Source organism: Spirosoma terrae, from assembly GCF_010435915.1.
GTDB lineage: Bacteria > Bacteroidota > Bacteroidia > Cytophagales > Spirosomataceae > Spirosoma > Spirosoma terrae.
This window is the reverse complement of record NZ_JAAFZH010000014.1, coordinates 1-57,671: the sequence shown is the minus strand read 5'-3', so window position 1 is coordinate 57,671 and position 57,671 is coordinate 1. Positions and strand designations below refer to the sequence as shown.

Annotated in this window: 47 protein-coding genes and 1 tRNA gene (1 of these 48 running past the window's edge); 28 read left to right on the top strand and 20 right to left on the bottom strand. The window is 46.4% G+C overall.

The window, feature by feature from the left end; genetic code table 11:
• The 3 genes from rsmH to GK108_RS23820 form a co-directional block, all read left to right on the top strand.
• Positions 1–160, top strand: partial view of a 16S rRNA (cytosine(1402)-N(4))-methyltransferase RsmH gene (gene rsmH / locus GK108_RS23830; RefSeq protein WP_163953911.1) — the final stretch only. It extends 746 nt beyond the left edge of the window; 160 of the gene's 906 nt are visible here — the last part of the coding sequence; the start codon falls outside the window, past its left edge; its stop codon occupies positions 158–160.
• A 328-nt stretch (positions 161–488) separates the two neighbouring features.
• A complete protein-coding gene (locus GK108_RS23825) occupies positions 489–2,030 on the top strand; it encodes a YifB family Mg chelatase-like AAA ATPase (protein ID WP_163953909.1) in 1,542 nt (513 codons plus the stop codon).
• A gap of 93 nt (positions 2,031–2,123) precedes the next feature.
• A complete protein-coding gene (locus tag GK108_RS23820) occupies positions 2,124–3,029 on the top strand; it encodes a Nif3-like dinuclear metal center hexameric protein (RefSeq protein ID WP_163953906.1) in 906 nt (301 codons plus the stop codon).
• Positions 3,030–3,100: 71 nt separating this feature from the next.
• On the opposite strand, the gene GK108_RS23815 is transcribed toward GK108_RS23820, so the two are convergent.
• Both GK108_RS23815 and GK108_RS23810 read right to left on the bottom strand, forming a co-directional pair.
• Positions 3,101–4,747, bottom strand: a complete 1,647-nt coding sequence (locus tag GK108_RS23815) for an amidohydrolase family protein (RefSeq protein WP_163953904.1) — start codon at positions 4,745–4,747, stop codon at positions 3,101–3,103.
• Between the two features lie 147 nt (positions 4,748–4,894).
• Positions 4,895–8,449: a ThuA domain-containing protein gene (locus tag GK108_RS23810; protein ID WP_212592865.1), complete on the bottom strand. Its 3,555-nt coding sequence runs from the start codon at positions 8,447–8,449 to the stop codon at positions 4,895–4,897.
• A 302-nt stretch (positions 8,450–8,751) separates the two neighbouring features.
• Here GK108_RS23810 and GK108_RS23805 point away from each other — a divergent pair, with 302 nt between their 5' ends.
• The 3 genes from GK108_RS23805 (at position 8,752) to GK108_RS23795 (ending at position 11,256) form a co-directional block, all read left to right on the top strand.
• Complete coding sequence (locus tag GK108_RS23805) at positions 8,752–10,182, top strand: glycoside hydrolase family 125 protein (RefSeq protein WP_163953902.1); 1,431 nt, start codon at positions 8,752–8,754, stop codon at positions 10,180–10,182.
• 224 nt (positions 10,183–10,406) lie between these two features.
• Entirely contained in the window at positions 10,407–10,682 is a 276-nt protein-coding gene (locus GK108_RS23800; protein WP_163953900.1) for a hypothetical protein, read from the top strand.
• A gap of 46 nt (positions 10,683–10,728) precedes the next feature.
• Entirely contained in the window at positions 10,729–11,256 is a 528-nt protein-coding gene (locus GK108_RS23795; RefSeq protein WP_163953898.1) for an ABC transporter permease, read from the top strand.
• A 115-nt stretch (positions 11,257–11,371) separates the two neighbouring features.
• Here GK108_RS23795 and GK108_RS23790 read toward each other — a convergent pair whose 3' ends face one another.
• The 3 genes from GK108_RS23790 to GK108_RS23780 all read right to left on the bottom strand — a co-directional run bounded on the left by GK108_RS23790 (position 11,372) and on the right by GK108_RS23780 (position 14,751).
• Entirely contained in the window at positions 11,372–12,586 is a 1,215-nt protein-coding gene (locus GK108_RS23790) for a hypothetical protein (RefSeq protein WP_163953896.1), read from the bottom strand.
• Between the two features lie 246 nt (positions 12,587–12,832).
• On the bottom strand, positions 12,833–13,579 hold the full coding sequence (locus GK108_RS23785) for a LytR/AlgR family response regulator transcription factor (RefSeq protein ID WP_163953894.1): 747 nt from the start codon (positions 13,577–13,579) through the stop codon (positions 12,833–12,835).
• 11 nt (positions 13,580–13,590) lie between these two features.
• Positions 13,591–14,751 carry a sensor histidine kinase gene (locus GK108_RS23780; protein WP_163953892.1) on the bottom strand — a complete coding sequence of 387 codons (1,161 nt, stop codon included), beginning with the start codon at positions 14,749–14,751 and terminating at the stop codon, positions 13,591–13,593.
• Between the two features lie 267 nt (positions 14,752–15,018).
• On the opposite strand from GK108_RS23780, the gene GK108_RS23775 reads away from it, so the two are divergent.
• From GK108_RS23775 to GK108_RS23755, 5 genes are all read left to right on the top strand, one after another.
• A complete protein-coding gene (locus GK108_RS23775) occupies positions 15,019–15,357 on the top strand; it encodes a hypothetical protein (protein ID WP_163953889.1) in 339 nt (112 codons plus the stop codon).
• Between the two features lie 171 nt (positions 15,358–15,528).
• Positions 15,529–16,995, top strand: coding sequence for a Gfo/Idh/MocA family protein (locus tag GK108_RS23770; protein ID WP_163953887.1), 1,467 nt, complete (start codon positions 15,529–15,531; stop codon positions 16,993–16,995).
• A gap of 162 nt (positions 16,996–17,157) precedes the next feature.
• Complete coding sequence (locus GK108_RS23765) at positions 17,158–17,463, top strand: (2Fe-2S) ferredoxin domain-containing protein (protein WP_163953885.1); 306 nt, start codon at positions 17,158–17,160, stop codon at positions 17,461–17,463.
• 36 nt (positions 17,464–17,499) lie between these two features.
• Positions 17,500–18,189, top strand: a complete 690-nt coding sequence (locus tag GK108_RS23760) for a YjjG family noncanonical pyrimidine nucleotidase (protein ID WP_163953883.1) — start codon at positions 17,500–17,502, stop codon at positions 18,187–18,189.
• 28 nt (positions 18,190–18,217) lie between these two features.
• Positions 18,218–19,012 (top strand): 3-hydroxyacyl-CoA dehydrogenase, encoded by a 795-nt coding sequence (locus GK108_RS23755; RefSeq protein ID WP_163953880.1) that lies wholly within the window; start codon positions 18,218–18,220, stop codon positions 19,010–19,012.
• 91 nt (positions 19,013–19,103) lie between these two features.
• Here GK108_RS23755 and GK108_RS23750 read toward each other — a convergent pair whose 3' ends face one another.
• The 5 genes from GK108_RS23750 to GK108_RS23730 all read right to left on the bottom strand — a co-directional run bounded on the left by GK108_RS23750 (position 19,104) and on the right by GK108_RS23730 (position 26,144).
• A complete protein-coding gene (locus GK108_RS23750) occupies positions 19,104–22,130 on the bottom strand; it encodes a TonB-dependent receptor (protein WP_246225129.1) in 3,027 nt (1,008 codons plus the stop codon).
• A 269-nt stretch (positions 22,131–22,399) separates the two neighbouring features.
• Entirely contained in the window at positions 22,400–23,284 is an 885-nt protein-coding gene (locus GK108_RS23745) for an FKBP-type peptidyl-prolyl cis-trans isomerase (RefSeq protein WP_163953878.1), read from the bottom strand.
• A gap of 86 nt (positions 23,285–23,370) precedes the next feature.
• A complete protein-coding gene (locus tag GK108_RS23740; protein ID WP_163953876.1) occupies positions 23,371–24,426 on the bottom strand; it encodes an MBL fold metallo-hydrolase in 1,056 nt (351 codons plus the stop codon).
• Positions 24,427–24,451: 25 nt separating this feature from the next.
• A complete protein-coding gene (locus tag GK108_RS23735; RefSeq protein ID WP_163953874.1) occupies positions 24,452–25,405 on the bottom strand; it encodes a fasciclin domain-containing protein in 954 nt (317 codons plus the stop codon).
• 511 nt (positions 25,406–25,916) lie between these two features.
• Complete coding sequence (locus GK108_RS23730; protein WP_163953871.1) at positions 25,917–26,144, bottom strand: hypothetical protein; 228 nt, start codon at positions 26,142–26,144, stop codon at positions 25,917–25,919.
• 287 nt (positions 26,145–26,431) lie between these two features.
• Between GK108_RS23730 and GK108_RS23725 the strand changes: the two genes are divergently transcribed.
• The 7 genes from GK108_RS23725 to GK108_RS23695 all read left to right on the top strand — a co-directional run bounded on the left by GK108_RS23725 (position 26,432) and on the right by GK108_RS23695 (position 33,901).
• The gene (locus tag GK108_RS23725) at positions 26,432–26,680 is read left to right on the top strand and encodes a hypothetical protein (protein WP_163953869.1); all 249 of its coding nucleotides are present in this window, start codon (positions 26,432–26,434) and stop codon (positions 26,678–26,680) included.
• 12 nt (positions 26,681–26,692) lie between these two features.
• On the top strand, positions 26,693–26,938 hold the full coding sequence (locus GK108_RS23720; protein ID WP_163953867.1) for a hypothetical protein: 246 nt from the start codon (positions 26,693–26,695) through the stop codon (positions 26,936–26,938).
• A 247-nt stretch (positions 26,939–27,185) separates the two neighbouring features.
• Complete coding sequence (locus tag GK108_RS23715) at positions 27,186–27,923, top strand: isoprenyl transferase (RefSeq protein ID WP_163953865.1); 738 nt, start codon at positions 27,186–27,188, stop codon at positions 27,921–27,923.
• A 63-nt stretch (positions 27,924–27,986) separates the two neighbouring features.
• Positions 27,987–30,578: an outer membrane protein assembly factor BamA gene (gene bamA / locus GK108_RS23710; protein ID WP_163953862.1), complete on the top strand. Its 2,592-nt coding sequence runs from the start codon at positions 27,987–27,989 to the stop codon at positions 30,576–30,578.
• 235 nt (positions 30,579–30,813) lie between these two features.
• The gene (locus tag GK108_RS23705) at positions 30,814–31,425 is read left to right on the top strand and encodes an OmpH family outer membrane protein (RefSeq protein ID WP_163953860.1); all 612 of its coding nucleotides are present in this window, start codon (positions 30,814–30,816) and stop codon (positions 31,423–31,425) included.
• A gap of 19 nt (positions 31,426–31,444) precedes the next feature.
• Positions 31,445–32,098 carry an OmpH family outer membrane protein gene (locus GK108_RS23700; protein ID WP_163953858.1) on the top strand — a complete coding sequence of 218 codons (654 nt, stop codon included), beginning with the start codon at positions 31,445–31,447 and terminating at the stop codon, positions 32,096–32,098.
• Positions 32,099–32,329: 231 nt separating this feature from the next.
• Positions 32,330–33,901, top strand: a complete 1,572-nt coding sequence (locus tag GK108_RS23695) for a hypothetical protein (protein WP_163953856.1) — start codon at positions 32,330–32,332, stop codon at positions 33,899–33,901.
• 85 nt (positions 33,902–33,986) lie between these two features.
• Here GK108_RS23695 and GK108_RS23690 read toward each other — a convergent pair whose 3' ends face one another.
• Both GK108_RS23690 and GK108_RS23685 read right to left on the bottom strand, forming a co-directional pair.
• Complete coding sequence (locus tag GK108_RS23690) at positions 33,987–34,781, bottom strand: lipoprotein signal peptidase (protein WP_163953852.1); 795 nt, start codon at positions 34,779–34,781, stop codon at positions 33,987–33,989.
• Between the two features lie 72 nt (positions 34,782–34,853).
• Positions 34,854–36,089, bottom strand: a complete 1,236-nt coding sequence (locus GK108_RS23685) for a proline dehydrogenase family protein (protein ID WP_163954121.1) — start codon at positions 36,087–36,089, stop codon at positions 34,854–34,856.
• Positions 36,090–36,362: 273 nt separating this feature from the next.
• On the opposite strand from GK108_RS23685, the gene GK108_RS23680 reads away from it, so the two are divergent.
• On the top strand, positions 36,363–37,466 hold the full coding sequence (locus tag GK108_RS23680; RefSeq protein ID WP_163953850.1) for a chorismate mutase: 1,104 nt from the start codon (positions 36,363–36,365) through the stop codon (positions 37,464–37,466).
• A gap of 54 nt (positions 37,467–37,520) precedes the next feature.
• On the opposite strand, the gene GK108_RS23675 is transcribed toward GK108_RS23680, so the two are convergent.
• The 4 genes from GK108_RS23675 to GK108_RS23660 form a co-directional block, all read right to left on the bottom strand.
• The gene (locus tag GK108_RS23675; protein ID WP_163953848.1) at positions 37,521–38,471 is read right to left on the bottom strand and encodes a DUF4249 domain-containing protein; all 951 of its coding nucleotides are present in this window, start codon (positions 38,469–38,471) and stop codon (positions 37,521–37,523) included.
• Positions 38,471–40,897, bottom strand: a complete 2,427-nt coding sequence (locus GK108_RS23670; protein ID WP_163953847.1) for a TonB-dependent receptor — start codon at positions 40,895–40,897, stop codon at positions 38,471–38,473. Before GK108_RS23670 ends, GK108_RS23675 begins: the two co-directional genes overlap by 1 nt.
• Positions 40,898–40,969: 72 nt before the next feature.
• On the bottom strand, positions 40,970–41,899 hold the full coding sequence (locus GK108_RS23665) for a DUF4249 domain-containing protein (RefSeq protein ID WP_163953844.1): 930 nt from the start codon (positions 41,897–41,899) through the stop codon (positions 40,970–40,972).
• A gap of 13 nt (positions 41,900–41,912) precedes the next feature.
• Positions 41,913–44,318 carry a TonB-dependent receptor gene (locus GK108_RS23660; protein WP_163953842.1) on the bottom strand — a complete coding sequence of 802 codons (2,406 nt, stop codon included), beginning with the start codon at positions 44,316–44,318 and terminating at the stop codon, positions 41,913–41,915.
• A gap of 237 nt (positions 44,319–44,555) precedes the next feature.
• Between GK108_RS23660 and GK108_RS23655 the strand changes: the two genes are divergently transcribed.
• From GK108_RS23655 to GK108_RS23635, 5 genes are all read left to right on the top strand, one after another.
• Complete coding sequence (locus GK108_RS23655; protein WP_163953839.1) at positions 44,556–45,890, top strand: NAD(P)/FAD-dependent oxidoreductase; 1,335 nt, start codon at positions 44,556–44,558, stop codon at positions 45,888–45,890.
• A 281-nt stretch (positions 45,891–46,171) separates the two neighbouring features.
• Positions 46,172–48,325, top strand: a complete 2,154-nt coding sequence (locus tag GK108_RS23650) for a S46 family peptidase (protein WP_163953837.1) — start codon at positions 46,172–46,174, stop codon at positions 48,323–48,325.
• 218 nt (positions 48,326–48,543) lie between these two features.
• Positions 48,544–49,101, top strand: a complete 558-nt coding sequence (locus GK108_RS23645; RefSeq protein WP_163953835.1) for an RNA polymerase sigma factor — start codon at positions 48,544–48,546, stop codon at positions 49,099–49,101.
• Between the two features lie 14 nt (positions 49,102–49,115).
• The gene (locus tag GK108_RS23640) at positions 49,116–49,769 is read left to right on the top strand and encodes a hypothetical protein (RefSeq protein ID WP_163954120.1); all 654 of its coding nucleotides are present in this window, start codon (positions 49,116–49,118) and stop codon (positions 49,767–49,769) included.
• The gene (locus GK108_RS23635) at positions 49,753–50,805 is read left to right on the top strand and encodes a DUF4097 family beta strand repeat-containing protein (protein ID WP_163953833.1); all 1,053 of its coding nucleotides are present in this window, start codon (positions 49,753–49,755) and stop codon (positions 50,803–50,805) included. Before GK108_RS23640 ends, GK108_RS23635 begins: the two co-directional genes overlap by 17 nt.
• On the opposite strand, the gene GK108_RS23630 is transcribed toward GK108_RS23635, so the two are convergent.
• On the bottom strand, positions 50,798–51,328 hold the full coding sequence (locus GK108_RS23630) for a cupin domain-containing protein (protein WP_163953831.1): 531 nt from the start codon (positions 51,326–51,328) through the stop codon (positions 50,798–50,800). The two genes, GK108_RS23635 and GK108_RS23630, sit on opposite strands and share 8 nt — an antisense overlap.
• A gap of 71 nt (positions 51,329–51,399) precedes the next feature.
• A complete protein-coding gene (gene tpiA / locus GK108_RS23625; RefSeq protein WP_163953830.1) occupies positions 51,400–52,164 on the bottom strand; it encodes a triose-phosphate isomerase in 765 nt (254 codons plus the stop codon).
• A 237-nt stretch (positions 52,165–52,401) separates the two neighbouring features.
• Here tpiA and GK108_RS23620 point away from each other — a divergent pair, with 237 nt between their 5' ends.
• A complete protein-coding gene (locus tag GK108_RS23620; protein ID WP_163953827.1) occupies positions 52,402–53,667 on the top strand; it encodes an aspartyl protease family protein in 1,266 nt (421 codons plus the stop codon).
• Here GK108_RS23620 and GK108_RS23615 read toward each other — a convergent pair.
• Positions 53,633–54,703 carry a sensor histidine kinase gene (locus tag GK108_RS23615; RefSeq protein ID WP_163953825.1) on the bottom strand — a complete coding sequence of 357 codons (1,071 nt, stop codon included), beginning with the start codon at positions 54,701–54,703 and terminating at the stop codon, positions 53,633–53,635. The two genes, GK108_RS23620 and GK108_RS23615, sit on opposite strands and share 35 nt — an antisense overlap.
• A gap of 66 nt (positions 54,704–54,769) precedes the next feature.
• Positions 54,770–55,477, bottom strand: a complete 708-nt coding sequence (locus GK108_RS23610; RefSeq protein ID WP_163953823.1) for a response regulator transcription factor — start codon at positions 55,475–55,477, stop codon at positions 54,770–54,772.
• Between the two features lie 261 nt (positions 55,478–55,738).
• On the opposite strand from GK108_RS23610, the gene GK108_RS23605 reads away from it, so the two are divergent.
• The 3 genes from GK108_RS23605 to GK108_RS23595 form a co-directional block, all read left to right on the top strand.
• The gene (locus tag GK108_RS23605) at positions 55,739–56,890 is read left to right on the top strand and encodes an AI-2E family transporter (RefSeq protein ID WP_163953821.1); all 1,152 of its coding nucleotides are present in this window, start codon (positions 55,739–55,741) and stop codon (positions 56,888–56,890) included.
• Between the two features lie 69 nt (positions 56,891–56,959).
• A tRNA-Arg gene (locus GK108_RS23600) sits at positions 56,960–57,031 on the top strand.
• A 202-nt stretch (positions 57,032–57,233) separates the two neighbouring features.
• The coding region (locus GK108_RS23595; RefSeq protein ID WP_246225124.1) for an Arm DNA-binding domain-containing protein at positions 57,234–57,671 on the top strand (438 nt) is incomplete at its 3' end.

The window sequence follows — 57,671 nt, the reverse complement described above, 5'->3', positions numbered from 1 at the left end:
TAAAGGCAAGTTTCAGGGCGAAGTGGAAAAGGATTTATTTGGTAATGAACTAAAGCCGCTACGTTCCATTACGCGCAAACCCATTGAAGCAACGCCTGATGAAGTGGCCCGTAACCCACGTGCGCGGAGTGCCAAATTACGTATTGCTGAGAAACTATAAATACCGTTACGTTTCAGAAATTGGCCCAGGTTGCAGTACGGCTTCCTGCGCTTTCTTTATTTGTTTCAAACCGCTCTGAACTACGACCGGATTGTCGCTAGTCTCGGTAGCCAGATCGGATCACATATGTATGCGTTCTGACAAGAGTGGTTAACTCATATCAGCCAGCCGAAATAGTAACAAAACAAATACTATCAGTTACAAAACTAACTTTGAGTTGTATATTTGGCTAACCAACGTCCATACAGGCCACCTCCAATTACAACCAATTACTATGTTTCGTTTGTAGCTTTGATCGTAAGTTTTTATCCAATTTCTGTTACGTCTTATGTTATCTAAAACCTTTGGTGCGGCTGTTTACGGCGTCAATGCCAGTCTGATTACCATTGAAGTAGTTGTCGCCCAAGGTTTACATTTCCACCTGGTTGGCTTACCCGACAGCGCAGTTAAAGAAAGTGAACAGCGCGTGGAAGCGTCGCTGAAGTTTTTTGGTTATCGGATGCCCCGCCAGAAAGTAGTTGTGAACTTGGCTCCCGCTGATATTCGCAAAGAGGGTTCCGCTTACGATTTGCCAATTGCGCTATGTGTGTTGCAGGCATCAGAACAGATCACAACGCAACGCAATCTGGACGATTACGTCATCATGGGTGAGCTGGCTCTTGACGGTACGTTACGTCCTATCAAAGGCGTACTCCCCATCGCTATCGAAGCCCGAAAGAAAGGCTACAAAGGGTTTGTTCTTCCCATAGAAAACGCACAGGAGGCCGCCATCGTCAATAATCTGGACGTGATTGGTGTGACGAACATGCAGGAAGCGGTTGAGTTTTTCGATGGTAAAAAGAACATTGACCCCACGATTAGTGATACGCGCGATCTGTTCATGAGCCAGCTTAACAACTACGAGGTCGACTTTTCGCACGTACAGGGGCAGGAAAATATTAAACGAGCTATGGAGATTGCGGCTGCCGGTGGCCATAACGTGATTATGATTGGCCCTCCCGGCGCGGGAAAAACCATGCTGGCGAAGCGTTTACCCAGTATTTTACCACCGTTGACATTGCAGGAAGCACTGGAGACAACTAAAATCCATTCGGTTGCCGGAAAGCTCGGCAGCCGCGCCAACCTGATTGCCAATCGTCCCTATCGAGCGCCCCATCATACAATCTCCGATGCAGCCTTAGTAGGTGGTGGTAGTTTTCCGCAACCCGGCGAAATATCCCTGGCCCACAATGGCGTATTGTTTCTGGACGAATTGCCCGAATTTAAACGGTCGGCACTTGAGGTGATGCGTCAGCCACTCGAAGAACGAAAAGTCAGTATTTCCAGAGCCAAATGGGCTGTCGAATTTCCAGCTAGTTTTATGCTCATAGCCAGCATGAATCCCTGCCCCTGCGGTTATTATAACCATCCCGAAAAAGAGTGTGTGTGCGGGCCCGGCGTTGTGCAGAAATATCTGGCAAAAGTGAGTGGCCCCTTGCTCGATCGTATCGACTTACATGTAGAAGTAACGCCGGTATCGTTTGATCAGATGACAGCCAATCGCCCGGCCGAATCAAGTGAAGTAATTCGGGAGCGGGTGATTCGGGCCCGGGATATGCAGACAACCCGTTTTGCCGATAACTCGGGCATTTACTCGAATGCGATGATGCCCTCGCAGATGGTGAAAGAAGTTTGTCAGATCAATGATGCCGGAAAAGCACTATTACGTACGGCCATGAATCGGCTGGGACTGTCGGCCCGCGCTTACGACCGTATTTTGAAGGTATCAAGAACCATTGCCGATCTGGCTGGGAGCGACGAAATCCGTATCGAGCACCTTGCCGAAGCCATTCAATACCGTAGTCTGGACCGCGAGAGCTGGGCGGGTTAGGTAGTTCTTTGTTGGTTTTTTGTTTATAGTTTTCAGTTGTAATTACGTAGTGCTTACATCCGGCTTAGCCCGATCAAAACGATAAACAAAACCATGAAATTTTCAGGAAGACGCGAGTTCTTGGCCACAGTCACCAAAGTGATAGGAACGTCTATGGTATTGACATCGCCAACTTTTAGTCTGTCTTTACCAACCAACTCGTTAAACGCGCCAGTTACGGTTGGCCAGGTGATGGACATGATCCTTAAAACAATACCTAATGCCCCCTTTCCAAAAACAGTCGATACGTTGAAGTCTGGGAAGGCCTCTCAACAGGTAACGGGCATTGTATCAACCATGTTTGCGACTACTGAGGTCATTGAGAAAGCCATCGCTGCCGGTGCCAACTTTATTATTGTTCACGAGCCTACTTTCTACAATCATCTTGACGAAACCGAGTGGCTCGCCAACGATCCAGTCTTTCAAAAAAAGTATGAGTTATTAGAGAAAAATAACATCGCTCTCTGGCGTTTCCACGACTACTGGCATTCGCACCGCCCCGACGGTATTCAGAAAGGAATGCTATCGGCCCTGGGCTGGGAAAAATACGCTGACGCCAACGACCAGCATATGTTAACCTTACCGTCTACTACGTTAGCTCAACTCGTTTCACACGCTAAAGCCAGGCTGGACATCAAGCAGGTACGTATTGTTGGCGATATGAAACAGTCCTGCCAGCGGGTCCTGCTGCTTCCGGGAGCACCGGGTGGCCGCAACCAGATCATGGCTATCCAGAAAGCCAGGCCCGATGTTGTCTTTTGTGGCGAAATCAGTGAGTGGGAAACGCCAGAATACGTTCGGGATGCCCGTCAGCAAGGCCAGAAAATATCGCTGGTGGTTCTAGGGCACATTGCCAGTGAAGCAGGCGGCATGGAATGGCTGGTTTCCTGGCTAAAACCTCAGCTTCCCGGAATCAAGATTTCGTATATCCCCTCAGGAAATCCCTTTATATACGAATAAACGTTGCTTGTTTGTTCGCGATGTAATCACGGACAAACAAGCACTAACAAGCCTGCTGGGACGTAGCAAAACTATCCTTTGATTAAGTCAGCCAGAATTGATTTCAACTGCGTAATCTGACGCTGGTAAACGAAGTCATCAGAGGAAAGCATCTTCGTTCGCTGAAGCCAGGGTTGTCGAATAATATCATTCGTATAGCGATACATCAATATATCGACCTGCGACAAGGCTTTGATCAAATTGAAATTGAGCGTCGAATTAATACTAACAGCTTTCTGCGTAGCAATCTGCCCTTCGCTGGCCGGGATCGACTCATAATCGACAGGCAACGTAGTATCGAACAGGTTTCTGTCGCCATATACGATTCGGCCATTCACAATCGTACAACGTACTGCCCGATCATCCTGCGTATGCAAAGCGGCCAGTGCAGGTTGTTGGGCCGTCTGCTTACGTAACACAAAGAAGTCTGCGTTGTAGCCCGTTTTGATGGAACCTACCCGCAAGCTCCCTAACGCCGTGGCCGGGTTTTGGGTCATCATGGCCAGCAACTGGGCATCGCTTACCGCTATATTCAGGGCATCGCAGAAATGCCGGGCAAACTTGAACTCGTCCCAAACGTGTTTGCTGCCACTAGGCGCCCAGTCAGAACCCAGACAAACATTAATTCCGTGGTCCAGCAGTTGCTTAACCGGAATAGTGTCCCGATACAGAAGCAGGTTCGACACTGGCGACCATACTACGCTGATACGATTATTGAGCAGAAAATCGAGCGTGCTTTTGTCTGAATAGTCCAGCCCGCACGCATGCGTTAAGGTCAAATTGGCATTTTTCAGTAGGCCAGCCTCTGCCAGTGGTGTAAGTACCCGCTGAAACTCCCGGAACTCCCGGCGACTGAATCCGTCGGGTTTGCCTTTCTGCAAATAACCCGCCCGTCCTTCTGCCAAGTGGGCGATACAGGCGTAGTAACGGCTATTCCCCTCCCGAACCGACGTAACGAAGTCATCAAAGCTGGGTAATTGCATCATTGGCCAGCCACTCGTATCGTCATTTGCCCGTTCGGGAGCACCGGGGGCGTCAAAATCAGGCCCCGGCTTCACGAAGTCGACAACCGAAAACACTTTCTTGAGATCAGGAATACCGAGTTCAGTCGGGTCGGTCGTATCGCGAATGATAAAATTCGGCACCTTGCCATTGGACTCCAGCCTGATCGTCTGCTGCACCAACGTAGTGCCACCAGCCACAGCCTGCAATTCCGTAACAATACCGTGGAGTTTTAAAACCTCCCTCATCGCGTCGGCCAGTGCGGCTGACGATAAAGGAGGGCGATTCACGGAATCGGGCGCATAAAGCACAGACTGAATAAAGTCATACGATTCATGTTTCCAGTTGGTATCGATGTATTCTTTGAAGCGCTTTATATCATCGAAGTATTGCTCGTTGTTGCGCCATTGAAACCGGCTGCTCCAGACGGCAGGACTCTTCCAGAGCGGAAAAATATTGTATTCCGAATGAACATGGAGGTTAATCAGTCCCGGAAAAACGACTTCGTCGTCAGCCAGTTTCAGCAAAATCAGGTTTGGCAAATCGAAGGGCACTTTGCCCGGCTGTATGGCAACAATCCGACCATGCTGAACAAGAATGCTTTTCATCGATTCACGTCCCTGGTCATCAACAACATTGCCTATGATACATAAGGGACGACCAGAAGAAGTGTACATGGTTCTAGCGGACGATGGAGCGTTGTAGAGAGGAATTTACCTCGCTCTGATGAGCGAATTCCCTAAAGATAAAAAAACGACCTATCCGCTAGTATAACAATGGGGCCATTTTATCAAGAAATGGCCCCATTGCATCATTCAGTACGCTCACTCATTAAACTGAATACTATCCAGCTGAATGAGATTATCGTTGGGTTTATCGCGCTTGACAACGACAATATACACATCGTGTTTTCCGGAAATAGGCTTATCGAAAGTCCCCGTTACGGTGTTCATCTTCTTCCAGTCGCCGGTTGTTTTGAAAGGCGTTCGGCTCACTACCGGGGCCGCATACGAATCAAGCCGGATTTCAATTTCGCCGTCTTTGTTTAAAGCCGAGTATTCGTAAGTAAGCGATTTGATATTGGTCAGATCAATATCTTTCAGCAATACATACGCTTTATGCCCACCCGCACTTAGTCGGCTTCCCCATCTCGGGAAACCGACATACGAATCGGCATTGATCGTTTTCACTTTTGCGCTACGTAACGTAACAACATCCGTACTGGTTAGTGGGCCAACTACCTTCTTGCCCGGCGTCGACTCGCCGTTGTCGGTATAGGAGGCAACCAGCATGTATTGCCCACGGGCATCGGTTGGCTTATGCTCGTTGAGTGCCAATGTTCCCTGCACAGGAACCGATTTTTGCTGACGAGCATCGGTCAGCGAGAAAATATATTTTACCATTTCCTGCGCATCCTGTAGCGGAATTTGTGGGTGAGCGCTCATCAGATGGTCTTTACTCCAGCTACCTCCGCCCCCTTCAATAATTTTGCGGGCGAGTTTCTCCACGGTTCCGGGCTGGCCTTTATATCGATTGGCAACCGCCAGAAATGTTGGCCCAACCGACGGCTTATCGATGGTATGACACGCTTTACAATCGCTGTTAGCGATCAGCGTTTTCCCTAACGAACCGTTGCCTATGGCGTCCAGATTCTGATGGCCTTGCTGCGCAATAACGGGCGTGTTTCCGGCCTGGGCATTGTATTCGTACAACACTTTTATCCGTTTGGGATCGATCTTCTTGTCTTCCTTGTCCGTAACCTTCACGGCATACGTAAAGGGCTTATCAGGCCAGTAGAACGACTTGTTACCCGTGCTAGTGATGGCTACTTCCGGTTTGGCATTACCTACTTTAACCAGAATCGTGTCCATACCAACCAGCCCGGTTTGGTCGGTTACTTTAAAAATAGCGTTATAGACACCAGGTTTTGTGTAGGTATACGTAGCGTTTGGCTGGGTAGCGCCAACGGTCTTTCCATCGAACAACCATTGATACGTCACTACGTCATCGTCGTCCAGATCGGTACCGCGTCCGCTGAATTTTACTCGTAACGGAGCCTGTCCGACTGCTTCGCGGAGTACAGGCGCGTTACGTCCGTCGGAGGTCAGATACGATCGGGCATTACGTTGAGCCGCTGCCACCGAATCGACGACACTGGCTCGGGCAATGGGAGCCCGGTTGCCGGTATTATATTCGATTTTTACCAGACGAGCATCATCGTTGTCGGCTCCGTATACTGACCCGTATTCCAGCATATACATCACACCATCTTTTCCGAAAGCGATGTCGATAGGCCGACGGAAATCGCCATTAGCCGCCATGAATGGCTCATTACGCAGGTAATTTTCATTTTTATCGAAACGAGTCGCTAAGACCCAGTTACGCATCCAGTCGAAAATGAATAGCGCTCCATCGTAATATTCCGGGAATTTGGTTTTCGACGGCGAGTTTTTGTCGTAGGTATAAAATTCGCCCGCCATCGCGCTACGTCCTCCCTGACCCAGTTCCATAAATTCTTTCGAAGCCGCATACGGATACCAGATCATGGCCGGATTGGTTGGCGGCAGATGCTGAAGGCCGGTGTTTTTCGGCGAATCATTCACCGGGTCTTTCGGATCGAAACGTGCCCCAATAACCTGGGTAGCGAAGTCGTTAGCGGCATACGGCTGGCTGTTACCGACGAACAAAGGCCAGCCAAAATTCCCGGCTTTCTTGGCCTGATTAAACTCATCGTACCCGCGTGGTCCCAACGTACTGTCTTTTCCCGCATCGGGGCCTATTTCCCCCCAATACAAAACCGACGATTTTGGGTTAAGAGCGATACGATACGGATTCCGCAAGCCCATCGTATAAATTTCGGGCCGCGTTTGTGCCATGCCTTTTGGGAAAAGATTGCCATCGGGAATGGTATAGGTTCCGTCGGTCTGCGGACGGATGCGTAGTATTTTCCCCCGTAAATCGTTCGTGTTGGCGGCTGTAGCGCGGGCATCGGCAGCAAGTTGATCGGGTCGGGCATCGATTGGCGCGTAACCGTTCGACGGAAAAGGATTCGTATGATCGCCAGTCGAAAGATACAAATTCCCTTCTTTATCGAACGCCAGCGAGCCGCCGTGGTGCGAACCGGGCGCGTCGATACTGGGCACTTTCAGCAATATTTTTTCAGACGCGACATCGAGCGTGTTATCGTCGTTGATAACGAAACGCGACAGGTTATAGACTGGGTCTTTTTCGAACTGGGGCGAGTAATAAATGTAGAGCCAATGGTTGGCCGTAAAGTTTGGATCGAGCGTAATCCCCTGAACGCCATGCCCAACTTTGGTCGGTACGTCAAATCGATGCACGAGGCTCCCTTTGTTGCTACGTATGTCATAGACCGACAGGTTACCGCTACGTTCGGTAAAAAAAACGCGACCGTCGGCCGCTACGGCCAACTCCATCGGTTCGTTCAGATCATTGACGAGTATGGTTTTCACAAAGCGGTTTTCTTCGGGCATCACAACGGCATATGATTTGGTATAATCCAGTGCTTTTCTGTCGCCCATCGCCCATTTGAGTCCACCCAGAACATGCTTTACAAACAAAGGTTCGCTGAAGCTGGCATCTTCGTGGCCCCCACCCGTATAAAACGCGCGCCCTCCATCAAACTCATGATACCAGGCAATGGGGTGATTGCTGCCATTGGTACCCCCGTCGTAGGTATTCTCGTCCAGGTTAGCCAGTACGTTGATGCCCGAGTAAAACGATCGGTAGTTATACCACTCGTCGGTACGTTCCCAACGATCGGGCAGATGTTCGGTAGAGATATGTTTCTTGTCCGTTACATCAACCGTAGCCTTGCGCACATTTGAATTGCTCGGATGGCTCGCGAAATAGCCACCTACCAGCTTGTTGTACCAGGGCCAGTCATACTCTGTATCGGCCGCAGCATGAATGCCCATATAGCCGCCACCAGCCTGAATATAGCGCTCAAAAGCAGCCTGTTGTTTCTGATTCAATACGTTCCCGGTAGTGCTCAGAAACACAACGGCCTGATACTGTTTCAGGCTATCATCATTGAAATAGTCGGCATTTTTGGTGGTATCGACCCGAAAATTATTCTCCCGGCCCAGTTTCTGAATGGCCGCAATGCCGAACGGAATGGAAGTATGTTTCCAGCCTTTCGTTTTAGAGAATACCAGTACACGAGAAGCAGTTGCCCGGACAGGCATTACGGCGTTTGCGGGTTCAGCAGTGGCCGGAACAGTGGTGGTCATGGTGGTTGCTGAGCCAGATTGATTCGTCACTTTTTGCGAACCCAGACAAGCCAGTAAACTCACAGAAGCACCAACGCTGCCGAGCAAAAGAAACCAACGTTTAGTCGATGGAACAGACCAAATCATACAATATGAAGATTGAGTAGGGCTTAGAAATAGAACGGATTAATGATTTACCAGAATGTTAGCCTCATTACGTGTAGATGTCTACTCAATAAGGTCAATTCAGGCATAAACTACCCGCTTTCTTTCAGAGGGCATTCTGGGCTGTGAAAACATCGCTTTTTTTACGTATTTCCAGATCTTCTTAACCAGTATTAGCTTTACGCCTTTACTACGTATCGCTACCATACTTATCCCGTCGCCTACGTATCATCATTCATTAAGAAGTGGTAAATATAGCCGCATGATGTACTACTAAGACCTCTATGAACCGTCGTCGTTTTATCCAACAATCCACTTTGGCCAGCGCTGGTCTGCTCCTATCCAACCCACCTTCGTGGGCTATTCCATCTGCAGATTTTCCCGCGGTTCGCACGCCAGTTGCTCAGCGAAACTTTGTTAGTTCAGCCGTTGATCAAACCATTGCGCGAATGCACAAAACCATTCGTGACCCAGAATTAGCCTGGATTTTCGAAAACTGTTTCCCCAATACACTTGACACCACCGTACAGTTTACCGACAAGGAGAAGCCTGATACGTTCGTCATCACGGGCGATATTGACGCTATGTGGCTGCGCGACAGCACGGCTCAGGTATGGCCGTATTTACCGCTTATCAAGCAAGACCCGAAGCTTCGCCAGTTAATCGAGGGCGTTATTCATCGGCAGGCACTTTGTATTCGCCTGGACCCGTACGCCAACGCATTCTACGCTGATGCTGCGAAAGAGGGCGAATGGAAAAAGGACGTAACAACGATGAAACCTGGCCTTCATGAGCGAAAATGGGAACTTGATTCACTTTGTTATCCAATCAGGCTGGCCTATCATTACTGGAAAATAACGGGCGACAAAGCCCCTTTCGATACCGAATGGCTGGAAGCGATGAAACTGGCGCAGAAAACCTGCCGGGAGCAGCAGCGCAAAACCAGCCGGGGACCGTATCGCTTTGGGCGTAGTACGTCGTGGTCGACCGATACTGTACCGGGCGATGGATACGGCAATCCAACCAAACCGATTGGTCTGATCAACAGCATTTTCCGCCCCTCCGACGATGCTACGGTATTTCCATTCTACGTACCATCAAACTGGTTTGCGGTTGTATCGTTCCGGCAACTCGCTACGATGGTTGACCAATTTTTTGCAGGTGAAGCTGCTTTTGCGAAAGATTGTCGAGCCCTGGCCAGCGAAGTCGAAAACGCACTTAAACAGTATGCTATATACAATCACCCCAAGTATGGCAAACTATATGCCATGGAAGTAGATGGCTACGGCAATCATTTGCTGCAGGACGATGCTAACGTACCAAATCTACTGGCCCTGCCTTATTTGGGGGCTTGTTCTCTGACCGACCCGATCTACCGAAATACCCGGAAATTTGTCTTGAGTGCCGACAATCCGTATTTCTTTAGCGGCAAAGCTGCCGAAGGAATTGGTAGTCCACACACACTCGTGAACAACATCTGGCCAATGAGTCTGATCATGCGGGCGCTTACCTCTACTGACGATACAGAGATTTTGGCTCAGCTTCGCCAACTCAAAAAAACGCACGCGGGTACGGGCTTCATGCACGAATCGTTCGATAAAGACGATCCGGCTAAATTCACCCGGAAATGGTTTGCCTGGGCTAATACACTGTTTGGAGAACTAGTCCTGAAAGTCGCCAACGAACGGCCTCATTTGCTCAGCAAGACCATCTAGACGTTTTTGTTTCTCTCCTTTTCAAGACAAAGACCGCCGAATAAACACCCGTTTATCGGCGGTCTTTGTGTGTAAATTCTGCGTATTTTTCCGCAAAAGATACTACGCCAAGTTTCTTATTATCAACCTATTCCTCTTTGTTTCACTTCTGCTACATGCAATATCAGAAAATAGCTCTCTCAACTTTGTTCTTTTTGATAGGCTCTTTCGGTCACTGGTACATTATGTACTGGCAATTCAAGGACAGTAAATGGATTAAATCACCAATTCCTTACCTGCTGGCGGTAGCCTGCGCCTGGATATGGATAAAAGCCTCCGAGTATGGGGTTCAGGGCTTTAACGGGTCGATGTGGTCCAATCGGTTCCTTTTTTTTGTGACGGGTGTTATGGCAGGTGCTATTTTGTACCCGATTCACTACGGTCAGCCCTTTACGCTCAAAGTATTTGTGCAATTGCTACTGGCCATATCAATTATCCTGGTATCAATTCTCTGGAAGTGATAAATTTGGGAAACCGTATTTTTGTTCCTTTAACCAAACCATAAAAATGAAGCGTTTTTTTTGTTGCTGTCTGGTTCTGGCGGCAATCCAGTATCCTCTTTTTGCCCAACAATCCTACGATATCGAACCAGGAAAACCTGCTCAGCTCAATGGCATCGATTACGGTTATGAGATCAACAATGAGCGCAAAATCGACATAAGCGGGGAATCGTTTATGCGCTACGAAGTGACGATCTACGTCACGAACAAAAGCAACTGCACGAAAATTTTCTTCCCTAAACCGACCCTGTTCGGGCAGGAAAACCAAAATGAGCTGGCTTCTTTTGATTGTCTGAATGCAAACGGAAAACGGCTGACGGCTAAAGGCGGAAAAGTGGTAGCGCGTCCGTTTACAGTGCCCTATCAGCAGAAGATTAAAAACTCGGAAGGCAAGGAAGTAACCACTACGACTAATATTCAGGCCGGTCACATGCTTCGAAACGGCGAAACGGCCAGTAATACGTTTATCGCCATCGTACCCGACAAGGAGCGCCCCGCCATGAAAGTACGTATCCGGGAAATAGCGGACTTGTAGCTATGAATTACCAGCTAATTGGCTTGCTTTGCGCTTGACTCTTCGAGACGGCAAAGCAAGCCAATTGCTTGATGGCAAGGACATCACTCCGATTAAGCTCCTACAATCCCCTGGCTTATTCTGCGGCTGCCACCACTTTTTCTGGCTTGACTTGTAAGTCCTGGGCAATTTTTTTCGCCACCTGCCGAAACGCCTGGGCATCGGGATGCATGCCATCGTAAGCCGTATTCCAGGTTAGTAATGCTGAGTAATCCAGCAACTTCAGATTAGCTTTTTCGAATAATTCCCGCAACTTGGGGTCTAGTCTATACATCGGAAAGACAACCACGTAAAAGTTATCATTACCAAACTGTTTCTGGTATAACTCCTTCGCCTTACCGACGATATTGACAAATTGCTGGTACTGCTCGATACTATACTTTTTAGGAAAGCTAACTTTAAACAGTTTTGCTACGTTGCTTGTGTGCAGCCAGCGAATCAGCTTGATACGAACGGGATGTTTTTGTGCGTACGTGCCCTCTACAACCAGCGTTTTTGGGTTTACGTACGGTAAATAGCCCGCCGACAGGTCGGCCCATTTGGTACTCGGCGTGGTACGAGCCAGATGATCGTCAATGAACGTATACAGTGCAATTCCGTCTTTTTCGGCGATCTGCCTACGAATGTTAACACGTTGCAAAATAGCCAGCATTTGCGAGGGCGAATGTCCGGATACGCCATAATTATAAGGTCGATAACCGGTCTGTTCCCCGAAATAGTAAGGTAACGTATTGGTATCCGCTACCGATTCTCCATAGGTAAAGGAGCATCCCATAAACAGGGCATATTTACCCGTAGCGTTCTTAGGATTGAACGGCGTAAGGCGACGCGATAAGCTATCGACATGATACGTTACGTCTGCCTTCTTTCCTCCTTTTAGTGCGTATTCAATTGTGTATTCCCCCGGTGCGGGGCGGCTCATTCCTAACTGATCGTAGTGGATCAGCGTGTATTTTTTAGCGTTACGTTGCGTCGCGTCGCTTTTGTTGGCAACTGTTTCTACTAAATCAGGCCCTGGGCCATCTTTAATACGGATCACAAGAGCGCATAGCCCTTCCAGCACTAACCACGTAAAGGCAAAACTTAGGATCGACAGAACAGTTCCTTTAGCCCAGGCTTTGCCATACACCAGTGCGTAACTGATAACGCAAAGAGCTATTAACCAACCCAATACAAACGTTATAGATGGAAACTCCTGAATGTCCCATATCATCCGCATGTAGAAGTAAAGAACGATACTTACTACAATCAGAGCGGCTGTACAATACCCAAATTTGATAAACCCATTCATTAACGCTACGTTGAATACAGCTACAAATGATCATTTTTACCAGACAATGCAAGGCAAAGAGCAACAATAGATATATATACTTACCGATTTTCTATACCTAATACCTTTACTTGCTGATCCGATTTGACAATCAATACATAGGAGATTCCCCTTTTAGGTGAATGGTTTGTGGCGGCAAAAAATGTTTTTTCTACTACGTTACCAAGCCTATTAACATAGCCCTTTACGACTCAATCAGGAAGGAAATCAGAACTTCAATACCCGCCCAACCTCTTTGTGAAATAGTCGGCCAATGGGAAGTTCCTGTCCTGCTACGTCCACGAAGCTGGGCGTATAGGCCGCTATTTTGTCAACGGCAACAATAAACGAACGGTGAATACGCAGAAAATGCGTTTCAGGCAGCATTTCCTCCAGGGAGCTGATGCTCTGTTTAACAACTAATGGCCGAGCGTTTTCTGTCACGATCTTGACATAATCTTTCAGGCTTTCTACGTATAGGATGTCTCGGGTAAAGACTTTGACCATTTTCCGATCAACCCGAAAATATAGAAATGAATTGGGCGTCGGCGCTTCGCTCGGCTTGTCGATTTCGGAAGAAGAAATAGATTCTATTTGCGGGCTATTGATTGATGCCGATGAACCATTGTTCATCGCTTTCGATACAGCCCTCAGAAAACGCTCAAATGGAATTGGCTTGAGCAAATAATCGACTACATCGAGCTCATACCCTTCTATGGCGTACTCCGAATAAGCCGTTGTAAAAATCACTTTGGGCGATTGCCGCAAGCTACGGACAAAGTCGGTTCCCAATAGCTTCGGCATCTTTATGTCAAGAAACATCAAATCAACGGGAGTTGACTGTAGTAGGCCAAAAGCCTGAATGGCGTTATGGCACTTCCCAACCACTTCCAACCCGTCGACCATATCGACGTACGACTCAATTATTTCCAGTGCGGGCGGTTCGTCATCAACCAGTAAGCAACGTAACGTCATAAAGATGAAAATTAAGCCACTTCTGCCAATACCTGATCTGACCAGACGGTAGTAGCCGGAGCGGTTAGCAACTCTACGCTGAGCATGACCATAAACGTTTCTTCACCTGCTACAATACGCAAATCATGCTTATTGGGATACAACAGTTGTAATCGTTTTTGCACATTCTGCAGGCCAATGCCGCCCGTATAGGTTTCCTCATGCGGCATGGTTTCACGACTATTAATTACTTTAAACTTAAGAGTAGTGCCCTGAACAGATAACTCAACATGCATCCAGGCCTGTTCCAGTTGTTCGCTCGTACCATGTTTGAACGCGTTTTCAAGAAATGGAATGAGTAGCAACGGCGCAATTAGTTTATGTTCATGATCGCCAGAAATACTAACCGACATATCGAGCCGGTCGCCATAACGGAGTTGCTCCAGAGCAATGTAGTTCCGCAGAAAATCCAGCTCTTTCTTCAGTGAAACGGCTGGCACATTGCATTCATAAAGCATATAGCGCAGCAAATCAGATAGCTTCAGTACAACCGCCGATGCATGATCTGACTTGTTCAGGGTAAGTGAATACAGATTGTTGAGCGTATTAAACAAAAAATGCGGATGCACCTGCGATTTTAGTAGCTCCAATTCAGCCTGTAGCTTTTCGCGATCGATCTGCTGATAAGCCTGCTGTTTCAGATACCAAACCTTGATGAGCTTGATAGCCACCGCAAAGCCGCCAATAGTAATAGCCCCCCGCAAACCAGCCATCATTGCAAAGAAGAATGTGTTGCCCGATGTTCGCAAACCCAGATAGGTCCGAACCGGGTCGACCAGATACGTAGTCAGCATCGCCGAAACAAACGAAGTTGCTGCGATCAATGCCACAGTCCCGAACAAAACCCAGACGTAATGACCTTTAAACAGAAATCGGGGCAATACCCAGTATATGAGCCCGTACGTCAAAAACATATGGGCCGGCATAAACAGCAGCGAATCTATCCCGGATAACCCTACCCCCTTGGCCAGTGCCATTGGCCAGCTATGCCCCTGTCTTATAAGGTAGCTAACCGGCAAAAAGCCATACGTAAAAGCAAAAAATAAGCACCATACCAGCCAGAATAAACCATGCCTCAACAGCCGTTGGCGAGGCTCGTCGGAGAAGACAAATTCTTTGGTCAAAAGTTGCATACGTCAGCCGATTACATCACCGAAATTAGACAAACAGATCGAGTTCACCTACTAGCAGTCCAAATTGTCGACAGACAGCGCCAATCCATCGCCGAACGACACCAAACCCTGGCAGAATACACTGATAGACAAAAGGTTGGTGTATGTACCAAAACCACTGCTACCGGGCGAAAATCCCGGCAACGGGATAATTCAGTTTCTACTTTTGATTCAGTTATCAATGAATCACACTATGTTATTACCAACCAAAAACACAACGATACGACAATGAACACGATCACACCCCTCCGCACAGCTATTGTGGCCATTTTATGTTTAACTGCTTCGTTATCGGCACAGGCTCAGACCAGCACCAACTCACTGGCTCCCCGCGAAGGTTTTTGGGTTGTAGAATCGCAGCCTAAAAGCCGGAACTGCCTGGTTCGTTTTTATACGAACGATCAGAAGTTGATCTATGAGGAAACCGTACACTGCAAACTGAACGTAGCGCGTACGCACACGAAACGTCAGTTGAACGTAGCGCTCGAACGTGCCATGTTTGTCTGGAACGCTACACATCAGGTACCAACCGATCGACAGTGGGTGGCCGTGCAGTTCGAGAAATAGCTTCTTGTTCATCAAGCTATTCTGTAGAAAATGGCTTAGGTCAACTATGGCCTTTTCTACAGAATAGATTCTATAAACTTAGTTGGCTAAATAAAGCGCTGATTGGCGGGATCGCGGGTAAATCTGGGAGTAGATTCGCTTTTCGAACTACACGTGTAAATCTCTCCTTTCATGCAATCCAACCGACGAACATTTATCAAGAGCCTGTCGGCGGCTTCAGCACTTGTAGCAACTCAGGGACTCGCCAAACCGTTTGGCGTCGCGCCTGCTTACATTCCCAATCTGAAGAAAATCAGCCCAAACGATAAAATTCGGTTCGCAACGATTGGTATGGGCATTCAGGGAAATTTCGATACCAATGCCGCCCTGCGAAACCCAGGCGTGGAGTTGGTAGCCGTTGCCGATTTATACGATGGTCGGCTTGAGCATGCCAAAACGGCTTTCGGCAAAGATCGGTCGTTGTTTACCACCCGCGATTACCGCGAAATTCTGGCTAAACCCGATATTGATGCCGTTCTGGTTGTTACGCCCGACCACTGGCACGATCATATTACGATTGCGGCACTGAAAGCAGGTAAGAACGTGTACTGCGAAAAACCAATGGTCCAGCACCTCAATGAAGGGAAAGCGGTTATAGATGCCTGGAAGAAATCAGGTAAAACCATGCAGGTAGGCAGCCAGCGTATCAGCAGTGCCTCGTTTCAGGAAGCGAAACGTCTGGTCGAAGCCGGAGAAATTGGGCCGATCAACTATATCGAATCCAACAGCGATCGGTTCAGTGCTATCGGCGCCTGGCAATATTCCATTCCGCCCGATGCATCTACCCAAACACTCGACTGGGATCGGTTTCTGGGCGATGCCCCCAAAAGGCCCTTCGATGCCAAACGATTCTTCCGCTGGCGGAACTACAAAGATTATGGTACGGGTGTAGCCGGTGATTTATTCATTCACCTTATTACGGGCGTTCACTACGTAACCAATACGATGGGGCCAACTCGTATTTACTCGTCCGGGAATCTGGCCTACTGGAAAGATGGTCGCGACGTACCAGATGTGATGTCGTGTATTATGGATTATCCGAAAACCGATCAGCACGACGCCTTTCAGATGGTTCTACGGGTCAATTTTGCCAATGCGGGCAAAATCAGCAACGTAACCCGTATTATCGGCAGCGAAGGACAAATCGAGTTCTCGGAAGATAACCTGATCATGACCAAAAAGAAATTACCTGCAGCTCCGGGCTACGACGGCTACGATAGTTTCTTTACGTTTACAGAACCTGTTAAGCAGGAATTTGTGAAACAATACGACGCTCAGTATCCACCTGAGACACGTACGGCCGAACCCGTCAAGGAAATCAAATTTGAGGCCCCGAAAAACGACGATGCTCACGCCAAGCACTTCGCCAACTTCTTCGATAATGTTCGTCAGGGTAGTCAGGGTACCATCGAGGATCCCGTATTTGGCTTCCGCGCTGCTGCCCCCGTACTTGCCTGCAACGAAAGTTATTTCGAGAAGAAAGTCGTGTACTGGGACCCTGTTACCATGACCCAGCAAAATCCATCGGCTAAGCCCAAATCGGCTTCAGGCGTTAAGAAACCGATTGCTACGTCGAAAGAAACTACCAAAAAATCGTAAGCGTATACGCTGCCAACGTAACGGCACAGAACCCGCTCTGCTCACACCTCGTTGTGAACAGGCGGGTTACTTATTGAGTCATAGCCTACGATAGAGACACAGAACTTTAAAGCTCCTACTCAGATTCATTACGTACCTTTGTGAATCTATTAATAAGAAGCAATGAAATACAAAAAGCACGTTTTTATCTGCAATAATCAAAAGCCTTCTCCCAAAAAGTCGTGTGGAGAAGCACATGGCAATGAGCTGGTCGATGCGTTCAAAGCCGCTCTGGCCGAACGGGGTTTGTTAAAGGAAATGCGCGCTCAGCGAACGGGTTGCCTCGATGCCTGTGCGTTTGGCCCAGCCCTGGTTGTTTATCCGGAAGGCACGTATTACGGGAATGTACAACTGTCGGATGTTGACGAAATTGTCGATAGCCATCTGGTCAATGACAAACCGGTTGAACGACTAACCTTAAACTATTAGGCCCCGGCCGACCAGCCAAACTGGCCAACCAACGGTATGTACAAACACCTTTTTTTCGATCTGGATCATACGTTATGGGATTTTGACAGAAACTCCGCTGAGTCGATTGCTGAACTGTACGAAACGTTCAACCTTGCCGATGTCGGGATTCCATCAGCCGAAGCGTTTAGCCATCATTTTATTACCATAAACCGAAAGCTGTGGGCTGATTACGACAAAAACCTGATCGAGCATAGTTATATCAGGCAGCACCGGTTTCCGCTCGTTTTCCAATCGTTGGGCGTCGACGAATCGGCCGTACATGCCGACCTGAATGTCGAGTATCTCCGTCTGCTTCCCAGAAAGCCGCATTTGCTCGATTCGGCCCGCGAAGTGCTCGATTATCTGAAAGGTCGTTATACGATGCATATCATTACTAACGGTTTTGCCGAAATTCAGGCAATTAAGCTCGATAGCTCCGAAATCGCGCATTACTTCACCCACGTCATTACCAGCGAGACGGCAAGCGCGAAAAAACCAAACCCACTGGTTTTTCAGTACGCCATGGAGATCAGTGGTACCAACGTATCAGAAAGCATCATGATCGGCGATAATTATGAAGCAGACATACTAGGCGCAAAAAGCGTTAATATGGATACCGTTTTTTATAATCCACAGGGCGTATTAGTTGAGGATCAGCCCACTTACGACATCCGGCATTGGAAAGAGCTGATGGCAATCTTATAAAGTTCTGTCCCTAAACAGTGATTGATGTATGCTACTAAATTCATCAACAGCCCTGGTTACTGGAGGAGCCTCCGGGCTGGGCGAAGCGACTACCCGACTACTGGCCGCCAACGGTGCTAATGTTGTTATCGTTGACCTTAACGACGAACGTGGCCAGGCACTCGCCGACGAACTTGGTCCATCAACACGATTTATCAGGGCGAATGTAACCGACGAAGGGGATGTTCAGGCAGCTGTCAATCTGGCAGTGGAAACGTTTGGTGGTTTACACATCAATGTCAATTGCGCGGGTGTAGCCGAAGCTCGCAAAACAGTTGGCAAAGTAGATGGTGTTTACGGCGCTCACTCGCTGGCCGTTTTTCAGAAAGTAGTTTCTATAAACCTGATCGGTACCTTCAATGTGATTCGTCTGGCGGCCCTGGCAATGGAACATAATGAGCCTAACGGTAGCGATGGACCATTCGAAGGAGAACGGGGAGTTATCATAAACACAGCATCGGTAGCAGCTTATGACGGTCAGATTGGACAGGCTGCTTATTCTGCTTCGAAAGGTGGTATTGTTGGGATGACACTGCCCATTGCCCGCGACCTCGCCCGTTCGGGAATCCGCGTTATGACCATTGCTCCCGGCTTATTCGAAACGCCACTACTGGCTGGCTTACCCGAAGAAGCACGCTTATCACTCGGTCAGCAGGTACCGTTTCCGTCGCGCCTGGGCCGACCATCGGAATACGCCCAACTAGTCAAAAGCATTATCGAAAATCCAATGCTGAACGGCGAAGTAATTCGTCTGGATGGTGCTATTCGCATGGCACCGAAATAACAAATGTAGCCTGGACGTCCACGTCCGGGTGGTAGTAATAGTTTAACGAATTTATTACTACCACCCGGACGTGGACGTCCAGGCTACTTTATTAGAACGTAAAGTTCAGGCGAGCAAACAGGAATCGGCCGTTCATACCAAACTGAGACGTATTCCGGGAATAGATAAACTGGTTCGCGTTCGATAGATCTACAGTCGAAGGAGTTGCCGAATAAACGACGTTGCCACTTGCATCTACGCCTGTCGGTCTTTTTGCCGACACTGGGCCAAAGTTTTTATCTGGATAGATATCGAACAGGTTGTTGGCGCCTACTACTACTTTCAGAGCTGGAATAACCTGATAACCAACCGATAGATCAGTGATTACCCGCGCCCCCCAGACCGGGTGCTCATTTTCAACCACCTGTCCGTTAACCACGATAGCGCCTATCATACCATCGCCATTCACGTCAACAGTGTTTGGATCGGTCACTTTACCGAAATAAACGTTACGTAGGAAGAAATCGAATTTGTTCAGCGTTAACGTATTGCTCAGGTTGAATTTTACGCGAGGAACAGCCTCCTGCAAATACACCCGCGACATTTCTGAATAGTACCGGTTAATCTGTCCATTGTCGGCCAGAATCTTCGATGCTTTAATATCTCCGACCTGCTTGGTTTGCGACACTGTACCGGCTAAATCGCTACGTAGTACAGCTCCTCCGCCAAACGTAGCCTTGTGCGACAATACAATGTCGATCCCTTTCGATTCGGTATCGATAGCATTGGCAAAGAACGTAGCAGCGGTTGCATTCGCCTGATCAAACAGTTGTTGTAATACCAGAGCAGAGCCAGTAACCGTACCACTTGGCCGCGAGAATTGGTCGGTCAACACAACCCGATCTTTAATCTTGATGAAATAGCCATCGGCCGTAATCGTTAAGTTAGCACCTGGTACTTTAGCGGTAAAACCAGCGCTAAGGCTTCTCGACTCTTCTTGCTTCAGCTTCGGAATGCCCAGTAACTCGGCAGCTCTCGACGCGTTGTTGAACGTACCAACTTCAAACGGTACGCCCCCTACAAACTGCGTTGATGTCGAGTTGAAGTAGATCTGAGCGAGCGACGGTGCCCGGAAACCCGTTGAAGCGGCCCCACGAATGTTGATATTATCAGTCAGTTTATAGCGTGTTGCCAGTTTAAAATTAGTCGTGCTACCGAAGTCCGAATAGTTTTCGAAGCGAATAGCTCCTTCTACTAACCATCTGTTCGTTACGTCTAACTCACCATCTGCATAGAGAGCCATGCTCTGACGGTTGGCATTCTGGGTTTCGCGCTGGTTTTCAGGACGGAAGCCAGGGAACACCTGCGATCCACCCGGCCGGGCACGCCCAAAGAAATCGGATGGAGCCGTTTGCGTCGACGTAGTAATCACAGCTCCATTTACATCGTAACGAGCCCACGAGTTTTCATCACCAGCTCTGATACGGTACGTTTCAAACCGCCCTTCCGCACCAAACGCCAGGTTAAATCCCGCCAGCGCATCGAACTTACGACTCAGATCAAGATTGATTGTGTTTTGTGTAAAATGCAGTCCACCCGCTTTGAACACGGTTGGCGACTTATCGAGCATCGTAGCATTGACTGTATTTTCTACGCCATAATCGAAAATGTTCGAGCCATACGTGTTGCTTAGGTCATAGTTAAACGAACCCAGCTTACCACGGAAACCAGCAGCAAATGATCCATCCTTAATTGTCGAATGAATTTCGGGCAGAAAGCCATTGATAAAAATACCCGTGTAAGTACGTTCCTGATTCGGATTCCGATAAAAACCGGCGGCATCGCCCTTCCGTTGGCCATAGCCCCCGAACGCATAAAACTCGTGGTTTTCGTTGATCGGAATGGCTGAGTTCACGAAAAACTGAAGACTTCTTAAATTTGACTGACCAACACGCATTGAAAAATCGCCACGGGTCAATCCACGTGCGGCCAGTTCGTTATCGGTTACGTCGGTCGCCAGAATTGTCCGTAAATCAGCAATACTATTGGCACCGGCAATGCTCGCCTGTGTCGCCTGATCGAAGTACGTTACACCCAATGCCCCCTGTTTAATGCCAGCAATGTTAGTCGGTAAGGTATTTACGTTGCCGCCTGCCTGTAATACTCTATACTCAATGGCATTATAGCGATTAAACAAGCTTGCCGTAGTCGGCATAGCACGGCTTGTATAATTTCGCATCTGAGCCGATCCAGTGAAGTTGATAAAACCCGCTTTCCCGATTCGGACGCCATAGTTAGCATCGACCTGAACATTGCCACCGTCGACGCCCCCTTTGAAATTGTTGGAGCCTTGTGAGAAGTTACCACCACCATATACTGATAAAGCTAGTTTACCAGTTGATTCTTTCATTTTTACGTTGATGATACCGGCAATAGCATCAGAACCATACTGAGCAGCTGCCCCATCACGTAACACTTCAATGCGATCAATAGCAAAAGCAGGAATAGCATTGAGGTCAGTGCCAACCGATCCACGCCCCGGTGTACCATTTACGTTGACCAGCGACGAGGTATGGCGACGTTTGCTATTGAGCAACACCAGCACCTGATCGGGACCAAGCCCTCTTAACTGGGCAGGGTCGATATGGTCCGTTCCATCGGCAACAGTCGTCGTATTCGAGGTAAACGAAGGAGCCACTACGTTCAGAATCTGGTTTAGGTTATTCTGGGGCGCCTGTGTCGTTAGTTGTTGCACACTGATTACGTCAACCGGTACAGGGCTTTCTGTCTTTACCCGACCAGCACTTCGTGTTCCCGTAACGATCACCTCCGACAAAGCAGCCGTTGACTCTGAAAGGGCGACATTAACTGTTTCTGTTTCTTTCACATTTACAGTAACAGTCTGCGTAGCATAGCCAACAAAGCTCACCCGTATTGTATAGCTACCCGGATTCAACTTTAATGTATATTCTCCATTGCCATCGGTCGTGGCACCATTATTCCCGTTAACAACGGCAACAGTAGCGCCTGGGATGGCAGCCTTCGTGATGGCATCAGTAATTTTCCCTCGTATACCTTGAGCTAAAACAGCAGTAAATGTAACCATCCAAATGGCAACACTAACTGCAAAACGATTCATGTAATTGCTGTTATACATAAGTTTTATTTGTTAATAATCGCGCAATATAGAATATTATTCTAATCGATCGACACATAACAGACAAACATATGGACAGTATTTATTACATACAGAATAAGTATATTTACCAATAATCGGCTGATTATTAGCGATTTTGAATAAAAAAAGGCTTACCCGTTAACGGGTAAGCCTAAGTAAACTTTCTATCAAAAGAAATGACAACTTACGTAGAAGGACTTTCAAAATTTAGCCCATTCTTACTACGTTATCTATTTTGCTGAGATTACCTGCAGGTCAAATCGCAGCGGAGCATATGGGGGGATTATGTACTGATTGCCACTGAGACGACCTTCTTTACCATACCCACTTGTCGAAGGAAATATAATCGTAGCCGACTCGCCAACCCGCATTTTCAACAACCCTTCTTCGAAGCCTTTTACGTATCGGCTTTGTCCGAGTACAGCGTCAAACGTACCGCTTCCGGTACTATCAAAAGGCATTGACGCCCGGAGTGTCCGCCCTATATATTTAATCGTGACTGTCTGTCCGGAAGTAACCTGAGCCCCTGCCGTATTGCTCACTGTTTTAGAAATACGAAGGCCAGTAGATGACGAATCGGTAACCGTTATTTTTTTAGCAGCTATATACTGTTGAATCTGCTGGTTTTCGTCACGTGATTTAACTAACTGTACATCAAAGCGTACTACCGAATAGGCGGGCAAGTTTGCATTCGGAGCGTTACTACCATAGGCTAGATAGGATGGAATCAGAAGCGTAGCTTTTTCGCCTTCCCGCATTAAACTTAACCCTTCTTCCAGTCCAGCCAGAATCGTATTGATGCCCAGTGGGTAGTAAACAGGTTTACCCGTTACCGTACTATCGATAAATACATCGTTCAGGTTATATGACTTGTAGGTAAATTCTACTTCCTCTCCTATCGTTGCTTTCTCTGCGGTCGGGTTAGCAGACGTAAGAGCGTAGTATAAGCCCGACGAAGTAGTAGTACCGCTCAACCCTTTCGTTTCAACATATTTTTTAATATCGGCATCGTTTTGCGCGAATTTTTCGTTTGATGGATCAACGTTTTGATTCATACAAGAGGTCAATCCGCCGAGTAGCAGGCAACTGAAAATGATAAAATGAAGCGTTCGCATGAAATTGGATTAACAAAAAAGATACTAACTAATACGCTTACTGACCCTAAACTGTGGCGTAGCGTTGGGATGAAAGAACATTTTTTTCAATTGAGTACTAAACTTCCCCCTACTGTCAACGCCTGAAAGCGTTCGGGCAATATATTTTTAGCGGCTAATGCTTTGCTTAGTTCCTCAACGGGTTCCGCAGCACCATCGTCGGCCAATGGGAACGTACCAAAGTGAATAGCAACACTTTGCATCGATTTTACGTCTTCATGGATCTGCACAGCCTCAGCTGGCGAACAATGAATTGGCGACATAAACCAGGGCGGCTTATAAGCGCCTATTGGAATCAACGCTAACCGCAAGGGACCAAACTGATTTCCCAGTTCTTTTAGGTAAGGGCCATAACCCGTATCGCCGGCAAAATAAAGCTTTCCGGCCACTTTGCTCTCAATTATGTAGCCAGCCCAAAGGGTAGCGTTCCGGTCAAAAATACCACGTCCGGAAAAATGTTGAGCTGGCACACAATGAATGGTAGTGCTATCATTAATGGAAACCGACTGACGCCAATCCATTTCATGGCTGTTATGACAGCCGTTTTCTTCCAGAAATGCTTTTACACCTAACGTACAGACAATTTTCGGATGATCGCGCTCATAGAGTTTCTGAACCGTTCCAATATCCAAATGATCCCAGTGATTATGACTCAATAGCAGCACATCAATTTTAGGCAAATCCTCAAAACGAACGCCGGGCGGGTTGTTGCGTTTCGGGCCAGCAAATTGAAACGGGCTGGTACGTTCGTAATAGATAGGATCGGTCAGTACGTTTAAACCGTCAAACTGCAACAATACTGTCGAATGATTAATAAACGTCACACGAACGGTTTTACCAGTCACTGTTGTAGGCGGAGGAGGCTCCGGTGGATTAGTATGGTAGGCTGGCCAGGGTCCCTGCTGGCGATTTAACGTCCAGCCGATCACCTCCCGAAACCCTTTAGCCTTTGCGCCGTTCAGGTTATAAAATTCCTTACCATCAAAATGGTCGCTGATGGGGCCGCTATAGCGGGGAGCAGAAATCCTATACCCAATAATAATTGCTACTAAAATGGCAACAACAATAAGAATTCCCAGCACTAATAGCAGTCTGGCCCACATAAAAAATTGGCTAATAAGGTAGCATTTACGGTTGTAATACCTGGTCAATGCTATGAATCACTCCGTTCGTAGCTGGCTGATCAGCTTTTCGGATCATAGCAGTGGTTGGGTTTTTATTGCCTTTGATAACAACAACCCCATTTGTGACAACTAAGGTAAGTCTATTATTGGTTAATAACGTATTGACAGACCCCGATTGAAACTGATAACTAAATGTAGCCCCCGCCAGCATGTGGTACGTGAGCAAGGAAGACAAGGTCTGTGACGAAATGGCTTCGATGGAAGCTATACTCGTATAGCCCGACGCAATAAAGGCATCATCGGTAGGGGCAAATATGGTAATTGGATTAGCCGAGGTCGTATTACTAAGCGTAGCAATCAGAGATGGGTTTACAGTACTTATGCGTTTTAAGGCAGCCGCCAGAAACGTGAATGTGGAATTACTCTGAATAGTCGCTAACAAAGAGCCCGATGACGGTGTCAGTACATGATCGATAATATGAATGACGCCATTAGCTGCCTTTACATCGGGCTGGGTCACTTTGGCATTGTTGATATACACGGTTCCTGCTCCAGCATTATTCAGATAAGCTACTCCCTGGCTCGCCGTCTGAACGGTGTTGACTTCAGTAGGGATTGTCGATAAAGAAACCGGGCTGTAGAGTACGTGATACAAAAGCATATTTTTTACCTGCTCTTTCGGTAAAGAGCGGATAGCCGCTTCGGTCAATCCCGAATTTTGAAACGCTGCATCATTAGGGGCAAAGAACGTAATATTGGCTGCTTTAAGCGCATCGCCTGCTTCGGCATAGGTCATAGCTGCGCGTAAGATACCGAATTGTTTGTCTTCCAGAATTTGATCTGTTATCGTTTTCGGATCGGCAACCGTATTATCACGATTCGTACAACTGAATGAGAGTACCAACAATAGACCCAGAACAGATAGTCTGCTCAATAGTGGCGCAAAATAGTTTGTCATTCTGGTAACAATAAAATAACTGATCTGTGTCCGTAGAACGTACCGATCTACGTTATGTTTCCCAGCAGCAAATATAATGATAGTATATACGTATCGTATGCAAGTCTAAATTCCGTTTAGCCGAATCGATTTTCCTTTGCCGCATGCTTGTTAAATCACAAAAAAGCCACCCCGAATATCAGGGCGGCTTTCCACTACTATCCACACCATTCAAGGGAGATAACCGAGCGGTTACCACCCCTTGACGTATATCCTCTTTGAAGGACATTTGGCGAACTACGCACTTATTTAGTTGCTGTGCAAAAAATAAGCGCTCAATCATAGAAAAACTAGCCAAATTCCAGTATATGAAACTTATTTAATATGCCTCGTATACTATAAACTTGCGAGCGCCATGCGTTGCCATCTCATCTACGAAGCTAGTTGAGTTATTCCGCTGCGGATATAGGGAAGCTCTTCAACTCAGTATTTTGAATTGATCAATAGCAGGTTTCATATGATAACAGGCGAGTTAAATCGATTTGTCGATTTTCCATCGTTTACCGTTGATATCGATGGTTTTCTGAGCCGAAGTGAGGGAATGTTTTACGCCGTATATCAACCCGGAGCTATCATCTATAATTTTATAAGCAGTTCTGGCCTTGGTTTCCAGACATATATTCTGCTCATTATCCCACTGATAAAGAGCGGTAGCTTCTGCCTTGATAACGAACCCCTTATAATATACCGGATTACTCACTCTTGATAGGCTTGATATGTTTAAAGCATTGGACAACAGGTGGAACTGTAGAGTTACCAGTTTCAGTAATTTACATAAAACTGAGCGAATATATATTCTATTTGTTAACAGCCAACATAAACTTTTTATCTTTTTTTAATCTATATTAAATTCTGATTAATAATACCTTACAGCCATCAGGCATGAAATTGCTGCATCAAAAAGTATCATTTATTCATTCAAACATTAAAATTTCTAACTATTTAGATTATTTTTACAGAGCAACACTAGCAATTTCCACACTTAGTATGGCTCTACTGACTACTCCTCAAAACATTCAGCAACAAAAATTGGCACTTGAATACAGGCTACGCCAGTCAGACGTAACGATTGCGGCTTTGCACCAATCGCTTGCTGAAATAAAAAAACAACCTTCCAACAAAACCCTGCGTGTAATGGCCATATCGGCCGCCGAAAGCCTGGAAGTAGAACAACATCTGCGCAAGCAACTTCTTTCGCAGTACATTACATTAACCAGTCAGCCAGGCCGGGCATAAGCTAGTATTCCCATGAGCAATAACCAGCAACAGGAGCTGCTTGGTAAGAAACGCCTTTACGAATCCATTATCACTAGCCGTCTGATTTCGGCCAAAGAATTGGATGATGTTTTCCATAAGCAACCAGTGCTAGCTCCCTCCCCTGCCAAGCAGGCTATATCCCGACAGATGCGCCAGCGTATCAACCTGATCCATTTACAATGCCAGGCTATGATCGCGGAATACGACCTGGTCGTAAAACAGTTACAACATAGCTAGCCTAGTTTGAGAATCGTTTGCTTCCTATAAGGCGTGTGGGCTATCTTAAAAATAAAGCCACATGCCTAGCCTAAGCTTATTCGCCTGGCCGTTGCAAAAAGCTACGCCAGGCGATTTTTTTTCCTTTCGTTTGACGAATAGATTCCTCTCTGAGAAAATCTAAATCCCTGTACTGGTGAATAGTTTAGGGGAATTAGGTATTTTTGTAGGATTGATTCTTAATTAATGTTAAAACTCCCCTATTGGGATGAAAGAACTCATTGACCCGAGCAATCTGCCTCAACACATAGCCGTTATCATGGACGGAAACGGACGTTGGGCGAAGCGGCAGGGAGCTGCCCGGGTATTTGGCCACCGGAATGCCATTAAGGCTGTGCGTGAGGTAACAGAGGGCTGTGCCGAGCTAGGCGTTAAGTTTCTTACGCTGTATGCATTTTCAACCGAAAACTGGAATCGACCTAAATATGAAGTGGATGCACTCATGACGTTGCTGGTTCATACCATTCGGGGTGAAATAAAAACCCTTATGAACAATAACGTGCGTCTAACAACCATTGGCAAAACAGAAAGCCTGCCAACCGACTGCCAGCATGAACTTGCGGAAGCAATTCGCGAAACAGCAGGCAATACAGGGTTAACGCTCGTTCTGGCATTGAGTTATAGCGGACGATGGGAAATTCTGGAAGCCGCCCGACAAATTGCTACGGAAGTGCGCGATGGCCGGTTGGCAACGAGCGATATTGATGAGACTCTGTTCAGCCATTATCTGTCAACAGATGGTATACCTGATCCAGAGTTGATGATACGTACCAGCGGAGAAATGCGAATCAGCAATTTTATGCTTTGGCAGTTAGCGTATTCAGAACTTTATATGCCGGACGTATTATGGCCTGATTTCCGTAGGAAACACTTATACGAGGCAATTTTAAATTATCAGCAACGCGAACGCCGTTTTGGCAAGATTAGCGAGCAACTAGTTAAATAAAGTTTTCGGTTCGTAGCCATACACCCTCGCTTAAACTGAAGGACTCAAACGTATACAATCCACTTGGAACACCGTATAAAACGCATACTGGGAGCTATTTTAATGCTCATTATCATTTACCCTGCTACGTTACAGGCACAGGTACGCGTAGGAGTTGGTCGGGGAACTGACACACCGGCCAACAATGATGATCTGCTCAATTATGCCAGCCCAAAAGAATACGAGATTGTCGGCCTTAGCGTAACAGGCACTCGGTATCTTGATCCAAATTCTCTTGTTTCGCTGGCAGGTCTCAAAATGGGAGACAAGATTCGAATTCCTGGCGAACCTGTAGGCTCCTCTGTCCGTAAGTTAATGGATTCGGGCCTGCTAGATAACGTAGAGTTATTTGCTACTCATGCCGGGGAGGGCAAGGTTTCGTTGATGTTTAAAGTTCAGGAAAGACCTCGCCTTTACAGAGTTAATTTCCTTGGAGTCAAAAAAGGCGAACAGGACCAGCTAAAAGATAAAGTGAAGCTAAACCTGGGTAAGATTGTAACCACTACAATTACAAAAAACACCCAGATGGCTGTTCGTAAATTCTTTGTCGACAAAGGCTATCTCAATACAAAAGTTAAAATCACGACGATACCCGACAGCGCCCGCAATAACGCTACCATGCGGGTTTTGGTCGATAAAGGCAGTAAAGTCAAAATTGCAAAAATTTCATTCGAAAATCTGAATGAACTGGACGAGTCGGCAGTGCGGCTTAAGCTAAAAAGCACCAAAGAAAAACGGTTCGGTCGCTTATTTACCCCGTCGAAATTTGTTCCTAAGAAATACGAAGAAGATAAGCAGAAACTTATCGCGTATTATAACAAACTAGGATATCGGGACGCTGCGATTGAAAGTGATACCATCATTCATAACAGCGATAATACGATAACGCTCAATATGGCGCTCAATGAGGGGCATAAGTATTACTATCGGAACGTCGATTTTTCAGGTAACTATCTGTACCCGGCTGCCCGATTACGCGAGGTTTTAGGTGTTACAAAAGGCGACGTATACAATCCTGAAGACCTTGAGAAAAAGCTGAACGGCAATCCAGGGCAGGATTTGAGTTCGCTGTATATGGACGATGGCTACTTGTATTACAATGCGCAACCTATTGAAAAAAGCATTGATGGCGACTCTATCGACTTAGAGATACGTATTTTTGAAGGAAAACAGGCTACTATAAACCGCGTCATTCTGAACGGGAATACGAAAACCAGTGATCACGTGGTGATGCGTTCAATACGGACATTACCCGGCCAGAAGTTCTCCAAAACAAACCTTATCCGTACGCAGCGTGAATTATCAACGCTGGGTTATTTCGATCCCGAAAAAATTGGCATCAACCCAGTTCCCCAAAACGATGGTACGGTAGATATCGAATATAGTGTTGAAGAAAAACCGTCTGACCAAATTGAACTGTCGGGTGGTTGGGGTGGCTACGTTGGCTTCGTTGGTACGCTGGGGTTAACCTTCAACAATTTCTCGGCACGTAACATTCCTAATTTCAGCGCATGGCGTCCTTTACCAGCCGGCGATGGACAACGCGTTCAGTTACGTTTCCAGGCCAATGGTAGCCAGTATCAGGTATACTCATTGTCATTTACCGAACCATGGCTAGGTGGCCGGAAACCGAATGCGCTCTCTGTCAGTGCCAGTCATACGGTCTATAAATCGTTCTTCGACGCCAGCAACCCCTATAGTATGTATCAGCCTTTGCGGGGTAGAACACCAACAGGTTCTTACACCAATACAGCGATTACCATCGGTTTAGGGCGTCAGTTGAAAGTTCCGGATGACTATTTCTCACTAACGCATTCGTTATCCTATCAGCGATATGATCTGAATAACCTCGATTTATTCTACATCGGTTATAGCAATGGGATCTCGAACAACTTTACGTTCAATACAACTCTTTCCAGAAACAGTATTGATAACCCACAGTTCCCACGTTCAGGTTCATCGTTCTCATTGAGTGGATCGTTTACTCCACCTTATTCAGCATTCCGGACAACAACCGTATCAGAGAAGCCTGAGAACAAATACAAATTTGTTGAATACCACAAATGGATGTTCGACGCCAGCTGGTTCCAGACTGTATTCGGTAAGTTAGTTTTAAATACCCGCGCTCACATGGGCTTTTTGGGTAGCTATAACAAGCGTACTGAAATTGGTCCTTTCGAACGATTTGTACTGGGTGGTTCAGGACTGGCAGGACAAGGCCAATTCGCGCTGGCTCAAGACATTATCGGTTTGCGTGGTTACGATGACCGTAGTGTTTACACCGCCGATTACGACCGTGTTCCAGTAGGCAACGCGCGGAGCCAGGGTGGAGTTGTATACAACAAATTCGTTGCAGAGCTACGTTATCCTGTATCGCTGAACCCATCGGCTACCATTTTCGTCCTCACCTTCCTGGAAGCGGGTAATAACTGGGCGAGCTACAAACAGTACAATCCTTTTGATCTGAAGCGATCGGCCGGTTTTGGTGCTCGTATCTTTATGCCAGCCTTTGGGTTAATCGGTATTGACTATGGTTATGGTTTCGATAAGATTCCAGGAATAAAAGACAAAGCGTCTGGCCAATTCCACTTTACAATTGGTCAACAGTTTAGATAAACCTAGTTCTGCCTTCGTCGGCTTTGTGATCCTGTCAATCTGGCGAAGGCAGAACTAGTAGATAAGATTCATAAAATCTGATCGTTATCTATAGACCACGGCTGCCGGTAAGCAACTGAGCTGTTAATGACATAGAAAGACTCATTAAACTTCTCTGTGTATTATTCATCTAACCACCAGCTCGGCATCAATAATTGACAATCAATTACTTCGCGTAAAAATTGATCGGCTTACAATGAAAAAGGGCCTTTTTTTCGTACTTTTGTGCGCTATTTGTATCAATATTCCAGCACGAGCGCAAAAGTTCGGTTACGTTGATTCTGAATTTATTCTGGGCAAGATGCCCGAATATCAAAAAGCCTTGAGCGAAATTGACAAATTCGCCGATAAGTGGTCGAAAGATATTCAGGATAAATATGTCGAAATAGAAAAGCTGCAGAAAGCATATCAGGCGGAAGAAATCCTGCTTACTGAAGATATGAAACGTGAACGGCAACGAGTTCTGATCGATAAGGAACGAGAAGCTCGGGAGTATAATAACAAAGTGTTCGGCTATCAGGGTTTGCTCTTCGAAAAAAAGAAAGAGCTGATGAAAGCGCCGATGGAATTAATTAACCGGGCAATTGAAAAAGTTGCTACGCAGAAAAAATTAGAATTTGTCTTTGACAAAGCTTCTGATTTTGTGATGCTATACACTAATCCACGCCATGACTATACGGACTACGTTATGGAAGAACTCGGTTTAGATTCAGCCAATAAACAAAATAAACCAACGGCAACATCCAATACGCCAGGATCACCTGCCAACAGTAGTCTAGATAATAAAACAACCACAAAACCGAAGTAGTACAAACTAGTAAACTAAAATGAACAAAAAACTCGTCATGGCGTTCGCGGCTGCCCTTTTAGTAGGAGGTCTGAATGCACAGGCACAAGCTCAAACAACAGCAGCTCCGACCACAACCGCAGCAGGCCCGCTGAAGTTAGGCTATACCAACATCGACTATATTCTCGGTCAAACGCCAGAGGCTAAAGATATCCAAAACCAGTTGACCATTCAGCGTACGCAGTCTGAAAACGAACTGAAGCGGATGCAGAAAGAGCTGGAAGACAAATATGGGGCCTACGAAAAAGGAGCTGCTCAAATGACAGACGTCATTCGGAAAGACCGGGAAACGGAGCTACAAACGCTACAGTCCCGGATTCAGGAATTTGGCCGTTCGGCAGAGCAATCCCTGCAAACCAAATATGGCCAGTTGGTGAACCCTGTTGTCCAGAAAATTCAAAAAGCAATTGACGCGGTGGCCAAAGATAATGGTTACACTTATGTGTTCAATCTGGATGCAGGAGCCAATACTACGCCTATTTTGCTGGTAGCTCCCGAAGAGAATAATATTACTGAGCTTGTCTTGAAAAAACTTGGCATCGACCCTGCTAAAGCGGCAACGCCAGCGGCTAATGCCAATGCACCAAAACCAGCCAATGCAGGTTCAGGTGCAGCAACGCCGAAGAAAAACTAAGCATAGTTTTTTATAAAAATTTATAGCCGCCCTTCATTACATGAGGGCGGCTTTTTTCTTGAAGAGATTATAGAATGGCAAGCATTTTGCCCGAGAAGAATATAATTATTAATAGCTAAAATCAGTATTTAGCAAAGAAAAATGGTAAAACTGATACGATTAAGCAGCCAGACGAAAATCTTAGCCTTACTTTTACGTTTTTCAAGACAGACCACCTCTTAGTTGTTGCATATGAACCGAAATGCCGGTGCCATAGCGTGGGTGCTCATACTAATTACAGTTGTTTGTAGTCACGCGCAAGATTTTAAATCATTACAAATTTTATTTCCAACTCAATCAGACTGGAATGTTGTATCCGAAGGCCATACTGTACGATTTGACTTAAAAACGAATGCCCCCCTGACGGATACGATCAGCTATTCGTTTGGAAATGATAAACAGGAGGGAATGCATCTTGATTCGCTGGGCCATTTCAGTTGGACTCCAGGTTTCGATCTGGCTGATCGTATCCAGACAGCTAAAACCTATTCTGTAACGTTTGAAGCCCAAAATCAACGAGGACAATCTGTTTCTCGCACGGTTGATTTTAAAGTGCTACACGTTAATCGCCCACCAACGGTGGGTGATCTTCAGCCTTTCTACGTAAGCTACCGAACGCAGAATACGTATAAAGTAGATCCTAACGTAGTTCATGACGATGATGGAGATCCCATAACATTTATTCCCATTGCCGATCAGATGCCGGAAGGCAGTAAGCTTACTTCACAAGGTGAGCTAACCTGGACACTGTCCTTAACTCAGTTTAATAAACTCAAGCAGAATCCACAATATATAGAGTTCTGGGTAGAGGATCAGCCAGCTAAAACCCGTACTAAAGCCCGGCTTAAGGTGCAGGTAACCGAAATGGATCTACCACCAATAATTTCGGTGATCCCTCAGGCTACGCATTACAAAATAAGAGAAAATGCCACTGTCGATCTCAAATTCTATTTATACGACCCTAACGGTGAAGATGACGTAGCGACTTTCGGCTTCTTGTCCGACAATCAGCAAATTCCTAAAACGGCATTAGTCAAAAACACCGATAATCAGTTCGAGTTTATCTGGCAGCCGGGATACGATTTTGTTAAGGATCCTTACGACTCGTTAAATGTCCAGATTACGTTTTACGCCCTCGACAGAGCAAAAAACAGAGAAGAAAAGCGAATTACATTCACCATCCTCAACACAGTTAATGAGTTTGAAAAAGACCGTTATCTGTATACACTGTATCGGCAAGCACTCGTACAAGCCTGGGGACTGGTTGAGCAACTAGGAGAAAAGGAGGAACAGCTCAAACATGATTATAAGCGCGCGAAAGGTGGTAAACGTAATCGCTCTGTAGCAAACGCTTCGTTAGGTGCCGTCACAGGCATTTCGCCCGCTGTAACCTCAGGCAAACCTGATCAGCAACGTATAATTTCTGCTGTGGGTGGAACAGCCGTGTTGACGATGGGTACGCTTGAAGCCACAGAAGTTATCGGTAAATCGATGAAAGACCTTATGGATCGGTACAACTACGTACTAGGCAAAAAGGCTGAACTTCAGAACAAAGGCGATGTATTTGCCCGAGAGTTCTCGTTAAAATTAGCCCGTAGAAGCAACGAGTTTATCAAAAAGCTAGATGACTTCCGGGTTGCTATGAGCCTGAGTGGTTTAGTTGCTCTTGAACTTGACGCGAACTGGCAAAGCAAAAAAGAAGCCTCCGATAAAGCCGTCAAGCGAACATTTAAAGATTTTACGCCTTTAGAAGAACCTCAATAACGTAGCAATAATGCTTAGAGGTCTATACAAAAGAAATGCGGTGAGAAACTCTCTCACCGCATTTCTTTTGTACGACAATAACAGATCAATCGCGTTCTTTCTGGCTGTCTGTAATGATCGATTCCTTCTCATCCGTTGAAGAATCCGTCAATTCATTTGCGGGCTCATCAGCAGATTGATTGTCGACAGTGTTTATGCCCGTTTCCGCTGGTTCATCGTCCTTGAGCTCAGCCATGGGTAAAACCTCAGCTTGTGTGGCATCAGGGCCATTCGTTGGCAGTAGGGCATCTTCAACAGCATAACCTCCAAAAAACCGACGCTGGAAAATGAGAATAATGCAAACACCAATAAAAATGCAGGAGTCGGCAATATTAAAAATAGGCGTTGAATAGTACTGCCCCCCCCAAATCGGTACCCAATCAGGAATAAAACCCTCCCAAATGTCCACAAATACCATGTCGATCACTTGCCCATGAAACCACGGAGTGGGTGAGCCATAGGGTGCATTCTCCAGAAAAACCCCATAAAACGTACTGTCGATAACATTTCCGACCGCCCCTGCCAGGATCATAGCCATTGCCCACAGAAGCCCATCAGGAGCTCCTCGGTGAGCCAGATGAACTAAGTAGTAACCAATCCCAACCATGGCAAACAATCGAAAAACACTCAACAGTAGTTTCCCGTATTCATACCCTAGCTGCATTCCAAATGCCATACCTGGATTCAGTACGTAGTGCAGCTTCAGCCAGTCTCCAATTAGCTTGATCTGGCCCGCAAAGCCGGGAGCCATGTAAAAATGAACGGCTAATTTTACGCCCTGGTCAATAGCAATTAAAAGCAGGGTTAACAGGAAAAACTTTAAAGGACTTTTCTTAATCATAAAAAATGTAGGCACAGATTGCTACTGTGCCGTTATAAAACCAGGAAAGCCTGGCAAACACCATGCAAATCACTATTTACAGCCTTTCCGACGCTTCAGCTCATCGCTCACCAGCACAAATTCCCGGCTGCTTTGTCCAGCAATCGATTTATTTTCTTCCGCCCGCCGAAATAGATAAGGCATTACCGCTTCTACGGGCCCATAAGGGACGTATTTGGCTACATTATAGCCCGAATTAGCCAGATTATAAGAGATGTTATCGCTCATTCCGAGTAATTGGGCAAAATAAATATGTGGATCAGCCGATTCGATTCCTAACATCTTCATCTTCTGAACACAGTATTGGCAGCTGTATTCATTGTGTGTGCCCAGACAGAACGATACTACGTCTCTGTTTTCCAGACAAAAATCAATAGCAGCATTGAAGTCACGATCTGTATCTTCTTTAGTTGCCTGAATTGGGTCCTGATATTCTTCTTCGTGAGAACGTAATCGTTCTTTCTCCAAATAAGCACCACGTACCAGCTTAACACCGATAAAATAGCCTTTTGCGTGGGCCTCATTAACATCCCGGTGCAGGCGATCCAGGCTTTCCCATCGATACATCTGATACGTATTATACACAACAGGCCGCTCGTGATTATAGCGATCCATCATTTCGTAAGCCAACGTATCAATCGTATCCTGAATCCAGCTTTCTTCAGCGTCAATAAAGATCCGAACATTACGTTCATAAGCTCGACGGCACAGCATATCGACGCGCTTCAAAACCCGATCAAACTGCGCTTTTTGCTCTTTATTAAGTGAATCTCCTATCTGAACTGCTTCTAAAAGCTCAGTCGACGCTAGGCCAGTGACCTTAAAAACAGAAAATGGAATATCGTCAGACTCACTGGCTCGCTCAATGGTTCGAAGGATTTCCTGCGCTGTTTCGTCGAAACTTTTCTCTGAACCTTCTCCTTCAACTGAATAGTCCAGGATTGTTCCAATGTGAACAGTATGAAGTTCTTGGATGGTTTTTTCAGAATCCCGTATACTCTCTCCCCCACAGAATTGTTCAAAAATTGTGTTTTTTATGAGGAATTTAATGGGAAGATGAAGTCGAAGGGCAATCTTTATGAAAAAAGTACCTAAATTTACCAGCCATCCTCTATTCATCAACGCAAATAACCAGTAAGTCTTTCTGAGTTTGGCATTCGACTGGGAAGAAAAAGCAATCGAAGTGTCCTCGAAAGAGACAGGCTTTTTATCGTTCTTGCGATCTTCGGCCTGGAATGAGCCTTTGAACCGTTCAACGGTCTCCGGCATTACATTACTTCGGTTTGACATATCAGTGCTCCGTTCTGACGGTGCTGCATGTATAGCATAGGTTCGTGTCGGCTAACACGACCGAAATATATAACGAAATTTCGGTCAATAGGTTAAAAATGCCGAGGCAACCTACGTAACAAACTATATTAGTTTTAGACAAATGAAGGAACTAGCTTGACATACAGCTGGTTCCTTCTGCAAATATACCATAAATTTGCATCGAAAGTTCCCCATAGAGTAAAGGTGTTACTCGCAGATTAAGCGTATAGTATGAAAGTAGAATTAGCCGTAGAGCCGCTTGGATCGTGGATTGAGACCAACGGCAAGCCTCTGATCATCGCTGGCCCATGCAGCGCCGAGACGGAAGATCAGTTAGTAGAGACTGCCCGCCAGTTAAAAGAACTGGACGCAGTACATGTTATTCGGGCTGGCGTTTGGAAGCCCCGTACCCGCCCAGGTAGCTTTGAAGGCATGGGAGAAGCCGCTTTGCCATGGCTTCAGCGGGCAAAAGCAGAAACGGGTTTGCCGTTTGCCGTTGAAGTTGCGACCCCAGAGCATATTGAGTTAGCCCTGAAATATGGCGTTGATATTCTATGGATTGGTGCACGTACGACTGTAAACCCATTTAACGTACAGGAAATTGCGGATGCTCTGCGGGGGGTTGATGTACCAGTTCTGGTCAAAAACCCAGTTAACCCAGATTTAGCGTTATGGGTGGGTGCTTTCGAGCGGCTTGCTGGTGCTGGCATTAACAAACTGGGTGCTATCCACCGTGGGTTTGCTACGGGCGAAGCAAGCAAGTACCGTAACGTACCAATGTGGCAGATGGCCATTGAGTTGAAATCAATTTTCCCTCAATTGCCAATCATCGGTGACCCGAGCCATATGGCCGGAAAACGGGCTTACCTGAATGAGCTGGCTCAAATGGCAATGGACCTCAACTACGACGGTCTGATTGTTGAATCGCACATTGATCCTGATAAAGCATGGAGTGATGCGGCTCAACAGCTGACGCCTGCGGCTTTCGGAGAAATGCTCGATCATCTGGAAATCCGCCAGGTGGAATCGCAAAATTTAGAATTTCAAGGCTTTACCGAACAATCGCGACGTAGCATTGATAACGTAGACCGTCAGATTGTCGAAATGCTGGCTGCTCGTATGGCACTGGTTGAACGGCTTGCTGAATACAAGCGCGACAACAACGTAACGTTATTCCAACCTGAGCGTTGGAAAGAAATCCTGCAAACACGTACGGAATTGGGTAAAAAATTAGGCTTGTATCCTGAACTAGTGGAAGAGATCTACAAGATTATCCACATGGAATCAATTCGGAAGCAAACCGAAATTATCCACAATACCGCACAGAGCGCATAGAGTCTATTGACACAAAAAATACGAGTCCGATTGGCAATGCCAATCGGACTCGCTTCATTTTATATACATAGTAAAGACGGTCCGATTATACCCGGCAAAGCATCCTAATCCATTCTGTATATTGCTGGGTATAATAACCGGCTCAGCAAATGGATTATCCCTGGTTCGGTTTTGTTTCTCGACCGCGTCGTGGTATAGATAGTAATTTTCGTCAACGTTAAGCAGATAAGCCTCCAGCTTTCCAGAGGGAGGAGTCGACTTCCAGGATCCCTCAAAATACGTATATTCATTTGGTGCCAGGCGTATACGAGACGATATCATCTCTTGTCCATCTCGATTTTCATCGGTTAATAACGAGCCGTTATTCGGAGACCAGCTACCCGCCATAAAAACAGTTGTATCTCGGATAGGAACATTGGGAGAAGGCTGGAAGACATAACGTCGGACGTATTCATTAGTGCCTGCTACCCGATAAAAATTAGGCTCGCCGGGTACATCGTTCCAACGTAGCCGAGCATAATAACTCTTTCTTGAAGCACCATATTCAGTAGCCACAGCCGTATCAATCAATACTTGCTGTACGTAAACAGAACCAGGAATTGTACAGGTACTGGAAACCCGGCGACCATCTGGTACACTCGCCGTTAAGGTGTATGTTCTGTTGACCACAATGGGCAACTCACTCGCGCTAGCCTTATAGATCGTAGAAAAACCGCTATACGAAGTCTCTCTTGTTGGGCGTAGAACAATTGATCGGGTACCATCCGACAACGTAACGGTGGCGTTAGTTATGTCGGGATTATTGGCATCATTGGTTCCGAGCACAGGGCTGGAGAAAGACACACGGGCAGCCAATACGGTATCCTGCGGAGAAATAAAACAGGCTATAACCAGTCGTTCAGGCTGCTGTGTAATTCCTTTCGGCTCCACTTCCTGACGTAAACTACCACAACCAGTCAGCAAACAAATACAGGCTATGTATAAAAGTGTGTTGAATTTCATCATCAGAATTTGAAATTGTAGCTAATAGAAGGAACAACGGGAAACACTGAATAACGGAATAGCGCCGTACGACTTGGCTGATTTTGCCCCTGACTGACCGACTGGAGTTGATAAAAGAAAGGATTCCGACGATTATAGGCATTGTAAAGACTGATTTCCCACGTCCGTTCGTGGTGTTTTTTCTGTTTGTGAAATTGAATAGCCACATCAAACCGATGGTAAGCCTCCGCCCGAAAGCTATTCTTCTGCTGGCTGTAATCGCTGGCAGTCTGCCCATAATCGAACAATGGAGCAATAAGAGACGGAACTCCATTTGAACCATATATCGTTTGCAGACCAGGCGCATGTTGATAGGCGCGATAATTTGCCACAGGTACCGTAAGTGCATTCCCCGTACCATAGACCCACGTTCCCGACAACGTAACACGTTTACTGAGTTCATAAATACCCACAACTGAAATATCATGCCGACGATCGTAGCGAGGGAAGAAGGGTTTGCCCTGATTAAGATCCGGAAACTGCCATTGAGTCCAGGAAAGCGTATACCCTAACCAGCCCGATAAACGCCCTGTCTTACGCTGGAAAAGAACTTCAGCGCCGTAGCTCCACCCTTTTCCAGCCGTTACGTTGTCTTCCCAACGAACTCGCTCGGCTGACGTTGGATCATCGATAAGCAGAAAACTAGCTCCTTCTTTGTAGTTGATAATGTTCTGCATGGTTTTATAATACCCTTCCACTGTGAGCGCATAGCCTTTCCCCAGTGCGAAGTTGTCCGAGAAATCTTTCGCAATCCCCACGGCTACCTGCCGCGATTGTTGTGGTGCAATCCGATCAGTAGTAGGAACCCATAAATCAGTAGGTAAACCAATACCCGTGTTTGACAGCAGATGAACGTACTGATTCATCGTTGCATAGGATGCTTTCGCCGACAAGCTGGGCCGCAGCTGATACGAAGCAGACAGACGAGGTTCGGGACGGACGTAGCGTGCTGAGCCTTGTGTAAACAGGCTTACCCGTAAGCCTCCATTCACCCGCCACCGTTCGTTGGGCCGCCACGTGTCTTCTGCGTAAACACCCGCTTCAACAGCATTAATGGCATCAACATCGCGCCGGAATTCATTGATAAAACTATTCTGCACGACTATGGCACTGGGAGTAAACCGATGAAAAACGGCCTGAGTCCCGAAACGTAGCGAATGTTGTGGCGTAAGGTAGTAATCGAAATCAAGTTTGGCCGACAGGTCGCGGATTCCTGATGAGTAACGTAACGACGTAGTGAGCGTATCGGAACTACGATCGTCCGATGAAATAGAAAAGTCGTAGTTACTGTAAATGAGCGATAAATTTGAGAACAGTTTTTGGTTGAACAGATGGTTCCAGCGTAACGTACCCGTAGCGTTTCCCCAGCCAATACCTACATCAGAGCCAGCTTCGTTTTCTTGTGCATAGAAACGATCCCGGCCAAAATAGCCGCTCAGATACACTTTGTTCTTTGGGCCAAAATCGTAGTTTGCTTTGGCGTTAAAATCATAGAAATAATAACCAGCTTTCGTTCTTCCATTGCTTTCAGAGGCAATGATTGGCGCTGCTATCACATCCAGATACGTCCGTCGACCCGACAATAAAAAGCTTCCCCTTTTATTTTTCGTAAAAGGGCCTTCGAGCGTCAGTCGACTTGCAATCAGGCCAATCCCACCTTCGCCATGAAGTTTCTCCCGATTTCCATCTTTCATGTTCAGCTCAATCACCGACGATAGCCGCCCACCGTAGCGAGCCGGAAACCCTCCTTTGGTTAGCTCAACACTTTTCAGGGCGTCGCCATTAAACACCGAAAAGAAACCAAACAGGTGATTGGCATTGTAAACAGTGGCTTCGTCCAGAATAATCAGGTTCTGATCCGGGCCACCACCGCGAACGTAAATTCCCGTCTGCCCTTCCGAACCTTTCTGAACGCCGGGCATGAGTTGCAATACTTTCAGTACGTCCTTTTCGCCGAGAAAAGCAGGAATTTTCTTGATCTGAGCGACAGGTACGTCAATACGACTCATTTGCGGACTCTCACTCACTTTTTCTTCCGTTCGACTGGCTTTTACTTCTACCTCCGACAGAGCCCTGCCGGGGGTAAGCAACATGTCTAGATTACTGTTTCTACGCAAGCTAACGGTACGTATTACACTTTCGTAGCCTACAAATGAATAAGCCAGTCGTATGCTGTCCTGTTCCGGTAAGGAGATCGAGTAAAAACCGTATGTGTTAGTCGTAGTTCCTGTAGACGTACCGGGCAGATACACGTTGACGCCAATCAAGGCTTCCTGGCTGCCCATTTCGCGAACATAGCCACTGATTGTAAATCGATTAGGCGAATTTTGTGCCAACGTATCATAGCTGATAAGCAGACTACACAGAAAAATAGGAAGAAGTAGATGCATAAAAGGGTCTATAAGTAACCATTATAGACCCTAACGTTAGGTTCATCGTTGTGATATGCTCCGGCTGTTAATTTACCTTAAAACCAAATTCTTGCTGGCAGTATTATAGCCAGCAAAGCATCCTAAACCGCCCTGTATATTGCTGGGTATGATGACCGGTTCAGCAAATGGATTGTTACGTACCCGTCGCTGACGTACCACTGCCGACCAAAACTGATAATAGGTCTGCTCTACGTTCAGCAGATTGACTGTTACGCTTGCCTTCTGGTAGCGGTACATAAATGGTAACCCAGGATTTAGATTCGATCCATTCAGATAGGCCCTACCAGAAATCATCTCGGTTCCATCCAGATCCGTATCCACAAACAGACCACGATTATCATCATCGAACGATAAATACGCAAAGTCACTGGTTGTTAAGCTGCTCGTGTCTTTTGGGCACGTAGCGCAATCCGCTGTAAACCAAAAAACGCCCGTTGTCTGGTAATAATTCGGTCGACCGGCCTCATCCCGCCAGCGAGCCCGTACGAAGTAACGCTGGCTGTTTCCCGATTGCAATGAATCGAACGTAACGCCGGTCAGGTTGACTGCTCCCGGAATTGTACAGGTACTGGTAGCACGCTCACCCTGCGGAGTCACTACAGTTAATGTGTAGGTTCGGCCAACAATAATCGGCATTGCTGATGCTCTGATATTATAATAAGGCCGAAGGCTTTGCGGACGCGTAGTATTATCATAAGTCAAAACCGCAGACCGGCTTCCATCCGACAACGTAACGGTTGCATCCACTACGTTACGACTGCTGACGGTCTGTAGTTCATCTTCCAAAACAGACTGGGAACGCGTCACCTTTACAGCCAGTACCGTATCCTGGGGCGACAAATAACAGGTCACCACCAACTGGTCACGTTCGCCAATTAACGTACCCGGACTGACTTCATTACGTAGGCTACCGCAACTCATTAGCAACAACGATAGCAAGGCACAAAGCACGAACTTCATAACAAAACAGCCTTTAGAAGGTAAAATTATAGCTTACGGAGGGCACGATCGGAAAAACAGAGTAACGGAAAAGGCCAATCCGTTCGGGTTGGTTGGTATCCCGCTCCAGCTTGTAGAAATAAGGATTCCGGCGGTTGTAGAGATTATAAACGCTCACCTCCCAGGTTCGTTCATGATGTTTTTTTTGCTTATGAAACTGAATACTTAGATCGAATCGATGATACGCTTCGGCTCGAAAGCTATTTTTCTCGGCACCATAGTTATCCACAGTACGATTATTCTGAAAATAGCTGGCAACCCCTCCAATACGATCATACAGTAAACTGCCGCCGGGCGGATAAACATCGTATCGGGATACAGGGACCGTCAGCGCATTGCCAGTGCCGTAGACCCACGTTGCCGACAACGTAATACGCTTGTTTAGCTCGTAAATACCAACCAGCGAAATGTCGTGCCGACGGTCGTAGCGAGGGTAGAAAGGACGACCGTTGTTCAATTCAGCAAACTGCCATTGGGTCCATGAGAGCGTGTAGCCTGCCCAACCCGAAAAGCGGCCAACTTTCTTTTGCAGTAAAAACTCCGCTCCATACGACCAGCCTTTGCCCGATGTAATATTATCTTCCCATCGAACGCTGTTGGCCGACGTAGGATCGTTGATAAGTAAAAAGCTTGCTCCTTCCTTATAGTTGATAATATTGTTCATGCGTTTGTAATAGCCTTCCACCGTCAGGGTCAACCCGTTCGTAAACAGGCTTTGTCCGTTGAAGTCTTTGGCAATGCCAACTGCTACCTGTTCTGACTGCTGCGGCTTCACCCGATCGGTGGTTGGTACCCATAAATCGGTCGGCAGGCCAATACCCGTGTTACTGAGCAGATGTATGTACTGATTCATAAGCGCATACGAGGCTTTTACAGACAGGTCGGGTTTTAGCGTATAAGCCACCGATAAACGAGGTTCTGGCCTTACGTAGCTGATTTCCTTTTGCTGAAAAAGACTTACCCGGACTCCCCCATTTAGTCGTAGCCGACTGGATGGCCGCCAGGTGTCTTCGGCATAAATACCTGATTCAAGCACATCTATATTGCTCACGGTACTCCGGTACTGGTTGATAGCTGCGTTTTGAAGCACAACAGCGCTGGGCGTAAACCGATGGTACGTACTCTGAACGCCAACGCGGACCGAATGATCGGGAGCCGGATAGTAATCGACATCATACTTTACCGACACATCGCGTATGCCCGAATTGTACTGAAGCGAATAGAGTTGATTATCGGTCGTTCCCCGTTCTGCCGAGCCAATCTGAAACTTATAGTTACTGAAAATCAGCGACAGATTTGAAAACAGTTTCTGACTGAACAAGTGATTCCAACGTAACGTAGCGGTTGCATTTCCCCAGCTTAGATCCGTATCCGTATCATTAGTCTTATCACGAGCATGAAATTTATCTCGCCCAAAATAGCCGCTTAGATATACCTTATCTTTTTCGCCAAGGTCATAGTTTGCCTTGGCATTCAGGTCGTAGAAATAGTACCCGATTTGGCTCTGCCCCCGCGTTTCGGCATTGACGAGCGGAGCCGCCAGAATATCCAGATACGTCCGTCGGCCCGAGATCAGAAAAGAACTCTTGCGATTTTTTGTTAGAGGCCCTTCCAAAGTGAGTCGCGATGCAATCAGACCAATTCCCCCTTCGCCATGCAATTTCTCCCGGTTACCATCTTTCAGGTTCATCTCAATAACGGACGAAAGCCGACCACCAAACCGGGCCGGAAATCCGCCTTTGATAAGCTCGACACTTTTAATGGCATCGCCATTGAAGACCGAGAAAAACCCGAATAAATGGCTGGCGTTATACACGACGGCATCGTCCAGGATAATTAGGTTCTGGTCAGGACCACCACCCCGCACATAAATCCCCGTCTGTCCTTCAGACCCTTTCTGAATACCCGGCATCAGTTGAAGAACTTTCAATACGTCTTTTTCCCCCAAAAAAGCTGGCACCTTCTTAATCTGACGAATGGGTATGTCGATGGTGCTCATCTGAACACTTTCGCTCACTTTTTCGCCTTTTGCACTTGCTTTAATAGCTACTTCTTCCAACAGATTGCCGGGCGTTAGTACTACGTTACGTGTCTGATCCTGACGTAGCTGACTACTGATCTCGACGGTCGCGTAGCCCACAAACGAATAGGCCAATCGTATGCTATCCTGCTCAGGTAAGGAAATCGAATAAAAGCCGTATGTATTGGTTGTAGTGCCGGTAGACGTCCCCGGAACATACACATTAACCCCAATTAAGGCTTCCTGACTGCCGGTTTCGCGCACGTAACCGCTGATCGTAACACGATTAGCCTGTCGCTGTGCCTGCAAACGGTATCCGATAAGCAACAAGAGAAGGGAAAAGTATAGCTTTAATCGCATGTAAAATAGAGAAGAAACAAACCGATTTAAACTGAAAGCAGAACGAATAACGTTGGTTTGAATCGTGATCAAAGAGGTTTTCTAATTAACCCTTCGTCAACAGGAAATCGTATATCGGGCCTGTAAATTAATAGTCTACATATTTTGTTATACAGGTAGAGCTGACTAAACAAAACACCTGATTACAAGGTAATACAACCACTGGTGTCTTTGCAGTTAAAAACTTCATAACAGACCATGCTTCAGTTCGATAAACTTTCGCTCAATATACCCGAAACTACCAAACCTCGCGTCGTTATCATCGGCGGTGGTTTTGGTGGTATGAATCTGGCCAAGCATCTCCGCGATGCTAACGTTCAGGTCGTTTTATTCGATAAACAAAACTACAACGGATTTTGGCCCCTACTCTATCAGGTAGCCACCGCAGGCTTAGAACCCGATGCCATTGCCGAGCCATTCCGCAAAATGTTTGACGGGCATACCGACTTTCATTATCGGATGGTCCGGGTCAACCACATTGACCCTGCCACCAAAACGGTGTCAACGATGATTGGCGACCTTCACTACGATTATCTGGTCATTGCTACAGGCTCAAAAACCAACTTTTTCGGTAATGAACAAATCCAGAAGTACGCCTTCCCGCTCAAAACCATTCCCGAAGCACTTAACGTTCGCAGTCAATTTCTGCAATGCTTTGAGCAGGCTAGCGTTACCACCGATCCGGCCGAACGCCAGAGTCTGTTAACGTTTGTCATTGCGGGAGCAGGCCCAACCGGTGTAGAAATGGCCGGGTCGCTAGCCGAAATGCGTAAGCACGTATTACCGAACGATTACCCAGGCCTGGATTTCACCCAGATGAAAATCTACATCGTAGAGGGTCTCGGAAAGGTACTACCACCTATGTCGGACGAAGCAGGCCAGAAAGCACAACGTTACCTGGAAGACCTTGGTGTTATTATCAAGCTCAATACGTTGGTCGAATCCTACGACGGAGAAACCGTTACGTTCAAAGGAGGTGAGCAAATCAGAACGCAAACCTTGGTTTGGGGCGCTGGCGTAACTGGCGCGCTGTTGGATGGTCTGCCTGCCGAATCGATAGAAAAAGGCCGGATTCTGGTAGACCCGATCAACCGTGTGCAAGGCTTAACCGATGTCTTTGCCATTGGCGATATTGCCTTTATGAAGCTGGAAAAGTATCCAAAGGGGCACCCTGGCGTTGCTCAACCGGCTATTCAACAAGGTGTTCATCTGGCCAGGAATCTCCGTAAACTCATGCGCAATGAACCGACAGAGCCATTCGACTATTTCGATAAAGGGTCGTTGGCCATTGTCGGTCGTAGCCGTGCCGTAGCCGATCTGCCCGGTAACGTTCATCTGGGAGGCTTTATAGCCTGGATGGCGTGGCTTTTCGTTCATATCTGGTATCTGGTCGGCTTTCGGAGCAAACTGATCGTGTTCAGTAACTGGATGTACCGACTGTTTACCTATCAACGAGGTACTCGAATCATCATCCGCCCATTCATTCGGAAAGACGATAAAGTGGGGCATGAAATGATGGTAAAGAATGAATAAAGCCCGTCGGTTCTTTTAAATGATACGTAGTACGCTTTCACCGTGCTACGTATCATCGCTATTTTTAATAGAAGTAAACAGGTTTTGCCCATTCAGGCAGCAGACCAATTCTAGCCAGAGTTTATCAGACGTAGCACCCTGTAAAACCCCATGTTCTGGTCTAAACAACTCTTCTACTAATTCTGATACGATCAAAAAATGCACTGTAGTTAACAGGAGAGGATAAAACGTTTGGCCTAAATTGACGTTTTATTGAGTAACAGCACTTTCAAACTCTCCGAATGTACCGTTTTAAGCTCCGTTCTACTCTACGTGTAGGGGTGTTATTTGTTACACTCGCTACACCTATATATGCCCAAATTAATGCATCAAATCAGTCGGATAGCGCCAAAGGCGGTCCGCTGGATTTGGGAAAGATGTGGACCTTTGATCAGCCACCAAAAGAGTTTTTCAGTCAAACCTATAATTTCAAGCCTGACGAAAAATGGTTCGATGAAGCCCGCTTGGCATCGCTACGTTTCGCGGATTATTGTTCCGCTTCGTTTGTGTCGTCCAATGGGTTGGTAATGACAAACCACCATTGCGCCCGTGAGTCGGGAACGGGTGTAACCCGCAAAGGCGAAGACCTCAACGCCACCGGCTTCTTTGCCAAAACCCAGGCAGAAGAGCGCAAGGTAGACGGCTTGTTCGTTGATCAGCTGGTAAAAATCGAAGACATTACGCAACGAGTTCAGGAAGCCATGAATGGCGTAGGCTCTGAGCAGGCGCAGTTGCAGGCTCGTGAACAGGCGTTTACGACCATAAAGCAGGAATATAGTACCAAACAAGGCTGGCAGGGCCTGGAATTACAGACCATTACGTTCTACGATGGTGGCCGCTATTCTATTTACGGTTTTAAGCGGTACACCGACGTACGACTCGTCTTTATGCCGGAGCTTCAGCTTGGCTTTTTCGGTGGTGACTACGACAACTTCACCTATCCTCGTTACGCACTCGATTGTTCTTTTTTCCGGGTTTACGATAACGGCAAACCGTTACAAACAGCTCATTTTTTCAAATTTAACCCGAATGGAATCCGCGATGGCGAACCAATTTTTGTGATTGGTAATCCAGGTCATACGGAACGGCTGAAAACGGTAGCGGAGCTGGAATTCGACCGTGATCAGCAAATTCCAGCCATGATTCAGATGCTACGTAATCGCGTCGCCGTGCTGCAATCGTACAATGCAACAGCTAAGAGTGACAGTGTGCTGAATGAGATTTTTAGCTACCAAAACAGTATCAAAGCCTATAGCGGTCAGCTCGCGGGATTACGCGATGCTAGTTTACTGGCTCGTAAAGCCAACTTCGAACAGCAGTTTCAGGCAGCAGCAAAAACCAAAAAACTTTCAGCCGATCAACTAAAAACCTGGGACGAGATCGCGACAAACACCGCTCAATTGCGAAGCCTTTTCAGAGACGCCAACTATCTGGGGCCAAGTGAGCGAACAATGGGCGAATTATTGACCTTTGCTAATATTGTTACGCAATTCGGCCAACTGATAAGCACTCGACCACAAGATGCCGAAAGCGCCCGCTCCCTTGTTGTGTCGCCCGCCATTAAAAGTATGCAACTGGAAGAAGGCTATCTGGCAGCTCATCTGGCAGAAGCCCAGATCGGTTTGGGAAACGACGATCCATACGTAAAAACAGCCTTGTTGGGTACCGATGGTAAGCTTCAAACTCCCAAACAAGCCGCTGCTTATCTGATCAGAAAAACCAGGCTGAACGATCCTGCATTCATCAAAGAGCTAACGACCCGCCCTGGAGCCATTACATCGTCCGACGACCCGCTCCTTGTTTTAGCCCGTATTGGATTTCCGCGCTACGTAACGGCAGCCCGACAAGCCCGACAACTCTCCCAACGTCAGGAGGTGTTACGTGGTCAGCTAGGCCGAATGCTGTACGATGTATATGGCCCGGCTGTTCCGCCCGACGCTACGTTCTCGCTACGTATCAACGACGGGGTTGTAAAAAGCTATGATTATAACGGCACCAAAGCGCCCATCATCACTACGTTTGCGGGACTTTATGACCGGAACTATTCATTTGCCGACAAGGCTCCCTGGAACTTGCCCGCTCGATGGAAAAACCCACCGGCCGACCTGTTAAAGCAACCCATGTGCTTTATTTCTACCAATGATATCATCGGAGGAAACTCGGGAAGTCCAATGATCAACAAAAACCGCGAAGCCGTTGGGCTGGCTTTTGATGGAAACATGGAGAGCCTGCCCGGCGAGTTTATTTTTGTTCCTGATGCCAACCGCACGATTTCGGTTCATACGGGTGGTATCATTGCCGCTATGCGCTATATTTATAAAGCGGACCGGCTCATAACTGAACTAACTGGCTCTCCATCAAACGCAACGAATAGCAACAAGGCAACAAAAAAATAAAAAGACGTACTAAGGCCAGGTTTTACATAAAACCTGGCCTTAGTACGTCTTTTTGACCATATTAGCCTTAGAAAACGGGCCTGTAATCGAAATTATTGTAGAATTCAGCGCATCTATTTACTGTAGATGCATATTTTTTTAGAAGCACGTGCAACATCCGTCGTTTTCGTCTGTCTTTCTATCGATTACAACCTAAACAACACAATACGCTGGAGCTGTTGGAACGAAAAACATACCCGGACCGCCATGCTGACCTGGTCAAACGCTGCCAACAGGGCGAGCGACGGGCGCAGTATGAGCTTTATCAGCAATACGTTAAAGCAATGTATAACGTGTGTCTTCGTATTCTGAACCACGAAGCCGAGGCTGAAGACGTATTGCAGGAAGCTTTTATGGACGCTTTTAGCCACATTGGTTCATTTCGGGGCCAAAGCACGTTTGGGGCGTGGCTAAAACAAATTGTCGTAAACCGGGCTATTAATCATTTGCGCAGTCGTCGTCTCGAATTAGTTGATCTGGAGTCGAATCGATTTGGTGAAGACGATGGCCCTGATTTGGCCGATACAGAGCCTTATGATGAAGATGGAACACAGCTTGAAGTAGAACGCGTAAAACGAGCCATGCAGCTTTTGCCTGAAGGATACCGGGTAGTCTTGTCGCTGTATTTATTTGAGGGGTATGATCATGAGGAGATAGGGAACATATTAAGTATTAGCGAGACAACATCCAGAACCCAGTATTTACGTGGTAAAAAACGGTTGTTAGAACTTTTGTAACAACAAAACCAATGATGAGAAAAGATAATTTAGAACGCTTTATCCGCGACAATCGCGAGGCCTTTGACGACAAGGAGCCCCCCGTTGATTTGTGGCAGAAATTAGAAGCAGGACTGGCTAAGCAGCACCCTGATTCGGCCGCAACCCAGTCAGGTTTCGGCGAATCAAGTCTAGCTGATGACTACAGGCCAGTAAATGGCTCACCGTTTAAAGAAGTACACAAACATTCGTCCAAAACTGGCGGCCGGCAAATCGGCTGGCCTAATCTGGACTGGCGAGTAGCGGCTTCCGTTGCGCTATTGATCCTGGCTGGTGGCTTTTTCTATATGAATCACCAGTATGGCGTTACGCAACAGCCCGAAATTGTGGCAGCAGCCCCCAGCTACGCTAAGGAAGTAGTGCAATACACCCGGCTGATCGACGAGAAACGTAGTGAATTAAAGCAAATGACTGAAGACAATCCGGCTCTGTATCAGGAATTTGCTACGGATTTAAACCGGCTCGAACATTCGTATCAGTCATTGAAATCCGACTTACCCCGGAATCCCAATCAGGAGATGTTGATTCAGGCGATGATTCAAAACTTGCAACTTCAAATCAACCTGCTTAACGAACAGTTGCGTGTTATTCAGCGCATTAAACAGCAAACTAATGAGAACCCTGTGTAGTATACTGCTTTGCCTCGTCCCGCTGTTAACGTGGGCCAAGGACCCAATCGAGTCGAGTGCGATTGAACGGAAGAAAACGATTATCAAATTGTTTGATGTTGACCCTAAAGACAACCTTGTTGTTGATAACCAATATGGTAAAGTAAGCGTTGGCCTCTGGGATAAAAGTGAAATCCGGGTTCAGATCACCATCGTAGCGAACTCCGACTCCGACGAACGCGTACAACGTTTTCTGGACGCTGTTTCGATTGAAGAAAAACGTTCAGGTAATCAGATTACGGTACGTACTAATTTTAGCATGAACAACCTTTCTAACTGGGGTATAAATAGTTGGAAAAGTAACAACGACCGTAACTACGTAAAAATCAATTACGACGTAATGATGCCAAAACAGAATGCACTAACGCTTCGAAATAAGTTTGGCAATACCGACATACCCGAATTTCATGCGCCGTTGAACGTTCATTCCCGTTATGGCAACTTCAGCGCGGGGCAGCTTTCTGGTCGTCAGAATGATATTGACGTAGCTTATGGTAAAGCCGACATCCGAACGATCGATCGTGGTAAACTGGATATCGCCTACGCCAGTCTTGAGCTGGAACGTGCCAATGTCCTTTTGCTCAGTAATAAATTTGGTAAGATGAACATTGGCGATGTTGGCAAACTAGAAGCTGACATCAATTACTCAGGTGCTAAAATTGGTACGTTGCATGAATCGGGAAAAATCAAGCTCGACTTTTCAGGCGGTTTCCGAATCGATCAGTTAACTAAAAACGTCGATAACGTCGATATTCAGGCCAACTACTCCTCCGTTGCCTTACCGCTTGAGGGAAGCAACAACTGCGATTTCGACGTAACGGTTAGCTATGGTAGTTTCAACTATTCATCGGCTCAATCGCTTCATTTTACGAGCCAGCCCGAAGAGAAAAGCAGTAGCGGTCCCCGCCTGACGAAACAATACGTTGGTAAAATTGGCAGCGGCTCAGGTACCAAAGTACGAGTGGTATCCAAGTTTGGTAACGTCAACTTTAAATAGCCTGAACCGCCGGGCGGCCCGGCGGTTCAGACAAAGTTTCGATAATAGTTTTATGCTGTGGGTATTGTCGGAGAAGCGTATCACGATCGGCCATTTCAAAATCAGCAAAATCAAAACCCGGAGCAACCGTACAGCCAACTAGCGAAAACGAACTGCCTTGGGCAGGCTTGGACCCAAACCAGCACCCCGCTGGCACAACAGCCTGAAATACTTCTCCCCTATCAGGGTTATTACCGAGTTTTATTATCGTCAGCTCACCCTCCTGCGTTATAACAAAAACGTCTAGCGGCCCGCCGGTATAGAAATGCCATAGTTCATCGGCCTGAATCCGGTGTAATGCTGAAATATGATGGCTCTCTAACAGAAAATAAATCGCCGTTCCAAACACCCGATCCCCGCTAAAGCGATTCGGCAGAGCCGAATGAGCGATATGTTCTGTGGAACGATATGTTTCGACAAAATACCCTCCTTCTGGGTGAGGCTGCATGTTTAGAGCCTGAACGTAATAAGCTGCGTCTTTCACAATCAATGGTATTCATAGAGAAGGTCGGCCGTTTGACAGCCGACCTTCTGTTATTTTATCATATCGACACACTACTGCCGGGCTTTGATAACGTTCGTAAACTCCCGGGACTTCAACGAAGCGCCACCGATTAGTCCACCGTCTACGTCTGGCTGGGCAAATAACTCAGCGGCATTTTTCTCATTCGCGCTACCACCATACAGAATCGTAGTGTCCTGCGCTACTACGTCGCCATATTGACTGGCAATGTGCTGGCGTAACTCAAAATGCATATCCTGAGCCTGTGCCGACGAAGCTGTCAGACCAGTTCCGATAGCCCAGATTGGTTCATACGCAATAACAACATTAGCGAACGATTCTGCCGATAAATGGAACAAACTCTCGGTGATCTGATCTTTTACGAAACCAATGTAATCACCATTCTCGCGCAAATCGCGCGATTCGCCACAGCAGAAGATTGGCTTCAGACCATTGTCAAGGGCAATGTTTACTTTCTCAGCAAGTTGTGCATTTGTTTCGCCAAAGTATTGCCGCCGTTCGCTATGACCAAGAATAACGTAATCAACGCCTATTGACTGGATCATTGGCGCCGAGATTTCACCCGTATAAGCACCCGACGCTTTTTCGTGACAGTTTTGTGCGCCAATAGAAATTTTGCCTCCTACGGGAACATACTGACGGAAAGCCGACAGATAGATAGAAGGAGGACAAAGAACGACCTCAACATCGCCCGTAATCTCATCGTTAACCATATTGACAACTTCTGAAAGCAAGGCTTGTGCTTCTTCAGAAGTCTTATTCATTTTCCAGTTGCCAGCAACAATCTTCTTACGCATAATTCGATAAATAATGTGCTAATAATCAAGCGTTATGAATTAATAGAACACAGACAATGTTCATAAATCACGGCGAAATTAGGGCTTTCCGCCGAACGCTTCATTCGATCAAAGCTTAAATTTTACCAATACTCCGGAATAAATAAATGACCGTTTGTTAACTCGATAAACTGTTGTCTTATTTTTTGTGTTATTCAAGCAAAAAATACGTAATTTCAATGTTATAAACACATCTACATGAAAGCGGTGGTTTTGGCAATCGGAATGCTTTGCGCCTGTTTGGTTGCCTGGGGTGATGATCACCACCAGCGCACGCCTGACCGGGACCGATACGGCTTTTTTATAGCTGCAAACCGAACCTGGACACGAATTCCGTTTCAGCTCCACTCCAATCTGATTATTGTGCCCGTACGGATCAACGATTCGGACACCCTACAGTTTATTCTGGATACTGGCGTCAGCAACACCATCATTACAGACCCCAGCGTTTTTAAGAAGCAACCGCTTACCCTAGCCCGCAAAGTAAAACTAAATGGAGCCGGAGAAGGTAACAATCTAACGGCTTCGATTGCTATTAATAACCACATGAGCATGGGTGGGTTGCGGGCATCTCATCATAATTTGGTTTTACTGGATGAAGACATCTTGAAATTGTCGGAGTTTGTAGGTACACCCGTTCACGGTATTTTCGGCTACGAAATATTCGCCAACTTCGTTGTCAACATTGATTTCCAGCGCCGGGAAATTCTGATTATGCAACCGAAAAAGTATCGCTACAAAAAGCGTAAAGGCGACCGATACCCCATAACAATTCAGGACACCAAAGCATATACCGATGCTATATCTGTGTTTGACGGTGAAAAATCGACACCACTACGTGTCGTTTTAGATACGGGCGCTGGCCATGCTCTCCTGCTTGATCGTTCACGCAGCACAACGGCCATGCCGCTTCCGGCTAAAGTTGTCCGGGCCCAACTGGGGCGTGGGCTGAATGGCGTCATCAACGGTAGCCTTGGCCGCATTCAGAAAATACGTTTTGGCCGCTACGAAATGGATAATATTCTGGCCTCGTTTCCTGATAGTGCCGCGTTTGGTATGAAGCTAATCGACATGCCAGAACGGCAAGGGAATGTTGGCTGTGAACTGCTACGTCGTTTTAACGTAACGTTTAATTATCCTGAGCAATACATTGTCATGAAACCAGTGAAGCGACTGATGCGCGAAACATTTGAGCATGACATGAGCGGCATGGAGCTTCGCGCCAAAGGCGAACACTTTAAAAATTACTACGTGGCTAAGGTAATCGATGGTTCTCCAGCAGCTCTGGCTGGCTTGCAGGAAGGCGATGAGCTGATGTTTATCAACAATAATGCCGTCAATAGCCTAACAATCAGCGACATTTACAAAACACTCCAGAAAGGAGAAGGGAAAGAGGTATCGTTGCTAGTGCGTCGAAACGGAGAAATTATCATTGCACATTTTGTTTTGAAGCGGCTAATTTAAGCTCCTCCATTCGTTCGAGTTTGAACCGGAACGTAGTGCCTTTATCGATTTTGCTCATAACCGTAATTTTGGCTTTATGAGCATTGAGGATGTGTTTAACAATAGCCAACCCCAGGCCCGTACCTCCTCGATCTTTCGAACGACTTTTCTCTACCCGATAAAATCGTTCAAAAATTCGGCTCAAATGTTCCGGCGGAATGCCAGGGCCATCGTCTTTCACCGCAACGAGAACATGTTTTTTATCCTCTTCAAGGCTCACTAAAACTTTGCCGTTCTCATTACCATATTTGATAGCGTTCTCAATCAGATTGGTCATAACCTGATTAATACGTTGTAAATCGGCCTTCACCCAAATAGGACCAGGCCTATCGACCCGAAGTTTGAGAAACGTACGTTTAGCTGAGGCTATTTTTTCCAGTTGCTCGAATATTTCATGAACAACCTGAGCCAGATCAACCCGTTCAAAACTCATCTTAACTTCACCTGTTTCCAGTTGCGACAAAGCGACCAGATCCTTTACCAGCGCATCGAGTCCATCAAGGCTTTTAGCTGCTTTAGATAAAAACTTATCTCTAACGTGCTCGTCATCAATAGCGCCGTCAATGAGCGTGTGAATAAAGCCCTGAGCGGCAAAAATCGGGGTTTTCAATTCGTGCGATACGTCGGCCAGAAACTCACGACGAAACTGTTCCAATCGTTTCAGCTCATCGATCTCTTTCTGTTTTTTGGCTACGTAGACAAATATCTCGTCATTCAGCTTTTTGAATGGATTGGTATTCTTGATGATCGTTTTGCGCGATATGGCAAAATCACGAATTTTCAGCTGATGAATTGTTTTATACATCTTATTGACTTCCCGAAAAACAAGCAGTTCAATAGCGTATAAGACCAGAAAAAACGAGATAACGAACGACGAAACCCCCACCACAAAAAGCATATTGCTGGTTACGCCCTCCACAAACGTCAGAAACGCCAATGTCAGCGCTGAAATCAGCGAAGCCAGCAATAGAGCAATAAAACGGGGACTAAGCGACATGAGACAAAGATAAAAAGAGCGAAAGAGTAAATATGATTAGCCATTCGCTCTTCCGCTCTTCATTCACTATTCTGGCTGGTCGGTGAACATATACCCAACGCCTTTGAGTGTTCGTATATGTGTATCGCCAATTTTTTCGCGGAGCTTACGGATATGAACGTCTACGGTACGTTCAAGTACATAGATATCAGCGCCCCATATTTTCTGGAGCAGTTCCTCACGGCTAAACACCTTGTTGGGGTGTTGGGCCAGAAAGAACAAAAGTTCGAATTCCTTTTTCGGCAAGATTACCGACTTATCGTCCTGAGTAACCGAATAGTTTTTCCGATTAATAGTCAGATCAACGATGTTTATCTGTTCACCCGGATCGGCTTTTTGAGCTTCCCGACGAAACAGCGCATTGATACGACTCATCAGAGCGCGTGGCTTTATCGGTTTGGTGATGTAATCATCAGCCCCAACATCAAAAGCCGCCACTTCAGAATATTCTTCTGAACGCGCCGTCAGATAAAGAATGTATGTTTGTCTTAATTCCGGAATATCGCGCAGTTGCCGACCAGCCTCAATGCCATCCATATGGGGCATCATAATATCGAGCATAACCAGCTCAGGCAGATAGGAACGGGCGATTTCAACGGCTTTACGGCCATCGGTAGCCGTACGAACATCATACCCTTCTTTTGTAAGATTGTACTCAAGCATCTCGACAATGTCGGCGTCGTCGTCGACGACTAAGATGCGATGTAGTGGTTGAGCAGCTTTAGCAGCACTCATGAGAAGCAAAGTTGGTGAAACAGCCTGATTTTCTGTTAGGCCGCTCGAAGTTACGCGGCTTATCCCTAACGTTACGCCTAAAGAATGCATACTTAACAAAAATTTAACAGTCAATCAAGCGATTCCAGCCTTAGCTATCATCTGGTATATAGGCTGTTACGTTAATCTAATTACTATCAAACCTGCGAAATTGAGTATTATTATTAAGTAAATTAAGAATGATCATAACGATTGAGCCGTAAATAGTGTTTATCCTGCATTATGGATACTCGTGCCCGGGAAGTCAAGCTTCCATCATACGCTAAAATAACCTGCGTACTGCTTTCAATAGTCATTATCGTCTACGGCCTTCACGCCCTGGAAGGAATACTGATCCCATTAGTTTTTGCCATACTTTTCTCGGTTTTACTTTTTCCATTAGCACGACGACTTGAGAACTGGCGGGTGCCACGTATACTAGCCGTTATACTTTGTTTGATCCTGACGTTAGCCGTTATAGTAGGTATTCTATATGCTGTTTCAATGCAGATCAGCAGTTTTGCCGAAGTTATTCCGCAATTGATTAAACGTGGTAATGAGTATCTAAACCAACTCCAAACGTATGCCGACGAACGTTTGAATATCGACCGTCAGCGTCAGGTGGCCGAAGTGCGCAAATACCTTAATGAAGCGTTATCGGCAGGAGGTAGCATATTAACCACCACATTATTGGCCACTACCAGTACGTTAACGGATGTGTTTCTGGTGCTTTTATTTATTTTCTTTTTTCTACTCTATCGCGATTTTTTCCGGTCGTTTTTCTATAAAGCTTTTCACGGTACGCGCCGATCAAAGATCGATGCAGTAATGGAAGGAATTTATAACGTAGTGAAAGACTATCTGGCGGGACTAGTGTTGGTGATCCTGATTATCGGTACCTTGATGACCGTCGGTCTGCTAATCTTAGGCATTGACTACGCCATTTTCTTTGGTTTTTTTGGCGCCTGCTTAGTACTGATACCCTATTTCGGAATTTCATTAGGCTCCTTACTTCCGGCTGCGTATGCGCTCGTTACGCAAGACAATCCGCTAAAGGCGCTGGGCGTTATTGGTGTCTTCTTATTCGTTCAAACGCTGGAGGGTAACTTTATCACACCCTACATTGTAGGTTCGAAGGTCAGTATCAATCCTTTAGCAGCTATTATCGTTTTGATTCTTTGGGAAAATGTCTGGGGATTTCCAGGATTGGTTTTAGCCTTACCAATGACAGCTATTATAAAAGTTGTATTTGATGCCGTCGAATCCCTACAACCATATGGTTTTCTGATCGGTGAAGCCGAAAAACCACGCCCACCCATCAAAAACTTTCAGCAGTTAGCTGACCATCTCCCTAAACGGGCAAAAAAAATCGGGGATATTGACGAGAAGGGCTAAGTATCTGTATTTCTCTTGCATCTTTTAACAACAATCTGCTATATTTGCACTCCCAAATTTGGGTTGATCGCTCCCGTAGTTCAATGGATAGAATTATGGTTTCCGGTACCATCGATAGGGGTTCGAATCCCTTCGGGAGCACAGATAGTACAATTTCAAAGCCTTGCAATTCTCTGATTTGTAAGGCTTTTTTACTTATAATCAATCTGTTAAGGATTATTTGATTAGTACGTTATAGTCCGCAATAATCCTATCTTATTCGTCCCGTGTGATACAATTTTGATACAGGACGTTGCCACAATAAGGGAATGTAGGTTTGTGTCGTATTTAACACTACAGCACAATGACAATTGTAAAAGTAAGCTATAAGGCTGTGTACAATCGACGCAAACAATTAGATCGTAATGGTAAAGCTTCTGTTCTTATCGAAGCTTATCAAAACGGGAAACGTCGATACCTTAAAACAGGCATTCATCTAAGCCCTAATGAATGGGATGAACGAACAAAGGAAGTCAAGAAACGGCCTGAGTTAAATCGCCTAATACGTAACAAGATCGATGAATTAGAACGTTTTGAGCTTACATTTTCGGGTACTCATAACCGCCCATTTCGATTAATCGATTTTGATTTAGTTAATCCAACGAAGGAAGATAACCCTAAAAAACCAGGTTCGTTTACTGCTTTCGCATTAGAGCACATACAACGAGATCATGCCAACAAAAGCATAGGGCGTGTAACATTTGGCCGATATAACAGAGTGATGAAATTGAGATGGTCCAGA

What these genes read in the sequence shown, in the direction of transcription:
- GK108_RS23780 (WP_163953892.1), bottom strand. Translation starts at nt 14,751, where the DNA reads ATGCAACTTTTGACCAAAGAATTTGTCTTCTCCGACGAGCCTCGCCAA.
- GK108_RS23820 (WP_163953906.1), top strand. Translation starts at nt 2,124, where the DNA reads ATGAAATTTTCAGGAAGACGCGAGTTCTTGGCCACAGTCACCAAAGTG.
- GK108_RS23605 (WP_163953821.1), top strand. Translation starts at nt 55,739, where the DNA reads ATGGATACTCGTGCCCGGGAAGTCAAGCTTCCATCATACGCTAAAATA.
- GK108_RS23745 (WP_163953878.1), bottom strand. Translation starts at nt 23,284, where the DNA reads ATGCGAACGCTTCATTTTATCATTTTCAGTTGCCTGCTACTCGGCGGA.
- GK108_RS23810 (WP_212592865.1), bottom strand. Translation starts at nt 8,449, where the DNA reads ATGATTTGGTCTGTTCCATCGACTAAACGTTGGTTTCTTTTGCTCGGC.
- GK108_RS23755 (WP_163953880.1), top strand. Translation starts at nt 18,218, where the DNA reads ATGCTACTAAATTCATCAACAGCCCTGGTTACTGGAGGAGCCTCCGGG.
- GK108_RS23795 (WP_163953898.1), top strand. Translation starts at nt 10,729, where the DNA reads ATGAAGCGTTTTTTTTGTTGCTGTCTGGTTCTGGCGGCAATCCAGTAT.
- GK108_RS23790 (WP_163953896.1), bottom strand. Translation starts at nt 12,586, where the DNA reads ATGAATGGGTTTATCAAATTTGGGTATTGTACAGCCGCTCTGATTGTA.
- GK108_RS23750 (WP_246225129.1), bottom strand. Translation starts at nt 22,130, where the DNA reads ATGAATCGTTTTGCAGTTAGTGTTGCCATTTGGATGGTTACATTTACT.
- GK108_RS23775 (WP_163953889.1), top strand. Translation starts at nt 15,019, where the DNA reads ATGAACACGATCACACCCCTCCGCACAGCTATTGTGGCCATTTTATGT.
- GK108_RS23785 (WP_163953894.1), bottom strand. Translation starts at nt 13,579, where the DNA reads ATGACGTTACGTTGCTTACTGGTTGATGACGAACCGCCCGCACTGGAA.
- GK108_RS23655 (WP_163953839.1), top strand. Translation starts at nt 44,556, where the DNA reads ATGCTTCAGTTCGATAAACTTTCGCTCAATATACCCGAAACTACCAAA.
- GK108_RS23670 (WP_163953847.1), bottom strand. Translation starts at nt 40,897, where the DNA reads ATGCATCTACTTCTTCCTATTTTTCTGTGTAGTCTGCTTATCAGCTAT.
- GK108_RS23700 (WP_163953858.1), top strand. Translation starts at nt 31,445, where the DNA reads ATGAACAAAAAACTCGTCATGGCGTTCGCGGCTGCCCTTTTAGTAGGA.
- GK108_RS23705 (WP_163953860.1), top strand. Translation starts at nt 30,814, where the DNA reads ATGAAAAAGGGCCTTTTTTTCGTACTTTTGTGCGCTATTTGTATCAAT.
- GK108_RS23615 (WP_163953825.1), bottom strand. Translation starts at nt 54,703, where the DNA reads ATGTCGCTTAGTCCCCGTTTTATTGCTCTATTGCTGGCTTCGCTGATT.
- GK108_RS23770 (WP_163953887.1), top strand. Translation starts at nt 15,529, where the DNA reads ATGCAATCCAACCGACGAACATTTATCAAGAGCCTGTCGGCGGCTTCA.
- GK108_RS23665 (WP_163953844.1), bottom strand. Translation starts at nt 41,899, where the DNA reads ATGAAGTTCGTGCTTTGTGCCTTGCTATCGTTGTTGCTAATGAGTTGC.
- GK108_RS23765 (WP_163953885.1), top strand. Translation starts at nt 17,158, where the DNA reads ATGAAATACAAAAAGCACGTTTTTATCTGCAATAATCAAAAGCCTTCT.
- GK108_RS23725 (WP_163953869.1), top strand. Translation starts at nt 26,432, where the DNA reads ATGGCTCTACTGACTACTCCTCAAAACATTCAGCAACAAAAATTGGCA.
- GK108_RS23815 (WP_163953904.1), bottom strand. Translation starts at nt 4,747, where the DNA reads ATGTACACTTCTTCTGGTCGTCCCTTATGTATCATAGGCAATGTTGTT.
- GK108_RS23695 (WP_163953856.1), top strand. Translation starts at nt 32,330, where the DNA reads ATGAACCGAAATGCCGGTGCCATAGCGTGGGTGCTCATACTAATTACA.
- GK108_RS23650 (WP_163953837.1), top strand. Translation starts at nt 46,172, where the DNA reads ATGTACCGTTTTAAGCTCCGTTCTACTCTACGTGTAGGGGTGTTATTT.
- GK108_RS23825 (WP_163953909.1), top strand. Translation starts at nt 489, where the DNA reads ATGTTATCTAAAACCTTTGGTGCGGCTGTTTACGGCGTCAATGCCAGT.
- GK108_RS23760 (WP_163953883.1), top strand. Translation starts at nt 17,500, where the DNA reads ATGTACAAACACCTTTTTTTCGATCTGGATCATACGTTATGGGATTTT.
- GK108_RS23805 (WP_163953902.1), top strand. Translation starts at nt 8,752, where the DNA reads ATGAACCGTCGTCGTTTTATCCAACAATCCACTTTGGCCAGCGCTGGT.
- GK108_RS23675 (WP_163953848.1), bottom strand. Translation starts at nt 38,471, where the DNA reads ATGATGAAATTCAACACACTTTTATACATAGCCTGTATTTGTTTGCTG.
- GK108_RS23610 (WP_163953823.1), bottom strand. Translation starts at nt 55,477, where the DNA reads ATGAGTGCTGCTAAAGCTGCTCAACCACTACATCGCATCTTAGTCGTC.
- GK108_RS23800 (WP_163953900.1), top strand. Translation starts at nt 10,407, where the DNA reads ATGTACTGGCAATTCAAGGACAGTAAATGGATTAAATCACCAATTCCT.
- GK108_RS23620 (WP_163953827.1), top strand. Translation starts at nt 52,402, where the DNA reads ATGAAAGCGGTGGTTTTGGCAATCGGAATGCTTTGCGCCTGTTTGGTT.
- tpiA (WP_163953830.1), bottom strand. Translation starts at nt 52,164, where the DNA reads ATGCGTAAGAAGATTGTTGCTGGCAACTGGAAAATGAATAAGACTTCT.
- GK108_RS23715 (WP_163953865.1), top strand. Translation starts at nt 27,186, where the DNA reads ATGAAAGAACTCATTGACCCGAGCAATCTGCCTCAACACATAGCCGTT.
- GK108_RS23685 (WP_163954121.1), bottom strand. Translation starts at nt 36,089, where the DNA reads ATGCCGGAGACCGTTGAACGGTTCAAAGGCTCATTCCAGGCCGAAGAT.
- GK108_RS23635 (WP_163953833.1), top strand. Translation starts at nt 49,753, where the DNA reads ATGAGAACCCTGTGTAGTATACTGCTTTGCCTCGTCCCGCTGTTAACG.
- GK108_RS23660 (WP_163953842.1), bottom strand. Translation starts at nt 44,318, where the DNA reads ATGCGATTAAAGCTATACTTTTCCCTTCTCTTGTTGCTTATCGGATAC.
- GK108_RS23740 (WP_163953876.1), bottom strand. Translation starts at nt 24,426, where the DNA reads ATGTGGGCCAGACTGCTATTAGTGCTGGGAATTCTTATTGTTGTTGCC.
- GK108_RS23720 (WP_163953867.1), top strand. Translation starts at nt 26,693, where the DNA reads ATGAGCAATAACCAGCAACAGGAGCTGCTTGGTAAGAAACGCCTTTAC.
- GK108_RS23680 (WP_163953850.1), top strand. Translation starts at nt 36,363, where the DNA reads ATGAAAGTAGAATTAGCCGTAGAGCCGCTTGGATCGTGGATTGAGACC.
- GK108_RS23735 (WP_163953874.1), bottom strand. Translation starts at nt 25,405, where the DNA reads ATGACAAACTATTTTGCGCCACTATTGAGCAGACTATCTGTTCTGGGT.
- GK108_RS23690 (WP_163953852.1), bottom strand. Translation starts at nt 34,781, where the DNA reads ATGATTAAGAAAAGTCCTTTAAAGTTTTTCCTGTTAACCCTGCTTTTA.
- GK108_RS23640 (WP_163954120.1), top strand. Translation starts at nt 49,116, where the DNA reads ATGAGAAAAGATAATTTAGAACGCTTTATCCGCGACAATCGCGAGGCC.